The organism is Stenotrophomonas sp. YJH_SMC_16 (assembly GCF_059367875.1).
Genome location: NZ_JCAFRH010000006.1, coordinates 57,672 through 113,555 on the forward strand (window position 1 = coordinate 57,672; position 55,884 = coordinate 113,555).

Here is a 55,884-nt window from a genome sequence, read left to right on the forward strand (position 1 = left end):
TCGATCTGGATGGCGACGGCATCAAGGAGGTGCTGCTGACCGCCAGCGTGAGGGCGTACGACGGCAGCCTGGCATCTGCTTCGACGCTCAGCTTCACCTATGCCATCGAAGACGAGAACGAAGCGCCGACGGCAGTGATGTTCGCGGCCACCACCACCAGCTTCAGCGAAACCGATCGCGTTCCCACCGGTACCGCGCTGCCGGCGATCCTGCTCGGCACGCTGTCGGCCACCGACCCAGACACCACGGCCGGCAGTGATTTCGCCACGATGGTGTACAGCGTGTCCGACAGCCGCTTCGAGATCATCAACGGCAACCAACTACGCCTGAAGGCGGGTGCGATCGTTGACTATGAGGCGGGCAGCAACGTCACCGTGACGGTCACCGCGACCGATCGCGGCGGCGCCGGGTTGAGCGTCAGCAAGCAGCTGGTCTTCACCGTGGTCAACCGCGATGACTACCTGTACGGCACTGCCGCTGGCGAAACGCTGGTCGGCCAGGCCAACCGGGATGTGATCCAGGGGCTCGGTGGCAATGACATCATCAACGGCGGCGGTGGCAACGACGACCTGTACGGTGGCGATGGCGATGACAATCTGCGCGGTGAGGCTGGCGACGACAAACTGTGGGGCGAGCTGGGTCGCGACACGCTGTACGGTGGCGCAGGCGTCGACGAACTGCGTGGCGGTGATGGCGATGACAACCTGTATGGCGAAGACGGTGATGATCGTCTGTACGGCGACGCCGGCAATGACATCCTCGATGGCGGTGCCGGCAATGACCTGCTGGAAGGGGGCATCGGCAATGACACGCTGCGCGGTGGCGTCGGCAACGACATCCTGCGCGGTGGTGATGGCGACGATATCCTCGATGGCGGTGCCGGTGCCGACACCCTGTCCGGGGGCGTCGGTGTCGATACGCTGACCTACGCCTCGGCGACGGCGGGCATCGTGCTGAACCTGGCTACCGGAGCACATGGTGGCGCGGCCGCTGGCGATGTGCTGGAAGATGCGTTCGAGCGCGTGATCGGCAGTAGGTTCGACGACGTCATCACTGGTGGCGCGGGGGATGATTACATCGAGGGTGGCGCAGGCAACGACAAGCTCTATGGCGGTGCTGGCAACGACACGCTGTATGGCGGTGATGGTGACGACCTGCTCGATGCGCAGGCCGGCAATGACACCCTGTATGGTGGCGCCGGTAACGACATCCTGATTGGTGGCGATGATAGCGACGTCTACTTGATCGACCGCAACTCCGGTGCCGACGAAATCCGCAACTACGACTCCAGTGGCGACGATATCGACGTCATCGGCTATCGCGACATCAGCCGCAATGACCTGTGGTTCAGCCGTACCGGCGATGACCTGGTGATCTCGGTGATCGGCACCAGCGTGGTGACCACGATCAAGGGCTGGTACACGACCACCAATGCCAATGATCGCGCCAACTACAAGATTGATTTCTTCCTGGCCGGCGAGCACGCCAGCAGCACGATCAATGCAGAGGGACTGGTCGCGCTGATGGCCGGTCGCACCAAGCCGGCCACGGTGGCGGCCTATCAGGCATTGCATGCCGACGGCACGTTCGAGAACCAGTGGCGGCACTACTGGGATGGCAACGGCCTGCCGTCGATCAGCATCGTGCCGGATCAGTCGATCAACGAGGATGGGCAGGTCGCCCTGCAGTTCACCGTCGGTGATGACCTGACCCCGGCATCCGGGGTCACCGTACGTGCCGTGGCGGTGGATGCCACTGACCTCACGACGGTGGTGGCCTGGATGAATACTCCGAGCATCACTGCGGGGGCCAACGGCGAGCGTACGGTGACGCTGGTGCCGAAGGGCAACGCCAGCGGACGCGTTGCGATCAAGCTGATCGCAACCGATGCCGGTGGGCTGGTGACCGAGCGCGTGTTCTTCATGAATGTGGCGCCGGTAGTGGACGCGCCGGTGATTACCCGTGCCGTGCAGGTCGGCAAGACGCTTGATGGCGGAACGCTGACGCTGGACGTGCAGGCTGCCCTCACCGACACCGACGGGTCGGAAACGCTGGAGATCCGAATCTCGAACCTGCCGACCGGGCTGACCCTGAACAAGGGCACGAACCTGGGCAACGGCGTGTGGTCGCTGACGCCGGCGCAGCTGGCCGGTCTGGCGCTGGTCGGTCCGGCCACGTGGTCGGCCGACCTGACCGGCACTGCGGCGCTGACGGTGACCGCCATCGCCAAGGAGACCGCGACGGGCAAGACCAGCAGCAAGACGCAGACCCTGTCGGTCACCATCAATGCGCGTCCGACCGACATCACCGTGGACCGTGCGCTGAGCACAGTCGAGTCGACCTCGGATGCACCGGTGGCCAATGGCACCGTGCTGGGCAACTTCGCACGGGTGGATGCGGACAATGACAGCTTCACCTTCAGCCTGACCAACAACGCAGGCGGGCGCTTTGCGATTTCCGCGGCCGGCGTGCTGACGGTGGCCAATGCCAGCCTGCTCGACTACGAGGCCAACACCTCGCACCAGATCGTGGTGCGGGTGACCGACTCGGGAGGGTTGACCCGCGACAAGACGTTCACCGTGGCGGTGACCAACGTTGATGAGGCGCCGGCTACGCCGACCGTCTCCAGCCAACCGGTGGCAATCGCCGCCGAGAATGCGGCGCTGGGCGGCGTTGTGATCGCCAACCTTGCCTCCAGTGGCGGCAATGGCAGCTACAGCTATGTGCTGGAGGGCGACGCGCGCGGCTGGTTCACCCTGGTCGGCAACCAGCTGAAGTTCCGTGATGGCCTGGCCCTGGATTTCGAAGCGCTGAAGGCTGCTGGAATGGCCGTGAGTGACGCTGATGGCGATGGCCGCCAGGAGGTGGTGTACTCGGTGTCGGTGAAGGCTGTGTCGGGTGGGTTGACCTCGGCGGGGGCGCGCACCATCACCGTGCGCCTTGAAGACGTCAACGATACGCCGCATGGCATCACCGTTGATCGCACGCTGAGCATCGCGGAAAACACTGCCAACGGCGCCGAGGTCGGTAAGTTCAGTGGCCAGGACCAGGACGTGACCGACGGCCTGACCTTCACCCTGGTCAACAATGCTGGCGGCCGCTTTGCCATCACCGCGGCTGGTGTACTGAGCGTCGCCAATGGTGGGCTACTGGACTACGAGGCCGCCACTTCGCATGCAATCACGGTGAGGGTGACCGACACCCACGGCGCGACCCGCGACCAGGTGTTCCAAGTGGGCGTGTCCAACGTCAACGAAGCGCCACGAACGCCTGACGTCGTGCAGCACGTGGCGCTCACCTCCGAGAACACCGGCGTGTCCGGGCAGGTGGTGGCCACGCTGTCCTCGTCTGATCCGGACGGGACCGCGCCCTCGTACCAGATCATCAACGATCCGTTTGCCTGGTTCGCCATTTCCGGCAACCAGCTCAAGTACAACGTCAGCAGCTTCGATTTCGAAGCGGTTGCACCGTACCTGCAGCTGATCGACGGCGACGGCGATGGCCAGCTGGAGGCGTACTACAACGTCACCGTTCGTGCGACGGATGGAGCGCTGGTGTCGGGCAATCGCGAGATCACGGTACGCATCGAAGACGTCAACGAGGCACCGACGACCTGGGGCCAGAGCCTGACGCTGGCCGAATCGGCGCCGGGGGCGGGGCAGACCGTGTTCCAGTTCACCAACTGGTCCGACCCGGACAGCCAGTGGTACAACCGCGACCACCGGTTTGCCATCACCGGTGGTGCCAGCAACCTGTTCGGCATCAACGCCACCACGGGTCAGATCGCGCTGCACGGGCAGCTGGATTATGAGACCGCGCAGAGCCACCAGATCCAGGTGACGGTCACCGATCGTGGTGGCCTTTCCAGCAGCACCTGGGTGACGATCAATGTGCAGAACGTCAATGAGCGGCCGACGGTCGTCCAGACGCAGGACAGCAACTACGTGTACGTGCTCTGGGGAAGTGACCAGGAGGACATCTTCAGCCGTCTGGTGATCACCAGCGCGGTGGAACTGGTGAGTACTACTGGCCAGTACTGGGACACCTATACCAACGAGACATCGTTCTTTGACTATGGGACCACGTCGAAGGCCATTTCCGGTGATGGTTTCCTGAACGGTTACTACTACAACGGCACGCTTGCCACGCGGATCGTGAATCGTGGAAACCGGCGTCAGGTGAACGACGGAAACTGGGGCGATCCGCGCGGAAGCGGCGCGGGCTACTACCAGGAGACCTACTACGACACCTACTATGAAATCGTCATCCAGAGCGTGGACAGCGCTGGCCTCTGGAGTGATCCGCTGAAGTTTGTCGTCAACGAGTTCGGCGCTCGCCTCGGCCCTGTGGTTCTCGATCTGGACGGCGACGGCGTGGAGACCGTGGGCTGGGCACAGAGCGCCACGCGCTTTGACATGGACGGTGATGGCGTGCGTGATCTGACCGGTTGGGTCGGGCCGCACGACGGTCTACTGGTGCTCGACCGCAATCGCAACGGCACGATCGATTCCGGCGCCGAGATCTCGTTCACGGCCGATCTTGCAGGCGCCCATTCCGACCTTGAGGGACTGGCCGCCTACGACAGCAACGGCGACCGCCGCCTGGATGCCAATGACGCCCGCTTCAGGGAGTTCCAGGTCTGGCGCGATGCCAACCGCGATGGCATCAGCCAGGCGGGTGAGCTGCTGACGTTGCAGCAGGCCGGCGTGGCGTCGATCAACCTTGATGCGCGCCGTACCGGGCAGATGCCGGGTACGTCGGTGGACAACACCACCTATGCCAACGGTCAGTACATCCGTATCGATGGCACCCAGGCGGCCCTGTCGGACATGTTCTTCGCTTTCGGCGAGCGCAATCAGGAGGGCGACGATGACGGCCTGAACCTGAATGCTGGCTCCGGAAAGGACGGGCGTGACCTGGGTAGCGGTGATGCCGCCTCCGGACGCGTCAACCGCCGTGGCGGGGATCCACGCTTCACGCCTGCAACTGACCTGCCGCAGGCCCCGGTGGCACAAGCCGTGACGGAACTGGGGGATCATTTCGGTGGCGTTGAGCCCACCGCCGCCGAGCGGATGCAGCAATCGGCTCGGTCGGAACAGCGTGCCCCCATCGATGAAAGCATTCCGTCCGGCCCGACAACACAGCGCTCCGCCTTGCATGACAATCTGGCGCTGGCACAGAAGAAGCGGTTCCAGATGATCGAAGCGATGTCCACGTTCGACGCTCAGCCCTATGCCCAGGGCATCAGCACGGCGGCGCGCGATCCGGCCGCCATGGAACTGTTGACCGCCATTCCCGACTATAGGATTTCCCGTTCATGATCACGTCCACGACCGCCACCGCCGCCTCCGACGGGGCGCCGCGCACCGTTGCCGAGGCCCTCGGCCAGATCGTCTGGCTGCTTTCACAGTCGCCGCTGCACCGTGAGATGCAGTTGAAGGACCTCGAATGGTCATTCATGCCGCCGCTGCTGAAGGAGCAGTTCCGGGTGTTCCGTTTCGGCACACTACCGCCGCTGCCGGGCATGCAGGAAGCCGGTGCGGCCTTCGCCGGGGTGACCCAGCAGGCACTGGAACAGTTGCCGCTTGGCGTTGCAATCTGGGCCAGTCTTTCAGAGGAGGCCGAGCGCAAGCTGGAAGTCGGCGAGCGGCTGGAACTGGACGACTGGAACAGCGGCGATCGCCTGTGGCTGATCGAGTTCATCACCCCCTTCGCCCAGCCCGGCAACGGCCTGGCCGAGGCCATGCTGGGCGATCTGCTGACCGGGCCGTTCGCGGGGCGCAGCCTGTCCATGCACCGGACCGATCCGGCCACCGGCCGGCGTGACAAGGTGACCCTGGGCGGCGTGCCGTCGCAGGCGGCCTGATCCGGTAAGGGTAAACGCCCGCCCCGGCCGCCATGCTGGCGGTCGGGGGAGTAGAGGCAAGCCCGGTGGGCCGGGGCGCGATGATAGAATGCCGGGTTTCTGGCAGTGCCCACCATGGGCGGCCGGGTATCGGCAACTCCGGCTGTGTGCTATGACAGGCACCAGCCCCCGGACAATGGAATCACTTACCTATGGCGCGCGGCATCAACAAAGTCATCCTGGTCGGCAACCTCGGCAACGACCCGGACGTGAAGTACACCCAGAGCGGCATGGCGATCACCCGCATCAGCCTGGCCACCACCAGCGTCCGCAAGGACAAGGATGGCAACCAGCAGGAACGTACCGAATGGCACCGCGTGGTGTTCTTTGGCAAGCTCGGCGAGATCGCCGGCGAGTACCTGCGCAAGGGCAGCTCGGTCTACGTCGAAGGCAGCCTGCGCTACGACAAGTACACCGGCCAGGACGGCGTTGAGAAGTACTCCACCGACATCGTTGCAGATGAAATGCAGATGCTGGGCGGCCGCGGTGAAGGCGGCGGCGGTGGCGGTGGTGGCAACTACGGCGGCGATCGCCCGCAGCGTCAGCAGGCGCCGCGCCAGGAGTACGGTGGCGGTGGCGGTGGCGGTGGCGGTGGCGGTGGCGGTGGCCAGCGTGGCGGCCAGGGCGGTGGCTATGGCAACCAGGGCGGCAACCAGGGCGGCGGTTACGGCAACCAGGGTGGCAACCAGCGCCCGCAGCCGCAGCAGGCTCCGCCGATGGACGACTTCGCTGACGACGATATTCCGTTCTAAGCGCACCTTCGGTGCATCCCGACAAGGGCTCCTGGCATGCCTGCCTGGGGCCCTTGTCGTTTTTGAGGCCCTGCCGGGATCCTGTTGTCCGACGGCCGCCGATGCAGACGTTCCTCGATGTTGTCACCGATTGCCGAACACGCCCTGGTCCAGCAGGCAATCAATGAACGCCCCCAGCAGGGCGGGGCGATGCCGCCTGTTCGGGTAGTAGAGAAAAAGCCCGGGGCGCGAGACCGACCAATCCGCCAGTACCCGCACCAGCAATCCCTGGGCCAGCAGTTCCCCCACGCGATCCTGCTCGAAGTGATAGGCGATTCCAAGGCCGGCCAGTGCCGCCGCAATCCCGACGTCAGCGTGATTGGTGACGACAGGACCGTCCACGGCGACCTCCAGGTGGCGACCTCGCTTCTTGAACTCCCATCGGTACTGCCTGCCGTCACTCTGCAGCCGCCAGTTGATGCAGGCATGGTCCTGCAGTTCCGTTGGAGATCGCGGCGTTCCACGGCGTGCGACGTAATCCGGTGACGCCACGGCGACCATGTTCAGGTCGGGAGTGAGGCGGATGGCCACCATGTCCTTCTCGAGCTGCCCGCCCACGCGGATGCCTGCATCAAACCGCCCACTGACGATGTCGCTGAGCGCGTCGTCGACCACGATGTCGACAACGACATCAGGGTAGGCCTGGTGGAAGCGGGCAAGCCGCGGGGCAATCAGTGTTCTCGCGGCGATGCCCAGCGTATTGATGCGCAGCGTCCCATTCACCCGCCCGGTCGCCTCGCGGGTTTCAGCGACCGCTACGGCCAACTCCTCGAACAGCGGCGCTATGCGCGCGTACAGTCGCCCGCCACTTGCTGATGGCGCGACGCTTCGGGTCGTGCGATTGAGCAGGCGGGTGCCGAGGCGGCCTTCCAGTTGGCGGATGGTCTGGCTCAGCGCCGAGGGCGATACCCCCAGATGTTCCGCAGCCCGCGCGAAGCTCTGGCGTTCCACCACCGCCACGAAAGCCTTCAGTTCAGTGAACTCGGATCCGCGCATTAGGTAGACTTTTCGACATAACCCATTCGGATTATAGGGCATTCACTTAACTGGCCTGCGTGCACATCCTGAGCGCCTCACCACTGCAGGAGCCCAGCAATGAATGCACTGACCCTCCCAGAGCCCATTGCCGCGTACTTCGCGGCCGAGCATGACCCCGAAGCCCTCGGGCGTTGCTTCACCACCCAGGCGATCCTCAAGGACGACGGGCACACGCTCACCGGCGTCAACGCGATCAAGGCCTTCCTGGCCGAGGCATCGGCCAAGTACCGTGCTACCAGCGTGCCATGCGCCATCGCGCGGCAGGAACACTGTCACGTTGTCCGCGCCACTGTCAGCGGCAATTTTCCAGGCAGCCCGATCCTGCTGACCTACCGTTTCGAACTGCAACGAGGCCTGATTGCAGCGCTGGAGATCACTGCATGAGCTTCGATCTTCAACTCGGTGGCCTGCGGGCCGTGGTAACCGGCGGCACGTTGGGTGTGGGGGCTGCGGTGGTCAGGACCCTGGCCGAGGCCGGGGCCCGGGTGATGACGTCTGCGCGCAGCTTGCCGGCACGGCCGGTCGAAGGGGTCGCGTACGTGGCAGCCGATCTGTCGACGGCCGAGGGCACCGGCATCTTCGCCCAGGCCGTTCTGCAGGCGTGGGACGGTGCCGACATCCTGATCAATGTGCTTGGGGGATCAAAGACACCAGGCGGCGGCTTCGCGGCGATCAGTGATGCGCATTGGTTTGCCGAGCTGAACCTCAATCTGATGCCGGCGGTTCGTCTGGATCGCGCCTTGCTGCCGGCCATGCTCGCGCAGCGCGCTGGCGTGATCATCCATGTCAGTTCGATCCAGCGCATGCTGCCTCTGCCGGAGTCCACCACCGCGTACGCCGCGGCCAAAGCGGCACTTACGACGTACAGCAAGTCGCTTTCAAGAGAGGTCACCGCCAAGGGCGTGCGCGTGCTGAGCGTTGCGCCGGGCTGGATCGAGACAGAGGCTTCCCGGGAATTTGCAGAACGGATCGCGGCAGAAGCAGGAACCGATTATGAAGGGGGCAAGAGGCTGGTCATGGACTGGCTTGGGGGGATCCGGTGGGGCGCCCCGCGGCACCGCAGGAGGTGGCCGATCTGATCACGTTCCTGGCGTCTCCCCGGTCTGCCTCGATTTCCGGAACGGAGTATCGGATCGACGGCGGCACGGTCTCGACCCTGTAGCCAACAGGCGTCGTCCCGCTGCCACCGCCCAGAAAGAAAGCCCCGCTCATGCGGGGCTTTCCTTTGTCCGCGATTCCTGCGGAGTTGTGCCCCGCAGCATCAGCTTTCGTGCACCGCGACTTGCAAACAGACAATTTCCTCCCCTATGGTGCAATCGATTGCATTGCAGTGAATCGTTGCGTTTGATACCGGTTGGGAGGCCGGCAGGTGGATGTCCGTCCATTCGATCAGACCGGCCCCGTCGACGGGGCTCACGCGGCGCGATGCGCTGCGCATCGCAGTTGCCGGCAGCATTGGCCTGGGGGCCGCGACAATCGCGGGCACGCTGCCCGCATCCGCCGCCACCGCGCCGCTCAAAGGCAACCTGAAGCACTCCGTCGCCCGCTGGACCTTCCCGCAGCTGTCCGTCACCCAGCTCTGCGCGACGGTGAAGGACATCGGCTTCGCCGCGATCGACCTGGTCGGCCCGGAAGACTGGCCGACGTTGAAGGCCCATGGTGTGTACAGCTCGATGTGCAACGGCGCGGAGCTGGGCCTGACCAAGGGCTTTGCCGGGCGCCAGTTCCATGACCAGTTGGTGGAGCGCTACACGCGGCACATCGATCTGGTCGCCGATGCCGGCTATCGAAACCTCATCTGCTTTTCCGGCAACCGCAACCGCATGGACCCCGCCGAAGGCATGGCCAATGCCGAAGCTGGCCTCAAGCGCATCCTCGGGCATGCCGAGAAGCGCGGCGTGGTGCTGGTGATGGAGCTGCTCAACTCCAGGGTCGATCACCACGACTACCTGTGTGACCACTCTGCCTGGGGCGTGGAGCTGTGCCAGCGGCTCGGCTCGGACAACTTCGGCCTGCTCTACGACATCTACCACATGCAGATCATGGAAGGCGACATCATCGCCACCATTGGAAAACACCACGCCTGCTTCAAGCATTACCACACCGCAGGCGTGCCAGGCCGGAACGAGATCGGAGACCAGCAGGAGCTCCACTATCCGGCCATCTGTCGCGCGATCCGCGACACTGGTTTCAAGGGGTATCTGGCGCAGGAGTTCACGCCTGCAGCGCCCGATCCCGTTGCCTCATTGCGCGAGGCGATCCGCCTCTGCGACGTCTGAAACGATATCCACCCAGGTGAGAAACCCATGGCAGATAATCACTACGACGCCATTGTTGTTGGCTCGGGAATCAGTGGCGGTTGGGCGGCGAAGGAGCTGACTGAAAAGGGCCTGAAGGTCCTGATGCTGGAACGTGGCCGTAACATCGAGCACGTCAAGGACTACGTCAACGCGATGAAGGAGGCGTGGGACTTCCCGCACCGCAATCGGCCAACGCAGGCGATGAAGGCCGACTTCCCGGTGCTGATGCGCGATTACGGCCTGGCCGAAAATCTGGAAGGAATGTGGGCCAACGAACAGGACTCGCCCTACATCGAGACCAAACGTTTCGACTGGTTCCGTGGCTACCACGTCGGCGGCCGCTCGCTGCTGTGGGGGCGGCAGAGTTATCGCTTCTCCGATCTGGATTTCGAGGCGAACCTCAAGGATGGGATCGCTGCTGACTGGCCGATCCGCTACGCCGACATCGCGCCGTGGTACGACCATGTGGAAAAGTTCGCGGGCATCGCCGGCACGCGCGAAGGACTGGACGTGCTGCCGGACGGTGAGTTCCTGCCGCCGATTCCCTTGAACATCGTCGAGAAGGATGTGGCCGCGCGTATCAAGAAGGCCTTCGGCGGAACGCGCCACATGATCCACTCGCGCACCGCCAACATCACCAAGCCGATGCCCGAGCAGGGGCGCGTCAACTGCCAGTACCGCAACAAGTGCATCCTGGGCTGTCCCTTCGGTGCCTACTTCTCGACCCAGGCGGCGACGCTGCCAGCGGCGATGAAGACCGGCAACCTGACCTTGCGTCCGTTCTCGATCGTCAAGGAAGTGCTCTATGACAAGGATCGCAAGCGTGCGCGTGGCGTGGAGGTGATCGACGCCGAAACCGGCCAGACCTACCAGTACACCGCCAAGGTGATCTTCCTCAATGCGTCGTCGTTCAACTCGACGTGGCTGCTGATGAATTCGGCGACCGATGTCTGGGACGGCGGGCTGGGCTCTTCGTCCGGTGAGTTGGGGCACAACGTTATGGATCATCATTTCGGTGCGGGTGCCTCGGGCCGGGTCGAGGGCTACGAAGACAAGTACTACTTCGGCCGCCGTCCCTGCGGTTTCTACATTCCGCGCTTCCGCAACGTCGCAGCCGACAAGCGTGGCTACCTGCGCGGGTTCGGCTACCAGGGCGGTGCCAGCCGAAACGGCTGGTCGCGCGAGATCGCCGAGCTGAACATCGGCGCCGACCTGAAGGAAGCGCTGACCGTGCCGGGTGACTGGCGCATCGGCATGACCGGGTTCGGTGAAATGCTGCCGCACCACGACAATACAATCCGCCTGGACCACGACCGCAAGGACAAGTGGGGGCTGCCGGTGCTGGCGATGGACGTTGCCATGCGTGCCAACGAACTGGCGATGCGCAAGGACATGGCCGCCGATGCTGCCGAGATGCTGGAGGCGGCCGGCGTCAAGGACGTGAAGATGCACGACAACGACTATGCCCCGGGCAAGGGCATCCACGAGATGGGGACCGCGCGCATGGGACGTGATCGCAAGAGCTCGGTGCTGAACCAGCACAACCAGGTCTGGGATGCTCCCAACGTCTATGTGACCGACGGTGCCTGCATGACCTCCAGCGCCTGCGTGAATCCCTCGCTGACCTACATGGCACTGACCGCGCGCGCGGCCGACCACGCGGTACGCGAACTGAAAGCGGGGAACCTCTGATGGATCGTCGCGAACTGCTGAAGATGATCGTCGCCGCCACCGGCGCGGCCATGGTTGGATTGCCTGCGCTTGTGCAGGGGCAGGCACCGGCGGGCGCCACGAAGATCCATTTCTCCGATGCCGATGTCGGCACGCTGGACGAGATCGCCGAGACCATCCTGCCGCGGACCCGGACACCTGGCGCGAAGGACGCCGGTGCCGGGTTGTTCATGGCGACATTCGTCAGCGATTGCTATACCGCCCGGCAGCAGGCGGCGTTTCGCGCCGGCCTGGCCGACATCGACAAACGCGCAGGTGGCCGCTTCGTATCGCTCACACCGGAAGCCCGCACCGGGTTGCTGCGAACGCTGGACGCTGAAGCGAAGGCACGCCCTGCCGACGTGACCGAGACCGGCACACCAGAAGAGGGCGAGGCGATGCCGCACTACTTCACGATGCTCAAGCAGTTGGCCATCTTCGGCTTCTTCACCTCCAAGGTCGGCGCGACAGGGGTGCTGCAGTACGTCGCGGTGCCGGGTCGTTACGACGGCGACCTTGCCTATGTTCCCGGCACGCCGGCGTGGGGAACCAGCTGATGGACGATATTCTGATGATCCGCTCTCTGTTGATGGCCACCGCCCTGCTGGCCGCAGTACCTGCCTACGCGCAGAGCGGTGCCGACGCTGCGCGTGACCCGAAGAAGACCGAGGTGTGGACGCCGGTGCCTGCAGTCGTGGAAACGCCCGCGGGCAAAGCGCCGTCCGACGCCATCGTGCTGTTCGATGGCAAGGACGCCTCGGCGTGGGAGGCAGAGCAGGGCGGGCGCGTGCCCTGGACCGTCGCCGATGGCGCGATGACCGTGGTGCCGGGCAGCAAAGGCATCCGCACCCGACAGCGCTTCTGCGATGTCCAGGTGCATGTCGAATGGCGTACCCCCACCGAGACGAAGGGCTTCGACGGCCAGAACCGCGGCAACAGCGGTATCTTCCTGCAGGAACTGTATGAACTGCAGGTGCTCGACAGTTACAACAACCCGACGTATGCCAACGGCCAGGCGGGCTCGATCTACAAGCAGGCCATGCCACGGGTGAACGCCTCGCGCGCACCGGGCCAGTGGCAGGTTTACGACATCATCTGGAAGGCGCCGCGGTTCTCGCAGGGCGGCGGCCTGACGTCGCCCGCGCGCATCACCGTGCTGCATAACGGCGTGCTGGTCCAGGACGACACCGTGCTGGCAGGCAAGACCGAGTACATCGGTGCGCCTTCGTACGCGCCCCATGCGTGCGCGCCGCTCTATCTGCAGGAGCATGACTCCAAGGTCAGCTACCGCAACATCTGGGTGCGCGAACTGTAGCGCCCACCCGCTATTTCGCCAGGTAGCTGGCGATGTCATCGATTTCCTGTTGCGACAGTTGCGGGAAGGGCGGCATCAATCCGCCGCCCTTCCTGATCTTGTCCTTGATCTGCGCGGGCTGCAGTCGTTTGCTGATGTCGGTGAGCGCGGGAAACGCGCCCGGCATGCCAGCGCGATCGGCACCGTGGCAGGCCGTGCAGTTTGCGCTGTAGAGCTTCGCACCGGCCGCAGGGTCGTCCTTGCACCAGGCCGTGGTCGCAAGCATCGCGCCGCACAGGACCGCGGTCAGGGTGAAGCTCAATTTCAGGCGAGTGTTCAAGCGAGGCTCCTTCGCATCAGCGCAGTGCGCGAGCAGGTTGGTCGATGGCCAGGTGTTCACGCAGGTAGTCCGCGCCGGTCTGGATGACCTTGGCCGGGTTGCGCGGCTGGTCGTGCTCGATGATGTACCAGTGCACGCCCGCGGCGGCCGCGGCTGGCAGGATCGCGTTCCAGTCCAGTACGCCCTGGCCGACGGCGGCGAATCCGCCTTCGTCTTCAGCCTGGCCCTTGGGCGCATTGTCCTTGGCGTGCACCGCGAACACGCGATCACGGAATTTTCCCAGCATCACGGCCGGGTCCAGGCCCGCACGTGCGACCCAGGCCAGGTCCAGCTCGGTCTGCAGGTCGGGGCCGGCCGCTGCGAACAGCAGCTCCAGTCCGGTGCTGCCATCGAAGTCGACCAGCTCGAAGTCGTGGTTGTGATAGGCCAGGCGCATGCCCTTGGCTCGTACCTGTTTCGCGATCCTGCCCAGCTCCTGGCCCAGTGCGGTCCAGCCCGCGGCGTCTGTCGGCCGATCCTTCGCATCCAGGTACGGCACCACCAGCGTGGTGTTGCCGATCGACCGGTTGAACGTCACCACGCCGTCCAGATCATTGCGCAGCTCGGCCAGCGGCACATGCGACGAAACCGCCTTGATCGAATACCGGTCCAGCAGCCGCTTGAGCTCCGCAGCGCTGGCGTTCTGCGTGCCGACCGTCTCCACTGCGTGCACACCGGCGTCGTGGACGATCTTCAGCTGCTGGTCGAGCGACCCGGCGTTGCGCAGGGTATACATCTGCACCGCGATCGGTTTCTGCGTGCTGGCGGCTTCGTCCGCGAAAGCGGGCAGGGTGGCGAACAGCAGGATGAGACTTGCACTTCTACGGAAAAGAGCTTTCATCAACAGATCCTCCCGGGATTCAACCGATGGTGGTCCAGGCACGCGACCTGGCCGATGCAATGACACGGTCAACGATCTGCGCCGAGCGCAGGCCGTCCTCGAAGGTCGGCAGGCCCTGCGGCCGCTCGCCTTCAATGGCGCGATAGGTGTCGGCGACAAACGCCTCGAAACACTGGGCGTAGCCCTGTGCATGCCCGGCCGGCAGCACGGAAAGGCGGCGCTGATCGTCACTGCCGGCACCGGGGCCGCGTACGAAGATCTTCTCGCGCTGGTCGGGCAGGCCGATCCACAGTCGTTCGGCATCCTCCTGGTTGAAGGCCACACTGGCCTTGGCGCCATCGATCTCGAACCAGAGGCGGTTGTGGCGTCCGGCCGAGACCTGGCTGACCGTCAATGACGCCAGCGTGCCGGCGTCGGTCCTGAACATCGCCGCAGCCACGTCTTCGCTCGTGACGGCCTGCATCGCGCTGGCGGCCGTTGGCGTGCTGAAGCTCTGCCCGCTGACGGCGCCGCGCTCGGCGATTACCGTGGAGAACGCCGCGCTGACCTCGGCGAAACGTTCGCCGCTGATCCATTCCACCAGGTCGCACCAGTGCGAACCAATGTCGGCGAACACGCGCGAAGTGCCTCCCAACGCGGGGTCCACGCGCCAGTTGTTGCTGGCCGGGTCCAGCAGCCAGTCCTGCAGGTAGCTGCCGTGGATCAGGTGCAACGGCCCCAGATCGCCCTGGGCGATGCGTGCGCGCGCCTCGCGGACCACGGGGTGGTAGCGGTAGACGAAGGGTACCGTGGCCACAAGGCCGCGCGAGGCCGCCAGCGCAGCCAACGTCTGTGCATCTTCCAGCGAGGTGGCCAGCGGCTTCTCGCAGATCACGTGCTTGCCGGCTTCCAGCGCAGCCTGGGCCATCGCGCGGTGCAGGTGATTGGGCGTGCAGACGTGCACAACCTGCACCTGCGGGTCGGTGATCACCTCGTCGATATCCCGATAGGCACGCGCGACATTCCAGGACTGCGCTGCCTCATGTGAACGCTGCGGTGACGAGGCGGCCACGCCGCGTACCTCGGCACCCGCCAGCAGTGCCGCGCGACGATGCACTGCGCCGATCATGCCGGCGCCGACGATGGCGATTCCAAGCGTGGGCATCGACTGGGATCCTCAGGGCGTGGAGGGCGCGGCCGTGGCCGCCGGCCGGTCGCGGAACAGCAGCAGGAAGGCGACCAGCACCACCAGTGCAACGCCTGCCGGGAACAGCCAGATCTGCTGCCAGTCGGGGCCGGCCGCAGTGGTGAAGTGCTCCACCACCGCGCCGGACAGGAAGGTGCCGATCAGCATGCCCACGCCGTAGGTGGCCAGGGTGATGAACCCCTGCGCGCTGCTGCGCGCGGCGGGGCCGGCATGTGCATCGGTGTAGATCTGGCCGGTGACGAAGAAGAAGTCGTAGCAGATGCCGTGCAGCACGATGCCGATCACCAGCAGGGAGAAACCGCCGCCCGCATCGCCGAAGGCGAACATGGCGTAGCGCACCACCCACGCGGCCATGCCCACCGCCAGCATGGTCTTTACCCCCAGCCGGACGAACAGGAACGGCATGGCCAGCATCAGCAGCACTTCGGAGACCTGGCCCAGCGACTGCAGGCCCGCGGCGCCGCGCACGCCCAGGTCGTTGAGGTACGGGTTGGTGAAGTTGTAATAGAACGACAGTGGGATGCAGATGGCGATGGAGGCCAGGAAGAACACCAGATAGGCGCGCGACTTCAGCAGCCGCAGCGAATCCAGCCCCAGGATCTGCCCGAGGCCGGCATCGCGCTGCTGCGCCAGCGGCGGCGTGTGCGGCAGGGTGAAGGCATACAGGCCCAGCAGCAGTGATGCCAGCGCCGCCATCCGGAACGTCAGTTCAAGCCGATGCGCCTGTTCCCAGCCCAGCCAGCCGATCAGCACACCGGCCACGATCCAGCCGACGCTGCCGGCCACGCGCACCAGCGGGAACTGCTTCTCCGGCGACTGCATGTGCCGCATCGCCACGCTGTTGGCCAGTGCCAGCGTCGGCATGAACAGCAGCATGTAGCCCATCACGCAGGCGGAGAACGTGCTGAAGCTGTCTGCTGTGGAGGCCAGCCACAGCAGCACCGCACCGGCCAGGTGCAGCACCGCCAGGATGCGCTGCGCGGCGAAGTAGCGATCCGCGATCAGGCCGACCAGGAACGGCGCGACGATGGCGCCGATGGACTGGCTGAGGAATGCCGTTGCCACCTGGCTCGCGCTGGCCTGCAGCGGGCCCTGCACCAGATAGGTACCCAGGGTGACGAACCACGCCCCCCAGATGAAGAACTGTAGAAACATCATCGCGCCCAAGCGCGACATGGCGTGCGTCATGGCTTGCCCTCCCGGGGCGGTGTCGGCTCAGATTCCCAGCATGCGGTGCAGTGATCCGGCGTCCGTGCCGCTGTCGGCAAAGTCGTCGAAGGCGCGCTCGGTCACGCGGATGATGTGGTCGCGGATGAAGGCGGCGCCCTCGCGTGCGCCGTCTTCCGGGTGCTTCAGGCAGCACTCCCATTCCAGTACCGCCCATCCGGGGAAGTCGTACTGGGCGAACTTGGAGAAGATCGCCTTGAAGTCGATCTGGCCGTCGCCGAGTGAACGGAACCGGCCCGGGCGATCGATCCAGTCCTGGTAGCCGCCATACACGCCACTGCAGGCGCTGGCGCGGTACTCCGCGTCCTTGACGTGGAAGATGCCGATGCGCGCGTGGTAGCGATCAATGAAACCCAGATAGTCCATCTGCTGCAGCAGCAGGTGGCTGGGGTCGTACAGGATCTTCGCGCGCGGGTGGTGATCAACCACGTCGAGGAAGCGTTCGAAGGTCGCACCGTCGTGCAGGTCCTCCCCCGGGTGGATCTCGAAGCACAGGTCCACGCCGCAGGCGTCATACGCATCGAGGATGGGGCGCCAGCGGCGGCCGAGTTCGGCGAAGGCTTCTTCCACCAGGCCGGGCGGGCGCTGCGGCCAAGGATAGAAGTAGGGCCAGGCCAGTGCGCCGGAGAAGGAGGCGTGTGCGGTCAGTCCCAGCCGCTGGCTGGCCTTGGCTGCCAGCAGCAGCTGCTCCACTGCCCAGGCCTGGCGCGCAGACGGGTCGCCGCGCTTTTCCGGCGGTGCGAATCCGTCGAACAGGCTGTCATAGGCGGGATGGACGGCGACCAGCTGCCCCTGCAGGTGGGTGGACAGTTCGGTGATCTGTACGCCATGCCCGGCCAGCATGCCGGCAAGGTCGTCGCAGTACGCCTGGCTGCGTGCGGCCTCGGCCAGGTCGAACAGGTGGGGCGCGCTGGTCGGCACTTGTACGCCAGAATAGCCCAGGCCTGCGGCCCAGCCGGCCAGCGTGTCCAGCCGATCAAAAGGAGCTGTGTCGCCGATGAACTGCGCCAGGAACAGCGCTGGACCCTTGAGCGTCTTCAACGTGATTCGCCCTCGATGCAATCGATTGCATTATCCTAGCAGGGGCTCACGCAGGACCTGTTGTGCAGTGCACAGCGGGCAGGAGATCTAACGCCATGGCCACCATCTACGACATCGCAAAGCACGTCGGCGTCTCCGCAGGCACAGTGTCGCGGGCGCTTTCGCGGCCGGACAAAGTCCTGCCGGCGACCCGCGCGCGTATCGAGCAGGCTGCCGCCGCGCTGGGCTATGTGCCCAACACGGTGGCCCGCACGCTCAAGACCCAGCGCAGCGGCAAGATCCTGGTCACCGTCCCGGACATCGCCAATCCGTTCTTCGCCCAGATCCTGCAGGGTGCGGAGGACGCCGCGCAGGCCGTTGGCTACGCGGTCCTGCTGGGCGATACCCAGCATCAACCGGATCGCGAGGAGCGCTATGCGCAGATGCTCCGGCGCAACGAGGCCGACGGCATGATCGTGCTGGGCCATCGGCTGCCACCGACGGCGCGCGAGATTGTCCAGCAGAGGGGGGCTGCTGCGCCGGTGGTCAACGGCTGCGAGTTCGATCCTTCGCTGGGCATCCCCAGCGTCCACATCGACAATGCCGCCGCCGCGCGCGCGGTGATGGAACACCTGTATGGGCTGGGACACGAACGCATTGCGGTGGTCGGTGGCCCCCCCGACAATCCGCTGCACCAGCAACGGCTGGAAGGGGTGCGGGCGGCCGGCAAGGCGCGTGGACGCCTGCGCCAGCTGAACATCGTGCCGGGTGACTTTTCGGTGGAGTCCGGCCATGCCGCCGCGATGGCGATGTTGGCCGCCGCGCCGGTACCGACTGCCGTCTTCTGTTTCAGCGACCAGATGGCGCTGGGCACCCTGGCGGCCTGTCGGGAGCTGGGCCTCCGAGTGCCGGAGGATCTGTCCATCGTCGGCTTTGACGACCTGGCCTCCTCGCGCTACCTCACGCCGCCACTGACGACGATCAGACAGCCGATGCGGGAGATTGGTGAGCGCGCGGTCAACCTGCTGCTTGCCATCATCGAACACTTGGATGTGCCGCTGCAGCAGACGCTGGATTTCAGCCTGATGCTGCGGGGCTCGACGGCTGCACCCAGGGCCGGGTGAGGGCAGGACAGAGCGCGCTGCCTCACTGATTGTCGCCAGATGGCTTCTGCAACCTTGATCCCGAATTGACGCAGAGCTGTCAGACTCACTGCAGGCAGCCCGGCAAGGGCCTTGGTGGCAGCTGCGATCGCTCAAGGGGGTCGGCAATGCCGTTCTTGACGGACTCGACCGAGGTCTCGGTCGAAGGCATCGGCGCGGCACGGCGCATCGGCTGGATGCGTTTCGTGGGCAACGGGTTGGGGGCGATCCCCATTGCTTCGATCATGCTCGAACGCCAGGACGGTGCGCTGGCGTGGAGCCTGCTGCTGCTCAATGCGCTGGCTTGGCCGGCGCTCGCCCTCGTGCTGACCCATCGCTCACGGCAGCCCGCGGTGGTCCAGTTCCGCTGCATGGTGATCGATTCCTTCTTTGGCGGTGGCTGGATCGCCTTCATGGGACTCAGCGTGGTGCCCAGTGCATTGTTCGCCGCGCTGCTGGTCGCCGACAAGATCGCCGCCGGCGGGGTGAAGCTGGCGGTACGGGCCACACTGGCGCTGGCAGTGGGGTTCGCGCTCACCTGGTGGGTACTCGGGTTTCCCTATCAGCCGGTGTCATCGCAGCGCACGATCGTACTCAGTGTGCCGTTCCTGTTCGTCTACGGCATCGGCCTCAGCATCCTCAGCTGGCAGCTGGCGCGGCGGGTGAAATCGCAGAACCGCCAGTTGAAGCGGCTGAGCCGGATGGACCCTCTGGTGGAGCTGGCCAACCGCGGCTTCCTGATCGTCCGCGCGCAGCAGGCCCTGGACAAGGCGCAGGGGCAGGGTGGTTTCGCCTGCCTGCTGATGCTTGATGTGGATGACTTCAAGCGCATCAATGACTCGCATGGTCATCGTGCCGGGGACGAAGTGCTGCGCCATATCGCCTCCACCTTGCGCGCCTTCGCCCGGCCCGGCGATACCCCTGCGCGGCTGGGAGGCGACGAGTTCGTCGTGCTGCTGCAGGACTGTGCGCCCATCGATGCGATGCATGTGGCGGAGCGGGTTCGCCTGCAACTTCTGGAAGCAGCACGGCAGGCAACGCCGGGCATCGAGTTCAGCGTCAGCATCGGCATTGCTGCCACCCCGCGCGGCGGCAGCGTCGAGGACTGGCTGGCATTGGCCGACCGCGCGCTCTACCACGCCAAGCGCCAGGGCAAGAACAACGCCAGCTATGGCGAATGAGTCGGCGCGGGCTGCAGCAGTGCTGTCGCAGCACGAGGCCTGATGCCCGTTCATCCTGCACCCGGAATCGTCGTCGCCAATCCTCTACCATGGGCCACCCCGCCCGGACGCGCCGCCCATGCAAGACGCCCTCGTTGCCCAGCCCAAGCCCCCCGTTCCGAGGATCGCGGCCTGGCTGATGATGCTGCTGGGCATGTGGCTGGCGTTGAAGCTGGGCCTGGTGGTGACCCTGCTGTCGGGGCTGCTGGTGTTCCAGCTGACCCACGTGCTGGCGTCGACCGTGGAAGGCAGGCTGCCACCGGGAAGGGCGCGGGCAATCGCGGTGATCGTGCTGTCGGCGATCATCATCAGCGGACTGGTGCTGGCCGGCATTGGCGTGGCGTCGTTCTTCCGCAACGAGACCGGCGGGCCGGACGCGCTGCTGGCGCGGCTGATGGACATCCTCAATTCTTCGCGCCACCAGGTACCGGCGCTGCTGCAGCCGTATATCCCTGAAGACATGCCGGCGCTGCGTGCGGCGCTGAATGACTGGGCCGCCGAACACCAGCGCCAGCTGGGCGTGGCCGGCACGTCGGTGGTGCAGGTGGGCGTGCGCGTACTGATCGGCATGGTGCTGGGGGCGATGATCGCGCTGTATGACGAACTGCCGCTGCCGAAGATGGGGCCGCTGGCGCAGGAACTGATCGGGCGCACCAGCCGCCTGGCCACCGCGTTCCGCCAGGTGGTGTTCGCGCAGGTGAAGATCTCGCTGCTCAACACCGTGTTCACTGCCATCTTCCTGCTGGGCGTGCTGCCGTTGTTCGGCGTGCACCTGCCACTGTCCAAGACACTGGTATTGATCACCTTCATCGCCGGCCTGCTGCCAGTGGTGGGCAACATCATCTCCAACACGATCATCACCATCGTCGCGCTGTCAGTCTCGTTCTACGTGGCCGTGGCCGCGCTGCTGTACCTGATCGTGATCCACAAACTGGAATACTTCCTCAACGCGCGCATCGTCGGCGGTGAAATCCAGGCCCGCGCATGGGAGCTGCTGCTGGCCATGCTGGTGATGGAAGCGGCGTTCGGCCTGCCCGGGCTGGTGGCGGCGCCGGTGTTCTACGCTTACGTGAAACGCGAACTGGTCGACCAGCGCTGGATCTGACCCGGCGTGACCTGTCGCATCTGACAGGCTGGACGGGGGGCGCCGGCGTTGTCGGCGCGTTCGCGCGCGCTGCGCTATATCCACCCCGGCGGATCGTACGGCGCTGGCTTGGCGCCGCCGGAGCCGCTCGCTACAGTGAGCCGCACTTCAGGGGAATTCTGCATGGCCGGCAAGGCATCGCCCATCAGGTTGCGGACCTGGGTCTGGATCCTGGCTGGGCTGTTCGTGGTGTGCACGCTGCCGTTGATGGCCATCGCCCTGGTCCAGGGCACGCTGCGCTACACCGGCGCCGAAGACAACCTGACCAGCCTGCGCCAGCTGCGGCAGACCTTCGATCTCGCCAACCTGGCTTCGGCCGAGCGCGGTCCGGCCAACAGCCTGCTGGGGGCTGACCCGGCCGACGCCGCCGAACAGGCGCGGCTGGCCGCGCAGCTGGCGGCCGCGCGCAAGCGGGTCGACACCGCCATGCTGCAGCTGGAGACCGTGTTCAAGAACGACCCGGGCGTGCTGGATGAGCGTGGCCTGCTGGCCGACGCGCAACGTCGCCTGCAGTCGGCGCGGGCTGCGGTGGACCGGGTGGTGGCGCAACCGCACGATGCGCGCCGGGTGGAGGCGGTGGAGCGTGCGATCAGTGGCATGTTCGCCGTGGTTGATCGCCTGCACCTGCTGACCTCGGCACAGATCAACGTGCTGGTCAGCGCCGACCGTGAAGCGGCGATTCCGGCGATGCAGGGCCAGGTGCTGATCGATCTTCGCGAACATGGCGGCCGCCTGGCCTCGAACGTGATGGCGCCGGTCGCGGTACCGGGGGCATGGCGCGAGGAGCAGGTACGCGCTGCACTGCAGACCGAGGGCCGCCTGCTGGAGCTGTGGCGGTTGGCGGGCAGCCATGAGTCGGTGTTCCGCAGCGACCCGGAACTGTCATGGCACTGGGACATGGCACGACGGCAGTTCTTCGGCGAATCGCTGCCGATGATCGAGCAGTTGATCGAGGATGGCCGCCGTGGTGTACCACCGCCGTGGACCGCTGCCGAGTTCACCACGCGCTACGTGCCTACCCTGCAGTCGCTGGAAGCCCTGCGTGATGGCTACCTGAGCGTGTCCATCGCCCGCTACGAACGCACCCGCAACCGCGAGGCCATGCGCCTGGCTGTGCTGGTGGCGACCGCGCTGGGCACGCTGGTGGTGCTGGGCGTGGCCCTGCGCATCGCCCACCTGCAGATCCTGCAGCCACTGCTGCAGGCGCAGAAGCAGGTGATCCAGCTCGCCACGGATGCACCTGGCCCGGAGCAGCATGTCACCCATCCGCTGGCCGAGATGCAGCGCCTGTTCGACGCCATCGAAGTACTGCGTGAGAAATCGCGCGAGCGCTCGGCACTGACCAGCGAGCTGCGCCAGCTCGCCGGCACCGACGAGCTGACCGGACTGTTGAACCGGCGCGCGCTGGATGAGGTGGTGCAGCAGAGGCACGCCGGAGGCGATGCAAGCGCCGTGGTGATCCTGCTGGATGTGGATCGCTTCAAGGCGATCAACGATGGCCATGGCCATGAAGCTGGCGACGAAGTGCTGGTGCAGGTGGCGCAGTTGCTGCAGCGCCACCTGCGCCGCAGCGACAGCATCGCCCGCTATGGTGGTGAGGAGTTCCTGGTGCTGCTGGCCGACGGTGATCTGGCCGGTGGCCGCCAGCTGGCCGAGTCATTGCGATTGGCCCTGCAGCAGATGGACATCGAGCTGGCCGGTGGCACCGTGCTGCGGGTGACCGCCAGTTTCGGCGTGGCCGAGGGCGGCACCGACGCGCTCGGCTGGCGCACCCTGCTGCGTGCCGCCGATGCGGCCATGTACCGGGCCAAGGCGCAGGGGCGCGATCGGGTACGGGTGGCGGGGGGCGGTCGCATCACGCGCTGATGGCACGCGTCAGCCAATGCGTGCATGCACCCGTCGCAGCGTCTGCAGGATCGCCCGGCGCGCGATGGGGCGTGCAGCTGCTGCAAACGCAGGTGGGGTGGTGAGCAGCGCGTCACGCACGCGCCACGCGCCCTATCTCGCTTTCTGTGAAGAAGCCGACATTGACCTTCCACGCTTCGGTCACCACTCTGCGCAGACGCTGGGATTCCACTTGATGAAGGACGACACCATGACCCAGCTCACACTGCCCGAACTGGCCAAGAAGATGGCCGACATCGATTTCACCATGCTGCAGACCCGCGCCGGCGGAGAAATTGCCGGTCGTCCGATGAGCAACAACGGTGACGTGGACTACGACGGTGACAGCTGGTTCTTCACCACAGAAGACACCGACATGGTGCACGAGATTGAGGCTGACCCCGCCGTTGCGCTGGGTTTTTCCGGCAGCAGGTCACTGCTGGGCAAGCCGCCGTTGTTCGTGCACGTGCAGGGAAGGGCGGCGCTGGTGCGCGATCGCGCTGTGATGCGCGCGCACTGGGTGAAGGATCTTGAGCGCTGGTTCGAGCAGGGCGTGGATACACCGGGGCTGGTACTGATTCACGTGCGCGCCAGCCGCATCCACTATTGGGATGGCGAGGACCAGGGCGAAATGGCAGTCTGACCCGGCAGCGGGAGGCTGGTGGCCATCGCGGCCATTGCGCGGCGCGCCAGGCCTTTGCCATCCTCCCTGCTGTTTTCCGTAGCGTGGAATCCCGATGCGTCCTGCGTTCTTCTGGCTGGCTTTGGCCCTGCTGCCCACCCTGGCGGTGGCGCAACCCGCGCGTACGCCCAAGGCCAAGGCCCCGGCGCAGGATCCCTTCAGCGAGCTGTTCGACACCGCCTGCATGCAGCACATCGGTGCCCCGGCGCGGTTGCAGTCGCTGATGGAATCCAATGGGCTGTCGCCGCTGCAGCCCGCCGAAGCCGCCACGCTGTTGCAGGGGCAATCGGGCGTGGCGTGGATGGTGCCTCTGGCCAGTGGCCGCTATGCGGTGAGCTGGGCGGACGATGGCACGTGTACGGTCTACGCGGAAAAGGCCGACGCGGCGGTCGTGCAGAAGGGATTCGCCCGGTTGGTGCAGGCCGCACCCAGGCCGTTGCAGGTGCGATCGCTGCCAGGGCGTGGGCCACTGTCGGCCGATCAGGTGGCCATCCAGTACGGCTGGGCCACGCCGGGGCAGGGCAAGCTGCAGGTGCGCTTCCGCCTGGTCACGCGGCAGGCGGCCGATGCAGGCGTGCAGGCGATGGCCTCGGCGGCCCCGGGCGAAGCGATGCTGGAGCAGGGCGCGCCTGGGCCCTGACAGGGGCCACGCGCGCGATTCAGCCTTTCACGTGGCGTGTGGTATATCGTTTATCGATAAATCCACTCCGGGGCGGCGAGGCCACCCCAATGCCGGAGGCCGCTTGACCGCTCGTCCCGCCCGCGCCAGTCCCGCGCGAGGCCTGTTCACCCTGGCCCAGGCCGCCGTACAGGCCGTCCGGGCGATGTGCTGGCTGGGCATCCTGGCCGCACTGCTGGCCGTGCCGCTGGTCGCCCATGACCGCCGCTGGCTACTCGACAGCGTCCATGATGCCGGTGCTGTTGCCGCGCACGGCAACGACCTGTTCCTGCACTTCTGCCTCGGCCTGGGCGCGATCGTCGCGCTGCTGGTGCTGTGCCTGCTGTTCCTGCGCCATCTGCTGCGGCTGCTGAAGTCGGCGGCGCGCGAGCGGCCGTTCACCCACGCCAACGCGCAGCGCCTGCAACGCATGGCGTGGTTGATTCTGGCGATGGAGCTGCTGTCGATCCTGATCGGCGCTTACGCGGCCTGGATGGGGCCCGACTTCACCTGGATGGAGGTGGGCGGCGGCATGTCGATCACCGGCCTGGTGGCGGTGCTGATGCTGTTCGTGCTGGCGCGCGTGTTCGCCGTGGGCGCAGCGATGCGCGATGACCTCGATGGTGTCATCTGATGGCGATTGTCATCACCCTGGACCGCATGCTGCAGGAACGGGGCATGACCCTGTCCGAGCTGGCCGGGCGCATCGACATCACCCTGGCCAACCTGTCGATCCTGAAAACCGGCAAGGCGCGTGCCATCCGCTTTTCCACCCTGGATGCGATCTGCCGTGAGCTGCAGTGCACGCCCGGTGATCTGCTCGGGCATGACCCGACGCAGGCGCAGGACGCTGACTGAGTGCTTTCCCTTTTTCCCTACCTACTGACGAAACGGACCTGAAATGGAATGGTTGGCTGACCCCTCGATATGGATGGGCCTTGCAACCCTGGTCGTGCTGGAGATCGTTCTCGGCATCGACAACCTGGTGTTCATCGCGATCCTTGCCGACAAGCTTCCGCCGCACCAGCGTGACCGCGCGCGGGTGATCGGCCTGGCGCTGGCCCTGCTGATGCGGCTGGTGCTGCTGGCCGCGCTGGCCTGGATCATGAAGCTGACCGAGCCGCTGTTGACGATGTTCGACCACAGTTTCTCCGGACGCGACCTGATCCTGCTGGGTGGCGGCCTGTTCCTGCTGTTCAAGGGCACCATGGAACTGCATGAGCGGCTGGAAGGCCGCCAGCACGAGGACAATGGCAAGAAGGTCTACGCCAGCTTCGCGATGGTCGTGGCACAGATCGTGGTACTCGACGCGGTGTTCTCGCTGGACTCGGTGATCACTGCGGTCGGCATGGTCGACAACCTGGGCGTGATGTACGCCGCGGTGACCATCGCGATGGCATTGATGCTGGTGGCCAGCAAGCCGCTGACCCGCTTCGTCAACAAGCATCCCACGGTGGTGGTGCTGTGCCTGGGCTTCCTGCTGATGATCGGTTTCAGCCTGGTGGCCGAGGGCCTGGGCTACAAGATCCCGAAGGGCTACCTGTACGCAGCCATCGCCTTCTCGATCCTGGTCGAGGCATTCAACCAGTGGGTACGTTTCAACCGCGAGCGCAACGAGCGCCGCCAGCCGTTCCGCCAACGTACTGCGGATGCGGTGCTGCGCATGCTGGGCGCGCGCCCGACCAATGGCCACGACGACGAAAGTGCTGACGAACACGTCGATGCCGAAGAGCGCCTGCAGCCGGCCGAGCACGAGATGATCCGCAGCGTGCTGGGGCTGGCGGATCGCCCGGTGTCGAGCGTGATGACTGTGCGCGCCGACGTGCAGTGGATCGACCTGGCGCGTGGACAGGACGACGTGGTGGCACGCCTGGTGGCATCGCCGCACACCCGCCTGCTGGTCGGCGACGGCGACCTGGACAGCCTGCGAGGCGTGGTGCAGAGCCGCGACCTGCTGGCCGACCTGCTGCAGGGCAAGCCGCTGCAGCTGGAAGGCAACCTGCGTGAGCCGCAGTACGTGCTGTCCAGCGCCAGTGCGCTGCAGGCGCTGGAACTGATCCGCCAGCACCCGGTGCCGCTGGCGGTGGCGGTGGACGAGTACGGCAGCGTGGAAGGCCTGGTGACCGCCAACGACCTGTTGGCGGCCATTGCCGGTGACCTGGTCGACACCCAGGACGAGCGCTATGGCGTGGTCGTGCAGGGGGAAGGCCAGTGGGAGGCCGACGGTGCGCTGACCCTGGACGATCTGCAGCGCCTGGCTGGCGTATCGCTGCCGCGCAGTGCCGACTACATGACCATCTCCGGCCTGGTGCTGGAGCGCCTGGGACGCCTGCCGGACATCGGTGACGCAGTGGAGATCGCGGATGTACGCATCACCGTACTGGCGATGGAGAAGCGTCGCATTGCCCGCCTGCGCGTGCAGCGCCTCGACGGAATGGCCTGACCCACCTGTTGATGTAGAGCCGAGCCCATGCTCGGCTGCATGTTGAGAAGCCGAGCATGGGCTCGGCTCTACACAACACGGCCCGCAACCGTCACCATGGCGGGCCCGCTTTCTGTCATGGATGGTTGCAGTGCTGAGTACGATCGGTTTGTTGATGGGCCTGTATGTGGCCTGGCGCCTGTTCTGGCCACTGCGCATGCCCACCTGGATGAAAGTCGTGCTGTCACTGCTGTTGGTGGGCGTTGCCGTGCAGCTGCGCATCGTCGCCATGTTCTGGGGCACGATGGCCTCGCCCGAGATTCCGAAACTGGCCATCGCCACGCTGGCCACCGGCTCCACGGCGGTGTTGCTGCTGGCGTTGCTGATGCTGGCGCTGGACGTGAGCCTGCTTGCTTCCCGCCTGCTGCGCTGGCCACGCGCGGTAGCCGCATTGCGCACGCGGAGTCTGCGACCGGCGGCCGGCTTGCTGGCCCTGCTGGTCAGTGGTTATGGCATCAGCCAGGGCATGGCGGTGCCCCAGCCTCGGCAGATCGACGTGGCGATCAAGGATCTGCCGGCCGCGTTCGACGGCTATCGCGTGCTGCAGCTGACCGACATCCACGCCAGCCGCCTGCTGACCGGTGACTGGGTGCGCAGGGTGGTGGACCAGAGCAACGCACTGACGCCGGACCTGATCGTGATCACCGGCGACCTGATCGACGGCAGTGTCGAGGCCCGCCGTGACGACGCGCGTCCACTCGTGGACCTGCGGGCGCCGGACGGCGTCGTCGCCATCACCGGCAACCACGAGTATTACGCGCAGTACCAGGCGTGGATGCAGGCGTTTCGCGTGCTGCACATGCAGGTGCTGGAGAACAGCCACATGCAGGTGCGGCGTGGCGATGCGGCGCTGACCATCGCCGGTGTCACCGACCCGGTGGCGGCACGCTACGGCCTGCCGCTGCCGGATATGGACGCTGCATTGGCTGGCGCCGATCCCTCCGCGCCGGTGATCCTGCTCGATCATCGCCCACGCAATGCGCGTGAGGCCGCTGCGCGCGGTGTGAAGCTGCAGTTGTCCGGGCATACCCACGGCGGCCAGATCATCGGCATGGACCAGCTGGTGAAGCGGGCCAACGGTGGCTATGTCTCCGGGCGTTACGAGGTGGACGGGATGACACTGTACGTGAGCAATGGCGCTGGCCTGTGGGCCGGATTCCCCGCGCGCATCGGCGTGCCGTCGGAGATCACCCTGATCACCCTGCGCCGCGCCCCGTGACCTGAAGTGGGGTCAGATCCCTTTCCGCAGGGAATTCGCTGCCTTTCGTGCTGGGATCCCTCTGTAGAGCCGAGCCCAAGCTCGGCTGAACCAGAGGCAGCCGAGCATGGGCTCGGCTCTACAGGTAACCGCCTCCTCAAGAACTCCGCAGCGGCGGCCGCGCATGCGCATCGCGCCGCAGCGACTGCGCCCGCTTGGCGATCGCACGCACCACGACGGCGGTGAAGAGCAACGCGGAGGGCACCGCGTACCAGAAGTTGCCGGGCACGCGCTTGAAGTACGAATAGGTGAACACTGCGGCGATGATCCACATGCCGGTCACGTGCAGGCGACGCCACGCAGTGGGACCCATGCGGCGGGCGATGCCACGATGCGAGGTGATGGCCAGGGCGAGGATGGCTACATAGCCGATCGTGCCCGGCAGGTTGGCCAAGGCGGAGCGCGCCGGCCAGAACGCGGGGTTGAGGATGCCGAAGGCGGTGATCGCCACCGCATGCAGCAGGTGCGAGAACGCGAACGACAGGCCGACGATGCGACGCTCGCGCAGCAGGAAGCGGGTGAACGGGCCGGGCAGCAGGCTGGCGAACGAGGATGCGGTGAAGGCGACCAGGAACAGCAGGAACGATGTGCGTGCTGTCACTCGGATCGCCGCGCGGCTGCCCTCGACCACGTCGGGCTGCAGGGTGAACGCCGCCAGTGCGAAGGCGATCAGGACCACGGCGATGGCCACGAACAGGCGCCAGCCGTGCAGGGAGGACGTATTGGAAACAGCCATGATCAAACCTCGAATCAGGAAATGGGTGGCACCGGCCTCTGGCCGGCCAAGGAATGGGGAGTGCCGGCCGCTGGCCGGCGCCTTCAACAGTCGTTCGGCACAACCAGCACGCCGGCCGCGCACAGGTCGCCCAGCAGCGGAATGCAGGCTGTGCGTAGTTCGTCGGCGGCCACGCCATGCAGATCGGCCAGTACCTGCAGCGCGTCTTCCGCACGGGCGCCGTCATCGCCGAACGCCGACAGCAGCGCATATGCCAGCGGTGAAAGTTCCTGCACCTGCAGGCTGAAGTCACCCAGGCGTCGCAGCAGCAGCAACGTCGGCATCGTGGTAGGCGCACCGTTCTGGCCGGCGTCCTCATGCACAGGCCACTGGTAGCCCAGCACCCGCACCAGTGGAGACAGCGCCAGCACGCTGCCTGCCTGTGGCGCATGCAACGGCTGCTGGCCGGTGTGCCGCGCTTCAATGTGCAGTGCCTGCTGCGTGCTTTCGTAATGCGCCAGTTCCGCCACCCAGCCCGGCAGCGCGAGGTCTGCCTGCACGCCCAGCCACGCGGCGAATTCGCCGGCGATCTGCGGGAACAACGGGGTATGGCAGGCATGCCGCGCGTAGTAGTGCTCCACGGTGTCGCGCCAGCAGGCATCACCCAGTTGCGCCTGCAGGCGCGGCAGGCTGCCTGCCAGCAGGCTGTCCAGGCTGTCGATGCAGAGGCGGCGGTAGACCGCCATCCGCCGTGCATCGATGCCCTCAGGCGCGGGCATCGATGGGTCGCGTACATGGTCGGCCCAGCGCTGCTGCAGGGTGGCCAGCGGCTCAGCCATGGGCCACCTCGGGCAGCAGCACATCGGCCTGTGCGTGGCGGATCTGCTCCACCTCGGCCAGCAGCTCGGCCAAAGGCGGGAAGTTGAAATCGCGCTCCAGCAGGGTGGGGCGCACGCCGACACGCGCATAGGCCTCACCCAGCAGCGCCCAGACCACGCCCTTCACCGGCGCGCCGTGGGTGTCGATCTTGAAGCCATCGTCTTCGTCGAAGTGGCCGGCCACGTGCAGCGAGGCGACGCGATGCGCCGGCACGCGTGCCAGGAAATCGAAGGCGTCGTAGCCGTTGTTGCAGGCGTTGACGAAGACATTGTTGACGTCCAGCAGCAGGTCGCAGTCGGCCTCGGCCAGCACTGCAGTGATGAAGTCGATCTCGCTCATGTCCGCGCCTGGCACGGCGTAGTAGGAGATGTTCTCCACGGCGATGCGCCGGCCCAGTGTGTCCTGCACCTGGCGGATGCGACCGGCAACGTGATGCACGGCCTCGGTGGTGAACGGCAGCGGCAGCAGGTCATAGACATGGCCGCCGGCGGCGCAGTAGCTCAGGTGTTCGCTGTACAGCTGCACCTGGTGCAGGTCGAGGAACGCGCGGGTCTGCGTCAGCAGGGTGCGGTCCAGCGGGTCCGGCCCTCCCAGCGACAGCGACAGGCCGTGGCAGGTCAGGCGGTGGCGCTCACTCAGCTGGCGCAGCGCGGCGCCGTGGGCACCGCCAACTCCGATCCAGTTGTCCGGCGACACTTCGAGGAAGTCGATGGCATCGGCCGGCATCGCCAGCAGTTCATCGATCAGGCCACGGCGCAGGCCGAGACCGGCACTGGCGGAAGGCAGGGGCAAGCGCATGCGACGGTACTCCAGGGCAGTGGCGCCGCCGTGGCGGCGGCGCCGGGGGGACGATCAGTCGTTGACGCGGGAGAACAGGCCCTTCGGCATCGGTTTGCCGTTGGCGGTGTAGACACTGCGCAGGTAGTCGTGCGCCTCCTGTTCGCTGATGTAGCCGTCGTGGTCGGTGTCGATGCGGTCGAATTCAGCGGCGCGCTTGGCCGCCACGGCGTTGAACTCGGCACGCGAGACCCGGCCGTCGTGGTCACGGTCGGTGCGGGCAAACGAAGCGTCGCCGCACTTGCCTTCGCCACACTGGCCTTCGGCCACCTTGGCCTTGGCGGCAGGCTTGCCAGTGGCGGCCTTGTTGGCGCCGCACTTGCCTTCACCGCACTTGCCTTCGGCGGCGGCGCTCATGGCCACGGCACCGATGGCCAGTGGCTGGATCGCGGCCGCCTGGCCGGCCAGCAGCAGGCCACCGGCCAGGGCGATGCCGATGGCGCCGATGCGCGGCAGACGGGAAGCAGCGGTGTTCTTGGTCGAGACGGACATGGTGATGACTCCTTGGATGGGCACGCAGGGCGTGCGGGATGGACGCCGCTTGAAGGCGACGGAAACGAAGGGAAGAAGCGCGGGAAGGGGTTAAGCGGATCAGGCGTTGCGGCGACGGCGCAGTCGGTAACCCAGCAGCAGGGCGCCGCCGAGTAGTGCGCCACCGAAACCGATACCGGGCAGCAGCGCGGCGACCGGCAGCAGCAGGGCGATCAGGCTCACGCCCCAGCCGAGGCCGTCGTTGCCCGCCGCGGCGCGCTGCGGGCCGGCCAGCAGGCGGTCCAGGCTGAGTGCACCGCCGCCGTTGAGGATCAGCGGCAGCAGCATGGCCAGGAACAGCAGCGGCAGCTTGAAGTTGCCGTAGCCCTGGTCGGTGATTGCGTAGCCCTGCCACAGCTCACCCAGGCTGTTCCATTGGTCCGGCCAGTGCACGGCAGCGATGGCAACAAGGGTCAGCACCCAGAAGATGTAGGCCACCGAGCGCGTGGCCAGGCCCAGCAGCAGCATCACCGCGCCCACCAGTTCCAGCCAGGTGGCCAGCTGCCAGTTGAGTGACGCAGGCAGGGTGGAGAACGGGAACGGGAAACGCCCTTCCAGGTCGGCGAACCAGTTCTGTCCGCCCAGCTTCTCGCGGCCCGATTCAAAGAACTCCCAGGCCAGCAGGGCGCGCAGCGCCAATGGCGAGAGCCAGCGGCCGACGGCGTCCAGGCGGGGTGTATACACGGAAGAAGCGGAGCTGATCATGGGAGTGTCCTGCGGGCCAGTGGTCGATGGAGGCCATTCCGAGCCACGCAGGTATCGGCAACGTGTGCTGTTGCCCGGGGTTTTGTCAGCGACTGTGGCTGTGTCAGGGGGTTCGTACAGTCAGATACAAAGACGCCGCGTCGGGCGTTCGCCGGGCCATGCCCAGCGGCCGAATGTATCCAACTGTAGAAATCCGCCGCCGCCCTACAGTCCGGTACAACTCTGCCTCGCAGCGAAACAGCGCCGATACACCCCCAGGCGGAAATGGACACTCCCAACACCGGAGTGCCACCCATGATCCGCACCACCCTGCTCGCCGCTGCCCTCGCCCTTGCCGGCGTCGCGACGCCGGCATTCGCCGCCGAGGCCGATGCCGGCGCCGCGCCCACCGTCATCCTGGTCCACGGTGCCTTCGCCGATGGCTCCAGCTGGAACAAGGTCATCACCACCCTGCATGACTGGAAACTGCCTGCGGTGGCCGTGCAGAACCCGCTCACCTCGCTGGCCGACGATGTGGCCGCCACCCGTCGCGCGATTGCCGCCGCACCGGGCAAGGTCGTGCTGGTCGGCCACAGCTGGGGCGGCACGGTCATCACCGAAGCGGGCAACGATCCCAAGGTGCAGGCGCTGGTGTACGTGGCCGCATTCGCACCGGATGCCGGGCAGTCATCGGCACAGCAGGGCGAGGGCTATCCGGTCGGCCCGGGCCTGACGCGCCTGCAGGAGAAGGACGGCTACCTGACCCTGCCAGCCGACGCCATCGCCCAGGACTTCGCACCGGATGTGATGAAGAAGACCGCTGCACTGTTGTACAGCACGCAGGTGCCATTGAAGGCCAGCGCGCTGGGTGAGTCCGTCACTGTGGCCGCGTGGCGCAGCAAGCCGAGCTGGTACGTGCTCAGCCGTGACGACCGCATGTTGTCGCCGCAACTGCAGGCGGCCACCGCAAAGCGCATTGGCGCGCAGCTGCAATCGATCGGCAGCAGCCATGTGTCGCTGCTCTCGCACCCGGCTCAGGTGGCTGACAGCATTCTGGAAGCCGCAGGCGTGAAGCCGGCCGAACTGCCGCTGGCCGAGCAGGGAGGCTGAACGATGGGCGCGCTGCGTGTGTATGTACTGCCGTTGCTGCTGGGCCTGCTGGGTGGGGCTGCGCTGCTGATGGCCTGGCCCAGCCCGGAGGCCGGTGCGCATCCGGCGCAGGCCGCTCCTGCTGTCGGGTTCGATGGCGGCGGGCCCTGGCACAACAGCCCACCGCTCGCGTTGAATCAACTGCGTGGGCAGGTGGTGCTGGTCGAGTTCTGGACCTACGCCTGCAGCAACTGCCTCACCGTGGCACCGCATGTGCACCAGTGGCATGCACGTTACGCGCGGCAGGGCCTGCAGGTGATCGGCGTGCATACTCCGGAGTTCGCCTACGAAGGCCTGCCCGGCAATGTGCGCAAGGCCATCGCGCGGCTGGATATCACCTGGCCGGTGGTGCAGGACAACCAGTACCGGATCTGGAACGCCTGGGGCAACCGCTTCTGGCCGGCGCTTTACCTGGTCGACCGGCAGGGCAGGGTGGTCTACCGCCACTACGGTGAGGGCGACTACGCACGTACCGAGAGCGAGATCCAGCGCCTGCTGGCCAGCCCCTGAGCCGCGCTACCATGGCCGCGCCGCGCGGCCTTGACCTCCGTCTTCATCGAGAACGCAATGAACCACGTACCGCACATCCTTGTCGTCGACGATGACAGCGAGATCCGCCAGATGCTGGCCGACTACCTGCAGCGCAACGGCCTGCGCGTCAGCCAGGCCGATGGCGGCCGTGCGATGCGCGCGCTGATGGACACCCACGCGGTGGACCTGGTAGTGCTGGACGTGATGATGCCCGGCGAGGACGGGTTGAGCCTGTGCCGCAACCTGCGTGCCGGCAAGCATCGCGCGGTGCCGGTGGTGCTGCTGACCGCCCGCGACGACGAAACCGACCGCATCATCGGCCTTGAAATGGGCGCCGATGACTACGTGACCAAGCCGTTCTCCTCACGCGAACTGCTGGCGCGCATCAATGCGGTGATCCGGCGCACGCAGATGCTGCCGCCGAACCTGCAGGTGAGTGAAGCCGGCCGCCAGTTGGCCTTCGGCGACTGGCGCTTGGATACCACTGCCCGCCATCTGCTGGATGCGCAGGACACCGCCTATCCGCTCAGCGGTGCGGAATTCCGACTGCTGCGCGTGTTTCTCGACCACGCCAACCGTGTGCTCAGCCGCGACCAGCTGCTCAGCCTTACCCAGGGCCGTGATGCAGAACTGTTCGATCGTTCCATCGATCTCCTGGTCAGCCGCGTGCGCCAGCGCCTGGGCGATGACGCGCGTGAGCCCACCTACATCAAGACCGTGCGCAGCGAAGGCTACGTGTTCAGCGTGCCGGTGCAGCTGCTGGGGCCGGAGGAATGAACGCCCGCGCGCGCCGCCTGCCGTGGCCGCGCACGCTGTCGGCGCGCCTGCTGCTGGTGCTGCTGGGCGGTTTGATCCTGGCCCATGCGCTGTCCTTCGGCCTGTTGTTCTACGAACGCTACCAGTCCACCCGCAGCATGATGCTGCGCAACCTGGACGAGGATGCAGCAGTGAGCGTGGCCCTGCTGGAACACCTGCCGGCCGACCAGCGCCAGGCCTGGGTGCCGCGGTTGGAGCGGCGCACGTACCGTTACCTGTTGCGCCCGGCACAGGCCGGCCCGGCGTTGGAAACCGATCGTGCGCGCCAGGTCACCGCCATCATCGATGACAGTCTGGAACACCGCTATCCGCTGCAGGCGCGGCAGGTGGCACGGCTGCCGGAACGTTTTGAAGTGGAGCTGCGCCTGCACGACGGTTCACCGTTGACCATCGAAGTCACACCGTCGGGCCTGCCCCTGGCGCGCTGGCTGCCGGCCGTGCTGCTGGTGCAGCTGGCCCTGCTGCTGGTATGCGCCTGGCTGGCGGTGCGGCTGGCATTGCGCCCGCTGCGGCAGCTCTCGCACGCCGTCGAGCAACTGCAGCCTGGCAAGGACGCACCGATGCTGCCCGAAGACGGCCCCGCCGAAGTGGGCATGGCCGCAGCCGCGCTCAATGCACTGCAGGCGCGGATCCGTGGCCATGTCAGCGAGCGGCTGCAGATTCTGGCGGCCATCTCGCACGATCTGCAGACGCCGATCACGCGCATGAAGCTGCGCGTGGAAACCCTGCCCGAAGATGCCACCCAGCAGCGCCTGCTGGATGACCTGGACCACCTGGGGCAACTGGTGCGCGAAGGCGTGGCCTACGCGCGCAGCAGCCACGTGGCCAGTGGCGCGCCAGTGGCGATGGATCTTGGCGCGTTCCTGGCCAGCGTGGTGGGCGACTATGAAGACATGGGCAAGGCGGTCCGTGGTGGCGCACCCACAGGCCTGACCGTGCAGACCTGGCCGCAGCCGCTGCGGCGGGTGGTCGGCAACCTGGTCGACAACGCGTTGCGCTACGCCGGTAGTGCCGAGATCGAGGCGGGGCGCGATGCAGCAGGCCGGCCGTGGATCAGCGTGTCCGACCGCGGCCCCGGCATCCCGGAGGACCAGCTGCAGGCGGTGCTGGCACCGTTCCATCGGCTGGAAAGCTCACGCAACCGCGATACCGGCGGCACCGGGCTGGGTCTGGCCATCGCCGTGCAGCTGGCGCAGTCGCTGGGCGGCTCGCTGCGGCTGCACAACCGTGAGGGCGGTGGCCTGCGGGCCGAATTGCAGCTGCCGGGGTAACTGGCGGGGTCAATGCATCCAAGCACCTGCATGGCCTCGGGATCGGCGATCATCTAGCGGGTGTCGAAACCAGGAAACACGCAATGCAGGGAACGCAGCATTCAATCCAGCGTGCGCGCCACGTCGCGCTGCTGGTCGGTCTACTCGTGCTGGCCGCATGTCAGCGCACACCGGATGCGCTGACCGGGACACCCGCAGCGGGCACATCGCTTGCCGCCCCGGCCACGGCAACAGACCTCTCTCCGCTCCTCGATGCCTTGCCGACCTGCGCGCTGGACGGCTGGTACATCGATCATCAGACTGGGCGTCCGGCCCATCCCTGGCTGGCCGAGAACGCGTCGACACCCTGCAAGGTGGATGAGGAAAACGAGATCGCCACGTTCTGCGTGCGGGGGCAATGGAAAGGATTGCCGGTGGAGGAGGTGATCCTTCCGACGATGACGTTCGTTTCATTCCGTGGTGCGAAGATCGGCCTGCCGCTGGAGAGGGCACGCTCGATTGTCCGCCATCAGTTCGGGCAGGATTTCCCGGGCGGTGCGGCCTACGAGGCGGGACGCGAGCCGAAATTGATGGCCGATCCCGAGGATGCACAGCGCTCGTGGCTGCTGTGCAGCACGCCGGAACCGGGAGACGACCTGGGCGACCAGGCAGGCGTGAGCTATTCCGGCATGAACCTGCCCTACGACCACGACGGATGCAGCTATCGCTACAGCCCGATCGATTTCTGCGATGCGCAGCACGTGGCGCGCATCGAGGAAGCCCTCAGGAACGAAAAGCCCAACTTCAACCAGCACTACCTGCTGGTGCAGGTCGATGATCGCCCCGGGTTCTTCCAGCGCTCGGTGGTGCTGGTCGACACCCGCACCGGACGCGCCACGCCATTGCCGATCGATGCCTTCACCGGGCCAGCGGAGAAGGGCGGAGACGCCATCCGCTACGGAACCCTGGAAACGGGCGTAGACCGGCAGCAGTTCTGCCTGGATGGCGCGTTGCTTGTCTATCGCGCGTTCGAGGAAGGGCGGTTCTGCTTTGGCTTTGATGGTGAGCGCTTCACCGGGCACGAGACGCAGTACATGCAGCCGATGGATGGCCGATGACCGGCATTTCACCCGGGTCGTGACACCCTGCCAGGAACCTGCACCCACGGGAACGAGGCTGTTGAAGGCGAACAAGCAATGACCGCGGCGCGGCAGCGCTCGATGTGGGTGGCCGGCCTGTCCACGGTGGTGGAGTGGTACGACTTCACCCTGTACCTGTACTTCGCCACGGTGTTGTCGCGGGTGTTCTTCGGTGGTGGCGAGCAGGCGCTGCTCGTCACGCTTGCCGGCTTCGCGGTGTCCTACCTGATGCGTCCACTGGGCGCGCTGTGCTTCGGCCACCTGGGCGACCGCCTGGGCCGGCGCTGGATGCTGCTGGCTTCGATGGCGTTGATTGCGGCGGCAATGCTGGCCACTGCGCTGCTGCCAACCGCGGCCACCGCAGGCACCACGGCGGGCGTGCTGCTGCTGGTACTGCGCTGCGTGATGGCGTTTTCGGTGGGCGGCGAATACACCGGCGTGGTGGCCTACCTGCTGGAAAGCGCACCCGTGCGGCGACGAGGCCTGGTGACCTCGCTGGCGTCGGCAGCCAGCGAAGTGGGGGCGCTGCTGGCGGTGGCGATTTCCGCGCTCACGGTCGCGCTGCTGCCCATCGCGCAGCTGGACAGCTGGGGCTGGCGCATTCCGTTCTTCTTCGGTGCCGCGCTGGCACTGGTGATCCTGGTTGCGCGGTCGGGCATGCGTGAATCGCCTGAGTTCGAGCGCCAGCAGCGCGAGGGCAGCATTCCCGCCACGCCGCTGCGGCATGTGCTCCGCAACCATCCCGCAGCAGTGGCGCGCACCTTCGCGATCTCGGCGCTGGGCTCGATCACCTACTACGTGGGCATCACCTACGTGCCGTCGTTCCTGCATGCGCAGGGTCATGACGAAGCCGATGCGCTGTGGCTGTCGACGATTGCGGCAGTGGCGGTGATCGCGATCACGCCACTGTGCGGCGCATTGTCCGACCGCGTCGGACGACGGCCGGTGCTGCTGGGCCTGACCGTGCTGGCAGCGCTGCTGCCGCTGTCCCTGTTCGCGTGGATGGCGCAGGCGACGGCGCTGGGCATCGCGCTGGCCGCCGTGCTGCTGGCCTGCGTGGCCGGTGGTGTCAGTGCGGTCGCGGCCCCGGCCACGGCCGAGCAGTTCCCGGGCGAAGGCCGGGTCAGCGGGTTGGCACTGGGTGTGACCATGGCCACCGCGGTGTTCGGCGGCGCGACGCCTTGGCTGGCGCAATGGTGGGTGGAACGCAGCGGCTGGGCGGCGGCACCGGGCGCGATGATCGCGCTGGTGGCAGTGCTGGTGCTTCCGGTGCTGTGGACCCTGCCCGAGACCGTCCCAGGCAGGGCCAGACGCTAGCCGATCAGACCTTCAGGGTCTGCTCGATGTCGGCCAGTACCGCGGCCGCATCCACGCCGATGGCGACGGACTGCAGCACGTGGCCATCCCACACGCTGGGGCCGAAGCCCATGCCTTCCGGCTTCGGAATGGTCATGCCACGGGCAACGCCGTCGGTGGCCACGCGCACGCTGGCACGCTCGAACTGGAACAGCTCCGGACGGGTCAGGGCAATGCAGGCGCAGCAGTCGTGCACGACCATGCCCTTGTGGCCGGCCTGCAGGTAGAAGTCCACGTAGTCCTGCGACAGTGCACGGACCAGCTCGGCGTCGGCGCCGCCGAGTGCGGCCAGTTTATCCAGGCCGTCACGGTCCATTTCCACGCGGGTGGTCACGTCCAGGCCGATCGCGGTGACCGGCCAATCGGTGGTGAACACCACATCGGCTGCTTCGGCATCGCCCCAGATGTTGGCCTCGGCGGCCGGGGTGATGTTGCCGTTGACGTGGAAGGCGCCGCCCATCAGCACCACGCCGCGCACCAGGCCGGCGATGTCCGGTGCCTGCTGCAGGGCCAGGGCCAGGTTGGTCATGCGGCCCACGGCGACCAGGGTCACCTCGCCCGGATGGGCGCGGACCAGGTCGATGATCAGCTGGTGGGCGGGGCGCGCGTCGGCGGTCACGTCCAGTTCGGCCGGCACCGGGTGGTTGCCCAGGCCGTTGTGGCCGTGGATGTGCACCGGCCAGGCTTCCGGGGTGGCTTCCGGCTGCAGCGGGCCACCGGCACCGCGCGCGACCGGGGCGGCAAAGCCCCAGGCCTGCTTCAGGTACAGCGCATTGTGCGTGGTCGACTCCACCGAGGCATTGCCGAAGGTGGTGGTGACGCCGATCAGGTCGATCTGGGCGTGCTTGTGCAGGTACAGCAGGGCCAGGGCGTCGTCGACGCCCGGGTCGGTATCGAAAATGACTTTCAGCATGTTGTTGTTCTTCTTCTTCCGTGTGGTGCGGGGGGCGCCGGCGGCCCGGAGACAGGCCGGCGCGCCCTACATTGTCCCATCTTCATGACAGGCAGGGCCAATGCCGGCGCGGCGGGCCATAATGCCCCCAGTCCAGGCACGGAGTCGCCGCATGCTGATCGTTGCCCTTCTGCTGGTCCTGCTGGTGCTGGGCCTGAACGTGGTGGCTACCGTGGTGATCGTCAAGCGTGATGGCCTGTCGGCGGGCGGCCGGACGGCGCAGTTGCTGCTGATCTGGCTGCTGCCGCTGGTGGGCGCAATCCTGTGCATGGCGGTGGCCACGGCCGATGGCTCGGGAAGCCGGGGGGACAACGGTCTCGGCGGTGCCTACGATTACTCGGGCGGGTATTCCGGCGACAACTACAGCCAGCACAACCACAGCAGCTCCGACTGTGGAAGCGACGGCGGCAGCAGTGACGGTGGTGGTGGCAGCTGCAGCGATTGAGGTCTCTGTAGAGTCGAGCCTTGCTCGACTGCACTTCGCTCCAACGCCGCGGTGCCTGATTGAACAGCAGTCGAGCATGGCTCGACTCCACAAATGCGACGACGGCCTGCTCAGCCGCCGCCTTCGGTCGGCAGCGGCGCCGGCACATTCAACAACCCGCCTGCCGCGACATAGGCGGCCAGCGCCTGGCCCTGGCTGAGCAGGTGGCGCTCCATGGTGCGTTCGGCGGCGGCGGCATCGCGCCTGCGGAAACACTCCATCAGTTCGCGGTGCTCGGCCAGCGACTGCGCGGTACGGCCCGGAGTCAGCAGCTGGCGGCCACGGTGCATCTTCAGGATGCGGTGCAGGTCGTGGGTGATCCGGATCAGCCACGGGTTGCCGGCGTAATGTTGCACGGTCTCGTGAATGAGGTAGTTGTTGCGGTAGTACTCGGCGATGTTGCCTTCGGCCGCTGCCGTCTCCATTGCTGCATGCAGGTCTTCCAGCTGCTGCACACCGGCATCGTCGATGTGCTTCACCGCCTCGTGCGCGCAGCGGCCTTCCAGCATAGCCATCACCGGAAACAGCTGGTTGAGGTCTTCCAGCGTCAGTCGCGTGACCCTGCTGCCACGACCCGCATCGATCTGCACCAGGCCTTCAGCGGCCAGCAGCTTCAGCGCCTCGCGCAGCGGTGTGCGGCTGATGCCCAGTTCTTCGCACAGCGCGGGCTCGTCGATCCACTCGCCCGGCGGCAGGCGATAGTCATAGATGCGTTCGCGCACGTGTTCGGCCACCTCTTCGTACAGAGGTGCGCGCTTCTTCGGTGACCGCGGGGCAGGGGCAATAGCCATGCGCAGAGTGTAACGCCAGGTCGTGCCGACCAGTGGCCGGCACGACCGTTCGACGGTTACATCCAGCCGGGCACCACGAACACCAGCCAGGCCAGCAGCGGCCCCAGCGCGACCACCAGACCGCTGTACACCAGGAAGCGGCGGAACAGGGTCTCGCGCTCTTCCTTCGCGGCCGAGGCCACCACCAGTGCGCCATTGGTGGAGAACGGGCTGACATCGACGATGGTGGACGACACCGCCAGCGCGCAGATCACGCCGGCGGCGCTGAGGTGGCCCTGCATCAGAAACGGCACCGCCAGCGGAATCGTGGCGCCCAGTACCGCCGCCGAGGAAGCGAATGCGGAGACGATGCCGCCGACGTAGCAGACCAGCAGCGCGCCCAGCAGCGGAATGCCTATGTCGGACACGCCGTTGCCGATGAAGTCCACCGCGCCGGCATGTTCCAGCACGCCGATGTAGGTCACCACGCCGCAGATCAGCAGCACGGTGGACCAGCTGATGCCATCGACCGCACCCTTCTGGCTTTGTGGCGACAACAGCGCCAGCGCCACCGCCACGGTGATCGAGACCAGGCCGACGTTGAGGTTGTAGATCAACGCGGCCACGCCCAGGCCGAGCAGGCCGATCAGGGTGAACAACCGCTCGCGGGTCAGGCCCACCGCGTCCAGTGCCGCCGGATCATTGCTGAGCGTGCCGCCGCCTGCTGCGACCAGCGCGCCATGGCCTTCGATCGCGAACTGGCGCGACGACGCCTGCGGGCCGCCGGCCATCGCCAGTTCGGCAGTGCCGATCGTTCCTGCTGCGGTGATCGAGCCACGCCGCAGCAGGGCGACGCCACCGAAAGCGAAGAAGCAGATCGTGGCCATCATGAAGTTGAAGCCCAGGCTGGTCAGGAACACCGCCATCTCGGTCACTTCCAGCCCGGCCTTCTGCACCACGCCGTTGGTGATGCTGCCGTACACGCTGATGGGCGAGAAGCCGCCGGCCTGCGCACCGTGGATGACCAGCAGGCCCATCATCAGCGGGTTGATGTTGTATTGCTTGGCAAAGCGCAGCGCGACCGGCCCGATGATCGCCACCGCGGCGGGGCCGAGTGCGCCGAAGGCGGTGAGGACCGCGGTGATGACGAACATCACCCACGGAATGGCCACGATATGGCCGCGTACCGCTTTCACCGCCCAGTGCACCAGCAGGTCGATGGTACCGTTCTTCTGCGCGATGGCGAACAGGTAGGTGATGCCGACCAGGGTCAGGAACAGATCGCCGGGAAAGCCGGCCAGGACCTCCTTGCCGCCCATGTCGACCCACAGCCCACCGATGATGAAGGCCAGCGCGAAGGCGACGGCGCCCATGTTGATCGGCATCGCCGTGGCGACGAAGAACATGATCACCAGACCGATGATCGTTGCGATTTGTGGACTCATGCGCCCTCCCAGACACGTGACTCACGTACAGCGCGGATGGAGACCCGCCATCCCGGGGTAAGGCGACGTACTGCGTGTTGCGTACTGCTCGAACCCGTTACTGCAGCCGCTCCAGCGCGTTGCGGACCCAGCCCGCCGCGCCGTCGAGGCTCTGGAATTCCTCCACCGCGCGCACCTCGCAGCACGGATAATCGGACGCGACCATGCGGGCCAAGGCATTGCCCGGGCCCAGCTGCAGGAACACCCGCGCACCGCGCTCGTAGGCCTGGCGCATCACCTGCGCCCACTCGATGGTCTGCGCCAGCTGCAACGACAGCGTGTGGACCGCCGTTGTGCGATCCCGCACCGGACGCGCATCGATGCCGGCCAGCAGCGGCAGGCGCGGGGCCTGTAGCGCGGAGGCATCGAGGGCCGCAGCGAACGGTGCGACCGCCGCTGCCAGCAGCGGTGTGTGCGCCGGAACGTGCACCGGCAGCGGCCGGATGCCTGCACCGCGTGCACGCGCTGCATCGGCCAGGCCCTGCAGCGACGCGTGCGTGCCGCCCACGATGAAATGGTCGTGCCCGTTGGCGATGGCCACGTACGCACCGTGCAGATCGCACAGCGGCTGCAGTACGTGGCGTTCCAGGCCAAGCACCGCCTGCAGACCTGCATCGGCGGGGCTGGCGCTGTCCATCAACCGCGCGCGCCGAGCGGCGAGAGCCAGGCAGGTGGCGGCATCAACGCTGCCGGCGATCGCATGCGCGGCCAGTTCACCGATGCTGTAGCCGGCCACCAGCACCGGTGCTTGCACCGCTTCGCGAAGTCCCTGCCAGTGCGCGAGGCTGGCTGCACACAGCAGGGGCTGCGCGAGTGCATTGCCGAAGCGCGATTCGTCAGCGGCCGCCGCGAACACATCGCGTCCAAGCACTGCGCTGGCAGCCTCCAGGACGTTGCGCGCGGCAGGCAGATCGCGCACGTGCTCGAACATCGCGGCGTGCTGCGCGCCTTGCCCGGGGCAGAGCAGGGCAAGGCTCATACGCCCTCCTGCTGCAGCAGGAACCAGCTGCAGGCAAGCAGATCAGCACTGCCACCAGGGCTCAGGCGGCGTGCGACGAAGCGCTCACCGATGCCGTGCAGGCGTGCCTGCCAGCCGGGTACGAAGGTACCGCCGCCCTGCAGAAAACGGCGCGCCTGCCGCTGGGCCCAGCGCAGGCCGTCGGCGCCGCCACGGTGCAGCAGGTTGAGGTCATCCACGCACGCGATCAGCTGCATCAGGGTCTGGCACATCGCGGCCTCGCGTGGCAGGCCGCTGGCCAGTGCGTGGCGCAGGGTAGGCAGTGCCACGTCGCGCAGCAGCGGGTAGCCGGTGGCCGCTTGTTCGCGCACACCTTGCACGCCGTGCCGCGCGCGCGCGCGCTGGCCAGGGCTGTTCGCATCCAGAGGTGCGCCGGCGAGCTCGGCAGCCCAACGGCGCACTTCCTGGCAGACCTGCTCACCCGTGGCGGCATGGCCCAGGTGGGAGCGACAGGCCGCGGCGGCCGCCACCAGCAGGCCGAGACTGAAGACCGCGCCACGGTGGGTATTGATGCCGGCGGTCGCGCGCAGCATCGCGGTTTCGGCGGCGATGCCACACCGGCGCAAGGCGTCGAAGTCCGCCCCGGCTGCACCGAGGTATGCCACGGCGGTGAAATAGTGGCGCAGCGCGAACAGGCTGCGCAGGAACGTGCCGGCGTCCATGTCGTGATGGCTGCCGGTGTCGAAGGGTGTGACCAGTCCGGGCTTGGGCGCCAGCGCCAGCTCCGCATGCAGGCTGGCGACGGCGAGGCGCCCCAGACGCGCGGTGTCCACGGCAGCTGCCGGCCTGACCGCCGGTTGCACGACGGCGTTCATGCGCTCACCCCGGCGGAGGCGAACAATGCCTCGCGTGGTTCCAGTGCGGCACCATCGAGGCGCTTGACCAGTACCTCGCGGCTGCGTCCGGCGTACTCGCGCCAGTTCACGGCGGCGTCGCCGCCCAGGCACAGCTCGCCATCGACCCGCCGGTCGTGTTCGGCTTCCCATGCCTGTAGCCGTGCAGCCAGGGCATCGGCCTGCGCGGTGGTGTCGATCGGCCACAGCAGATCGACGTCCGAGCGCGCGTGCACATAGCGCAGGCCAGTGAGGTGCTGCCACGCGAAGGCACCGATTACGCGCGCCCCAGCGATGTTCTGCAGCACTTCAAGGGGCCGCTGCCAGTCCTGTGGAACGTCGCCTTCCAGCACCGTCTGAAGTGTCGGCGGCGGCGCGGTGCGCAGCACATCGTGTGCTGGTACGCGCAGGGCCAGGCGCAGTTTGCCCTCGACGGGCGGTAGCGGCACGCCCAGACGCAGGCGGGGGTCCGCATCATCGGCGGCACGTCGCGCGACGATGGCCGGCCGGCCCTGCGCAAACCAATCGGCCAAGCGCGACTCATGCGCGGCAATGTCCGCCTGCCAGCCGGCGTGCGCTGACAGCCAGACCAGCGTATGGCGGGGCAGCCGCTCAGGCATCGCCCTGGCTCACGGCAGCAGCCACGCGTGCGGCCAGCATGCGCCCGCCACGTTCGGCTCCGCGCACGGCGCGGCGGTCGCCATCGGCGGGCGTGCGCAGTGCCTGCAGCAGGTGGGCGGCCAGGTTGCCGTTCCAGATCGAGTCCACCGCACCCATCGCTACGTAGTTTTCCACGCCCGGCGCGAACACCGGTGAGGTCTGGCTGAGCGACTGCAGCTTCTCCAGCGGCTGCTTGGTCACCCGTGCCATCGCGCGCAGGTCCATCACCCGCACCTGTGCATCGGGCAGGGCGTGGATGTGGTCGGCCATCAGACCGAATGAGAGGAAGCCGCCACTGACGGATTCACCGTAGACCAGCGTGACCAGTTGCGCACCACGGCGGCGTGCCAGATCGAGCGTCTGCGCGAGATGCGCAAAGTAACCATTGATGCCAAGCAGTTCGTCGCGCCGCGCCAGGCGCTGGCCGGCGGTATCCACCAGCATCACGATCGGCCGCTGAGGATGTGCGCGGGTGCTGGCCAGCACCATCCCGGCCAGTGCCAGTGCGTGGTCCACGCCGACTTCGAGTTTGTCGGCGGTACCGATCACGGTCACCTCGCCGTCCTCGGTGGTAGCGCTGCCGGTCAGCACCGAATCGTTCACCGCAATGGCATGCCCCTGCGGGAACAGGGCATCGAGCAGGCTCTGCAGTTGCATGCTCATGGCAGGCTCCGGTCGGCGGTGGCGATGAGGAATTCATCGGTGTCGAGCAGTGGCAGGCGTTCGGGGTGGGGAATGCCCAGCCGCGCCCAGATCTCCAGGCCATCGCGGCAATCGCTCCAGGCCTGCACGCGGGCTTTCAATGCCGCATGGCGTTCCTGCAGCGCGGCTAACGCCGCACCGGTATCGGTGCTGGCGGCATCGGGCTGCAGCGCATCGCTTGCGGCCTGTGCGAAGGCTTCGATGGCGTCGGGTACCAGCACCTGCGCCTGGTCGATCAGGTAGCGGTGCTTGCCGCCGGTCACGCGCCAGACCAGCGCACGGTCGCGCGAATCGAACTCTTCCACGCCGCGTACCGTCTCGATCACTTCCGGGCCGGACAGCGACAGCCGGCCTTCCTCGGACATGATGACCGTGCTGCAGCAGCGGGCGACGATGCCCATGCCGCCGAACGCACCATTGCCGCTGCCGATCAGGGCGATCACCGGCACGCCCGCTGCACGCGCGTCCAGAGTGGCGCGCATGATCTCGGAAATGGCGATGAGCCCTGCATTGGCTTCGTGCAGGCGCACGCCGCCGGTGTCGAGCAGGAGCAGCACCCCGTCAGGGCGGGTTGACGCCGCACGGCGCAGCAGCCCGGTCAGCTTGGCGCCGTGCACCTCGCCCACGCCGCCGCCGATGAATTCACCCTGTTGTGCGGCCAGCAGCACGCGCTTGCCCTGCAGCATGGCTTCGCCGACCACGATGCCATCGTCGAAGGCAGCCGGCTGGTCGAGCTGGGCCAGGTGCGGGCTCATCACGCGCCGTGCGGGGCCGAGGAATTCGCGGAACGAACCGGCATCGACCAGGCCGGCGATGCGTTCGCGTGCATCGGCTTCGTAATAGCTGTGGCGTTGCACGTGGCTCATGGCGTGCCTCCGGCCAGCAGGGTTTCCACGGCCTGGTCCAGTCGCAGGCTGACCACCGCCGGAGTTGCACCCGCATCGTTGATCGAGATGCGTACATCGCGCAGCGGATGACGCTCTGCGAAGTCGCTGATCACCGCTTGCCACACGTTGCCGAAGCCCTGTGCGGCGGTGATGATGCGCACCGTCATCGCGCCGTCCTGCGCCGCCGGCTCCAGCAGGATTTCCAGGTTGCCCGAGGCCAGTACGCCGACCAGCACCGCATCGCGCGGAAACTGCACCGCAGTGTGTCCTTCGAATCGATAGTCGAGGGTTTCCATGCTCAGCCCCTTACCAGTTGCGGAAGCGCTTGGGCGGGTCGTACAGTCCGCCGGACCAGCGCACCAGGTCCTTCACCGAACGCGCCGCCAGCAGGTCACGGCTGGCATCGCGCACGGAGATGCCCAGGTCATCGGGACGGCGGATCACGCCGCGGTCGCGCAGGTTCTCCACCATCGCGCGGTCGCGGCCCATGCCCACGGCGGTATAGCCGGCCACGCCACGGATCGCCTGTTCGCGCTCCTCCGGCGTGCGGCACAGCAGCAGGTTGGCGATGCCTTCCTCGGTCAGTACATGGCTGACATCGTCGCCGTAGATCATCACCGGCGGCAGTGGCATGTCCGCGTGTTCGGCCAGTTCCCACGCATCGAGGCGTTCGACGAAGGCCGGCGCCATGTGCTCGCGGAAGGTCTCCACCATCTGCACCACCAGCTTGCGCCCGCGCGGCATCTCGCCCGGGCGCGCGGCCTGCTGCCCGGCCTTGATCCAGGCATCGCTGGCGTGGCGACGACCGCGCGCATCCGAGCCCATGTTCGGTGCACCGCCAAACCCGGCGATGCGGTCGCGGGTGGCGGTGGAGCTGTTGCCCTGCAGGTCTATCTGCAGTGTGGAACCGATGAACATGTCGCAGGCATACAGGCCGGCGGTCTGCGAGAACGCGCGGTTGGAACGCATCGAGCCATCGGCGCCGGTGAAGAACACATCGCCTCGCGCCGCGATGTATTTCTCCATGCCCAGTTCCGAACCGAATGAGTGCACCGACTTCACGAAGCCCGATTCAATGGCCGGAATCAGCGCCGGATGCGGGTTCAGTGCCCAGTGCTGGCAGATCTTTTCCTTCAGGCCGAGCGATTCGGCGTAGGTGGGGAGCAGCAGTTCGATGGCCGCCGTATCGAAGCCGATGCCATGGTTGAGGCGGTTGACGCCGTACTCGGCGTAGATGCCCTTGATGGCCATCATCGCCATCAACACCTGGATCTCGGAGATCTGCGCCGGGTCGCGGGTGAACAGCGGTTCGATATGGTTCGGCTTCGGTGCCTGCACCACGAAGTTGACCCAGTCAGCGGGAATGTCGACGCGGGGGAGGGTGTCGACGATTTCGTTGACCTGGGCAATGACGATGCCGCCACCGAAGGCGGTGGCTTCGACGATCACCGGCGTGTCTTCGGTGTTCGGGCCGGTGTAGAGGTTGCCGTGGCGGTCTGCGGCCTGCGCGGCGACCAGGGCCACGCGCGGGGTCAGGTCGATGAAGTAGCGGCCGAACAGTTCCAGGTAGGTGTGGATGGCACCGATCTGGATGCGCCCTTCAGCCACCAGGTTGGCCAGCCGCACCGACTGCGGGCCGGAGAACGAGAAGTCCAGTTTCGAAGCGATACCACGCTCGAATACATCCAGGTGCGAGGGCAGGGACAACACCGACTGCACCATGTGCAGGTCATGCACCCGTGCCGGGTCGAGGTCGGCCAGGGCCTGGGCGAGGAAGTCGGCCTGCTTCTGGTTGTTGCCCTCCAGGCAGACCTTGTCGCCTGGCTCCAGCAGTGCGTGCAGCAGCTCGCCCACATCGGTGGCGGCGACCTCGCGTCCCCGGGCCCACGGCGCGGCACGTTCCAGGCGGGCCTGGCGGCTGCGTTCCAACGTATCCCAGCTCGGGTTCATCGACCGGCTTCCGATTGGTGTCGATGTAATTACGGCATAATTATGAAGAGGGGTGCAACCTGCAGTGCAGCAAAAAGAAGGGCCCGCACGAAGGCGGGCCCATTCAGGTAGGCCACGACGGTGGGTCGTGGCGGAGGGCGTGCCGACCAACGGTCGGCACCCACCAGGCACCCACCGGTTCGCGGGTGGCTCAGAACTTCCAGCGCAGGCTGGCCGACACGAAGCGCGGTTCGCCGTAGTTGTTGTAGTCCAGATTCGCCCAGTAGGTCTTGTCCAGTGCGTTGCGCACGCTCAGCGTTGCGGTCCAGCTGTCGCTGATGCGGTAGTTGGCATTGAACTGCACCAGCATGTAGGCCGGCTGGTTCACCGTGACCGTGCCGCCCAGCGGGTAGGCGATGTTGTAGCCCTGCACCTTGCTCTGCCACTGCAGGCCGCCGCCAACGCTCAGGCGTTCCAGCGCGCCGCGCAGCTGCAGCTGGGTGTTGAGCTGCAACAGATCCTTCGGCGGATTGGCGTACAGCAGGTCGGTAGCCGCTCGGGTGACCTTGACGTGGGTGTAGCCGGCATTGACCGTCCAGCCCGGCAGGATCTCGCCGTTGACGTCCATCTCCCAGCCGCGCGCCTTGGTGCCGTTGACGCCGACGTAGGCGGAGGTGCCATCGCTGAGCGAACCTTCCGGCACGCCCATGTCGCGCACCGCGTAGTTGTCCTGCTTGGCCTCGAACACGGCGGCATTGGCGGTCAGGCGGCCATCCAGCCACTGGGTCTTGATACCTGCTTCCAGGTTCGAACCCTGCACCGGTGCCAGCAGGTTCTCGTTGCGGTCCTTGAAGTTCTGCGGGTTGAAGATCTCGGTGTAGCTGGCATAGGCCGACACGTTCGGGGTGATGTCGTAGACCAGGCCCACGTAGGGAGTAACTTCATCGCTCACCTTGTAGGCGCCGCTGGTGCCGGTGTAGGCACCTGCGGCGTTGTACGAGCGGCTGAGGGTTTCCCAGCGGCTCAGGCGCGCGCCTGCAATCAGCGACAGCGGATCGGCCAGGCGCAGACGGGTGGCCAGATAGACGCCACTCTGCGTGGTCCTGGCCACGCGGCGCGCGCCGGTACGGCGGTAGGTCACCTCGGAGATGTCGCCGTTCCAGTTGTACACGTTGGGAATGTAGTAGCAGCGCTCGCCGCCGCAGCGTGCCCAGTCGTTCGGGAAGTTCAGTGCAAGCGTGTTAGTGGTGCCTTCCAGGTCCGACCACTGTGCGCCAACGGTGAGGTCGTGCTCGCGGCCGAACAGGTCGAAGCTGCCGGACAGGTAGGCATCGACATTGCGGCGGGTGTCCTTGGAATCACCGGCGGCGGCACGCAGGAAGATGCCCGAGCCGGTCACCGGGTCCGGGTTGCCGGTGCCGTACAGGCGCACGTTCTGCACGTTGCCACGGGTGTAGGCGGTGTTGATCTTCAGCAGCCAGTTGTCACCGAAGCGCTGTTCCAGGTTGGCGAACGCGGTGTTGCTCTCGCGCTTCCAGTAGCTCCACTTCGGCGACAGGTTGGTCGAACGCGGCAGGTGGGCGAAGTTGCCCTGGTTGTCGAAGAACGGCACGGTGCCCCAGGTTGAACCGGTGGGGTTGTTGTCCTGGCTCTGGTAACCGAGGGTGATCGTGGTGCTGTCGGTGACGTCGCCTTCCAGCACCGCCATGCCGGCCATCTTGTTCTCGTCGTAACGGTCGTAATACAGGCCACGATCGGTATAGGCGGCGACCACGCGGCTGCGGAAACGGCCGTCATCGGTCAGCGGCGCGGTCACGTCCGCCTCCATGCGCCGATAGTCCCAGCTGCCGGCACTGACCGAGAACGATGCGTCGAATTCCTTGCCCGGACGCTTGCGCAGCAGGTTGACCGTGGCCGACGGCACGCCGGCGCCGCTGAGCAGGCCGTTGGCGCCGCGGATCACTTCGATGCGGTCGTAGAAGGCGGTGTCGTATTCCTGGTTGGTGGAGCCGCTGTAGGTGGGAATGCCATCGACCTGGAAGTCAGTGATGGCAAAGCCACGCGCGTAGTACAGCGGGCGCTGGGTGTCATAGAAGGACACGCTGACGCCGGTGACGTTGCGCATCACGTCGTTGATGCTGAACAGCGATTCGTCCTGCAGGCGCTTGAGGCTGATCGCCGTGGCCGACTGCGGGGTTTCCTGCAGCGTGATCGGCAGGCGGGTGGTGCTGGATGGCGGAGCGGACTGCTCGGCACGGACGCTGACCCGGTCCAGGGTCTTGGCATCGGCGGCGCCATCGGCGGCGGCGAACGCGCTGGGCGCGGCCAGCAGGGACAGCGACGAAAGCAGGGCAGCCGGCAGCAGCGCGCGGCGGGGCAGGCGGTTACGCAGGGTCAGGGACATGGTGGGCTCGAGGCTTGGAAGCGGGGAAGGGCGGCAGCAGTCGTCCAGTACCCGGGGCGGCGGCTTCGGGCACATCAGGTCCATCTGGGAGGGAGCAGTCACTGCGTAGGACGCAAATGTAAATAATTCTTAACAACATTACAATTCGCGTCATCGTGCATCGGCTTTCCGGCACCAGGCATCGCCTTCTGTAGAGCCGAGCCCATGCTCGGCTGCTTTTTTGCTGGAGCCGAGCATGGGCTCGGCTCTACAGCAGGGAGCCGCCCCAAAAACGAACGGCCACCCAAAGGTGGCCGTCCGTGTGCGTCGAAAGGAAACGGCGGGCTTACAGCGCCTGCAGTTCCTCGTTGGCGTTGCGCTTTTCCTTGACCGGAGCCGGAGCCGGAATTGCGGCCGGTGCAGGTGCTGCCGCGTTGGCATCCACCGGCACTTCCAGGTAGGGAAGGTGCAGGGTCTGGCTGGTCAGCGTGCGGATCTCGTTGACCAGCGCGGCACTGTCGTTGAGCTTGCGCCCGTACGACGGCACGATTTCGCGCAGGCGGGTTTCCCAGCCGGCCTTCATCTGGTCCGGGAAGGCCTTGGCCATCAGGTCCAGCATGATCGGCGGCGAGGTCGACGCACCCGGCGAGGCGCCGAGCAGGGCCGCGATGGTGTGGTCCTTGTCGGTCACGATCTCGGTACCGAACTGCAGCACCGGGCCCTTCAGCGGATCACGCTTGATGATCTGCACGCGCTGGCCGGCGGTGACCAGCTTCCAGTCACCCGGCTTGGCGTTGGGGAAGTACTTGACCAGCTCGGCCTGGCGGTCGGCATCGTTCAGGCGTGCCTGGCCCATCAGGTACTGCACCAGGTCCAGGTTGTCCTTGCCCACTTCCAGCATCGGGCCGACGTTGTTGTGGGTGACCGAGGAATACAGGTCCCACCACGAGCCGTGCTTGAGGAACTTGGTGCTGTACAGCGCGAACGGCCCGAACAGCACCACCGGCTTGCCGTCCAGCTTGCGCGCATCCAGGTGCGGCACCGACATCGGCGGCGAACCGGTCTCGGCCATGCCGTAGGCCTTCACGCCATGGCGCGAGGTCACGTCCTGGCCCTGGAAGGCGAGGAACTGGCCACCGACCGGGAAGCCGGCGTAGTCCTTCGATTCCGGAATGCCGGACATCTGCAGCAGCTTGAGCGCGGCGCCACCGGCACCGATGAACACGAAGCGGGCGTGGGTGGTGGATTCGGTGCCGGCCTTGAGGTCCTTCACCGTCACGTTCCAGCTCTTGTCGGCGTTCTGCCGCAGCGCGCTCACTTCATGGTTGAGGTGCAGGTTGAAGTTCGGGCTGCGCTGCAGGCCGGTGGTCAGCTGGCGGGTGATCACGCCGAAGTTGACGTCGGTGCCGAGCGGCATCCAGGTCGCGGCAACCTTCTGCTTCGGGTCACGGCCTTCCATCAGCAGCGGGGCCCACTGCTTGATCTGCGCCGGATCTTCCGAGTACTGCATGCCGTAGAACAGCGGATTCTTCACCAGGGCCTGCTGGCGCTTGTGCAGGTAGGCGATGTTGTCATCGCCCCAGACGAAGCTCATGTGCGGGGTCGGGTTGATGAAGTCGCTGGGCTGGCTCAGCCGGCCTTGCTTGACCTGGTGCGACCAGAACTGGCGCGAGACCTCGAACGATTCGGCGATGCCGACCGCGCGCTTGGTCTCGATGCTGCCGTCGGGCAGTTCCGGGGTGTAGTTCAGTTCGGCGAACGCCGAGTGGCCGGTGCCGGCGTTGTTCCAGCCATCGGAGCTTTCACCGGCGACGCCGTCGAGGCGTTCGTAGACCTGGATGTTCCAGTCCGGCTGCAGTTCCTGCAGGTAGGTGGCCAGGGTGATGCTCATGATGCCGGCGCCGACCAGCACAACGTCGACGGGCTTGTCGTTGCTGGCGGCGGGCACCGAGCGCTGGGTCAGCGGCCAGTACAGGAACAGCGCGGCGGCCAGCAACAGCAGCACGAGCAGGGCGAGCAGGGCCTTGCCAAATTTCTTCATGGGGGCGGGATCGTTGGCGGAGGGGAGGAGGTCAGGATGCGCATGAAGCAGGGAAAGGGCGTGAAGAAACAACGCCTTGCAGCATCCAGGTGCGATTCTAACCGGATCGGGTCCTTTTTTGATGCAACGCAGCATCCGGCGCTTCGCACCATCCTCACCCGGTAGCGCCAGGCCTTGCCTGGCGACGCCTTCAATCAGACCAGCTCCAGAATCTCGTCTCCGGCGTCGTCGATCTCACCGGTCGGGCGCCACCCCAGGCGGCGGTAGAAGCCGTGCGAGCGCGATCGCGGGTCGGCCGAGCAGGCCAGGAACAGCCGCTGGTGACCGGCATCGCGGGTCAGGCTCACCACGTCCTGCAGCAGCTGGCGGCCGATGCCGCGGCCTTCGTAGTCCGGCAGCAGGGCCAGCACCAGCACCTCGCCGCTGTCGCGGTCGGCGAAGCAGTAACCGGCCATGCGCTCGCCCTCCCAGGCGATGCGGCCGATCGAATCGCCTTGGGCGATGCCGGCCGCCCAGCTGTCCTCGGTGATGCCCAGTTCCGCCAGCTGGGTGGCACTGAAGGCGTTCTCGCGGGTGCGCCCGCGCAGGTCGATGCAGGCGGCGGCATCTTCGGGGCGCGCATCGCGGACGAATACAGGCATGCAGGGCATCCTTGCAGTGATCGGCCGACCAGTATCCGCATCACGCATGGACCCGGTGTGGAGGTTTCGTGGAGGTTGGATGGAGCAAAAAGGGGACGGAGGGGATTAAGTCGCTTTCGACCCCACTTCTCCATGGCCCGGGCTCGACAACTCCCGACTATCAAGCGATGCATTCCCAACGCTTACCTGCCCTGGTGGTATTAGGGCGCAGTGAGGCCCTCCTGTCGCAGCAAGGCAAGGTACCTCCCACCTTCATCGTCGGCGTCGAATATGTCCTCGCCATCCAATGAATACGCCCTGAGCAGGTACTCAAGGGCCCGATCCCGCTGCCCCAGAAGTTCGTTGCATTGGCCAACGCGATACAGGATGAAGGGATTGGCATGCCCGTCCGGACCATTCAATGCATCCATGAAGTACTTCAGGGCGGTCACTACGTCACCGGAAAGAAAGCTCGCGTCTCCAAGTGAAGCACAGAGCCACGTGTAGGCCTCCCAATCCTTGGCAGGAGCTGGCAACGCTTCTAAAGCCTGCAGCCAACACCGAGTCGCGCCAGCATGGTCATCGGCATCCATGAGGACGTTTCCCTGCTCTGAGAGGTCAGTGACCCGCTCATAGATTTCGTCAGGAAGTTCCATTCGGTTTGACTCACAATTGGCAAGCTTTCCAGCCTACGTAAAACAAGTGCATCTGTCGGCTGGCAATTGCGCTATTCGGTGTCGCAATTGCCTCGAATTTTGGCCGCGTGAGCCGAAAGCAGGTGCCGACCAAGATCTACATCCCCTGGGAGGCCAGCTCAGCGCTTGCGCCGGACCAGCGCGGAGGAGGCATCCAGCACCGCGCGGGTCAGCAGGGCCATGGTCTGCACGTCGCCCTTCCAATGCTGCCAGTACAGCGGCACGTCTTCCCACGCGCGCTGGCGCACGTAGACCAGTCGCCCGGCGTCCAGATGCCGCTTGACCAAGGGCAGGGGGTTCATGGTCCAGCCCATGCCGCCCAGGTTGGCCTGCACGAAGGCGCGGGTGGACGGAATCCACCAGGTCGGCGCGGTGCTGGGCAGGTCGTCGCCCGCCATGCGCCGGGCGAAGCGCGACTGCATTTCGTCCTTGCGGTTGAATACCAGCACCGGGGCCTGCGCCAGCGCCTGCGCGGTTACGCCCTTGGCGAAATGGCGCTCGCGGAACTCGGGGGTACAGGTCGCCGCGTAGCGGATGCTGCCCAGCGCGTGGATCTGGCAGCCCTGCACCGGCTCATCCAGGGTGGTCACCGCGCCCAGCACCGTGCCCTGGCGCAGCAGTTCGACGGTGTGGTCCTGGTCTTCCACGCGCAGGTCCAGCGTGGTGCCGGTGCTCTGCGCGAACTGCGAGGCGGCCTGCGGGAACCAGGTCTCCAGGCTGTCGTGGTTCACCGCCACCGGGATGCTTGCCTGGGGCAGGTCCTCGTCGGCCAGGCCCATACGGTGCAGGGCATCGTGTTCGAGCAGGGCGGTCTGCTCGGCCAGCTGCACCAGCACCTGGCCCTCGGCGGTGGCGGTGGCCGGAGTGCCGCGCTTGACCAGCAGTCGGCCGACCCGGTCCTCCAGCGCCTTGACCCGCTGCGAGATGGCCGAGGGCGTGACATTCAACGACTGTGCGGCGCGGTCGAAGCTGCCTTCGCGGATCACCGCGGCCAGGGCGCGCAGCTGGGCATGGTCGATACGCATCGAATTAAGTTCCGCTAATGTTGGTTTAGGAAGTTTAGCTCGTCTTTTTCATGTTGCGGCGCGACAATGGCGCCCGTTCCGGTGCTGTCCGCCTTCGCGAGGCACCGTCCCCCAAGCAAGTAAAGGCAGTGAATCCCATGTTCTCGGTCATCTCCGCCAGCACCGGCCTCGGTGCCTGGTTCTCTGGTGCAGCTACCGGCATCGGCCTGTTCGCCGTGGTCGGGGCCCAGAGCGCTTTCATTCTGCGCCAGGGCATCCTGCGCAAGCACATCGTGCCGGTGGTTGCCACCTGTGCGGCCATCGATGCGATCTTCATCTTCGCCAGCGTGGCCGGCCTGCGCACGCTCACCTCGGCACTGCCGTGGCTGACCACCGCCGTGCTGTGGACGGGTGTCGCGTTCCTGGCCTGGTACGCAATGAAGTCGGCACGCCGTGCGATCGCCGGTGGCGGTGGCATGGGCGAGGCCGACAGTGACGACGGCAGCCGCCGCGCGGTGCTGATGGCTGCGGTCGGCTTCTCGCTGATCAACCCGCACTTCTGGCTGGACATGATGGTGATCGGTTCGATCGCCGAGAACTTCGGCAACGCCCGCATGGCCTTCGCCGCTGGCGTGGTCACCGCCAGCTGCCTGTGGTTGACCGCGCAGGGCCTGGGTGCACGCCTGCTGGCGCCACTGTTCACCAAGCCCAGTACCTGGCGCGTGCTTGACGGCACCATTGCCGTGATCCTCAGCATCCTGGCCCTCACGTTGGCGGTGCGCGGGGTCCACTGACCCGGCGCACGCCCCCCGAACCCACGTCCTGACTCTCTCTCCAAGGTAGTGGTAACGACGGCACCGGCAACGGTGCCGTCGTTTTTTCTGCCGATGTGGCGCGGCAATCGGTCACGTGCCTAGAATCGTGCATCCGGACAGGGTGTCCGGTTTTCCATGGGGGAAGGATGCGCAGGATTGTGCTGGCTGTACTGTTGGGAGCGGTTGTGGGTGGGGCATCGGCCGCAGCGCTGGACCTGGATCGCTATCTGCGGCAGGAGTCGTTTACCGACATCAAGATTTCGCCGGGGGGCGAGTACATCGCCGCGACGGTTCCGCTGGAGGCGGGAACCGCCTTGGCGATCTATCGCATTGCCGACATGAAGATGGTCGGCAGCTTCCGCCCGCCCCGCAACGATCACGCCCACACCTTCGACTGGGTCAGCAACGAGCGGCTGCTGGTGGGCATGGCACAGAAGTTCGGCGTGCTGGACCGGCCGACGCCGACCGGCGAACTGTTCGGTATCAATGCCAACGGCAAGGGCGGCGAGCTGCTGGTGGGTTACCGGGTTGCCGACCAGAGCCTGGGCACCAACATCAA

53 protein-coding genes and 1 pseudogene (2 of these 54 running past the window's edge) are annotated in these 55,884 nt (G+C 66.5%); 28 read left to right on the top strand and 26 right to left on the bottom strand.

Annotated elements, in window-relative coordinates:
• The 3 genes from AC5P6E_RS14415 to ssb form a co-directional block, all read left to right on the top strand.
• A protein-coding gene (locus AC5P6E_RS14415; protein ID WP_495231062.1) for an SPM autocatalytic domain-containing protein crosses the window boundary here: on the top strand, positions 1–5,321 show its end. The gene continues 6,022 nt to the left of window position 1, outside the view; only the last 5,321 of its 11,343 coding nucleotides appear in the window; its start codon lies beyond the left edge, outside the window; its stop codon occupies positions 5,319–5,321.
• Positions 5,318–5,866, top strand: a complete 549-nt coding sequence (locus AC5P6E_RS14420) for a toxin-activating lysine-acyltransferase (RefSeq protein WP_019337072.1) — start codon at positions 5,318–5,320, stop codon at positions 5,864–5,866. The genes AC5P6E_RS14415 and AC5P6E_RS14420 overlap by 4 nt, the downstream gene beginning before the upstream one ends.
• Before the next feature lie 191 nt (positions 5,867–6,057).
• Positions 6,058–6,657: a single-stranded DNA-binding protein gene (gene ssb / locus AC5P6E_RS14425; RefSeq protein ID WP_495231063.1), complete on the top strand. Its 600-nt coding sequence runs from the start codon at positions 6,058–6,060 to the stop codon at positions 6,655–6,657.
• 123 nt (positions 6,658–6,780) lie between these two features.
• Here the strand turns inward: ssb and AC5P6E_RS14430 are convergent, their stop codons facing one another.
• Entirely contained in the window at positions 6,781–7,734 is a 954-nt protein-coding gene (locus AC5P6E_RS14430) for a LysR family transcriptional regulator (protein WP_224329103.1), read from the bottom strand.
• Positions 7,735–7,791: 57 nt separating this feature from the next.
• Here AC5P6E_RS14430 and AC5P6E_RS14435 point away from each other — a divergent pair, with 57 nt between their 5' ends.
• From AC5P6E_RS14435 to AC5P6E_RS14460, 6 genes and pseudogenes are all read left to right on the top strand, one after another.
• Positions 7,792–8,118, top strand: a complete 327-nt coding sequence (locus AC5P6E_RS14435; RefSeq protein WP_019337070.1) for a nuclear transport factor 2 family protein — start codon at positions 7,792–7,794, stop codon at positions 8,116–8,118.
• A pseudogene (locus tag AC5P6E_RS14440) lies at positions 8,115–8,896 on the top strand (SDR family oxidoreductase). Before AC5P6E_RS14435 ends, AC5P6E_RS14440 begins: the two are co-directional and overlap by 4 nt.
• A gap of 211 nt (positions 8,897–9,107) precedes the next feature.
• A complete protein-coding gene (locus AC5P6E_RS14445; protein WP_495231064.1) occupies positions 9,108–10,013 on the top strand; it encodes a hydroxypyruvate isomerase family protein in 906 nt (301 codons plus the stop codon).
• A gap of 27 nt (positions 10,014–10,040) precedes the next feature.
• A complete protein-coding gene (locus AC5P6E_RS14450; protein ID WP_019337067.1) occupies positions 10,041–11,726 on the top strand; it encodes a GMC oxidoreductase in 1,686 nt (561 codons plus the stop codon).
• The gene (locus AC5P6E_RS14455) at positions 11,726–12,301 is read left to right on the top strand and encodes a gluconate 2-dehydrogenase subunit 3 family protein (RefSeq protein ID WP_010483485.1); all 576 of its coding nucleotides are present in this window, start codon (positions 11,726–11,728) and stop codon (positions 12,299–12,301) included. Before AC5P6E_RS14450 ends, AC5P6E_RS14455 begins: the two co-directional genes overlap by 1 nt.
• Positions 12,301–13,059 (top strand): 3-keto-alpha-glucoside-1,2-lyase-like domain-containing protein, encoded by a 759-nt coding sequence (locus AC5P6E_RS14460; protein WP_235651021.1) that lies wholly within the window; start codon positions 12,301–12,303, stop codon positions 13,057–13,059. The genes AC5P6E_RS14455 and AC5P6E_RS14460 overlap by 1 nt, the downstream gene beginning before the upstream one ends.
• Positions 13,060–13,069: 10 nt before the next feature.
• Here AC5P6E_RS14460 and AC5P6E_RS14465 read toward each other — a convergent pair whose 3' ends face one another.
• The 5 genes from AC5P6E_RS14465 to AC5P6E_RS14485 all read right to left on the bottom strand — a co-directional run bounded on the left by AC5P6E_RS14465 (position 13,070) and on the right by AC5P6E_RS14485 (position 17,712).
• Positions 13,070–13,324, bottom strand: a complete 255-nt coding sequence (locus AC5P6E_RS14465) for a c-type cytochrome (protein ID WP_049480174.1) — start codon at positions 13,322–13,324, stop codon at positions 13,070–13,072.
• A gap of 70 nt (positions 13,325–13,394) precedes the next feature.
• Positions 13,395–14,258: a TIM barrel protein gene (locus tag AC5P6E_RS14470; protein ID WP_224329105.1), complete on the bottom strand. Its 864-nt coding sequence runs from the start codon at positions 14,256–14,258 to the stop codon at positions 13,395–13,397.
• Between the two features lie 19 nt (positions 14,259–14,277).
• Complete coding sequence (locus tag AC5P6E_RS14475; protein WP_495231065.1) at positions 14,278–15,402, bottom strand: Gfo/Idh/MocA family protein; 1,125 nt, start codon at positions 15,400–15,402, stop codon at positions 14,278–14,280.
• A gap of 12 nt (positions 15,403–15,414) precedes the next feature.
• Positions 15,415–16,632 (bottom strand): MFS transporter, encoded by a 1,218-nt coding sequence (locus AC5P6E_RS14480; protein ID WP_019337061.1) that lies wholly within the window; start codon positions 16,630–16,632, stop codon positions 15,415–15,417.
• Positions 16,633–16,659: 27 nt separating this feature from the next.
• Positions 16,660–17,712 (bottom strand): sugar phosphate isomerase/epimerase family protein, encoded by a 1,053-nt coding sequence (locus tag AC5P6E_RS14485; protein WP_495231066.1) that lies wholly within the window; start codon positions 17,710–17,712, stop codon positions 16,660–16,662.
• A 95-nt stretch (positions 17,713–17,807) separates the two neighbouring features.
• Between AC5P6E_RS14485 and AC5P6E_RS14490 the strand changes: the two genes are divergently transcribed.
• The 10 genes from AC5P6E_RS14490 (at position 17,808) to AC5P6E_RS14535 (ending at position 28,122) form a co-directional block, all read left to right on the top strand.
• A complete protein-coding gene (locus tag AC5P6E_RS14490; RefSeq protein WP_495231067.1) occupies positions 17,808–18,815 on the top strand; it encodes a LacI family DNA-binding transcriptional regulator in 1,008 nt (335 codons plus the stop codon).
• Positions 18,816–18,961: 146 nt separating this feature from the next.
• Positions 18,962–20,014 carry a sensor domain-containing diguanylate cyclase gene (locus tag AC5P6E_RS14495; RefSeq protein ID WP_099560407.1) on the top strand — a complete coding sequence of 351 codons (1,053 nt, stop codon included), beginning with the start codon at positions 18,962–18,964 and terminating at the stop codon, positions 20,012–20,014.
• Positions 20,015–20,132: 118 nt separating this feature from the next.
• Positions 20,133–21,158 carry an AI-2E family transporter gene (locus tag AC5P6E_RS14500; RefSeq protein ID WP_019337057.1) on the top strand — a complete coding sequence of 342 codons (1,026 nt, stop codon included), beginning with the start codon at positions 20,133–20,135 and terminating at the stop codon, positions 21,156–21,158.
• A gap of 162 nt (positions 21,159–21,320) precedes the next feature.
• Entirely contained in the window at positions 21,321–23,063 is a 1,743-nt protein-coding gene (locus tag AC5P6E_RS14505; protein ID WP_019337056.1) for a GGDEF domain-containing protein, read from the top strand.
• A 229-nt stretch (positions 23,064–23,292) separates the two neighbouring features.
• Complete coding sequence (locus tag AC5P6E_RS14510; RefSeq protein WP_180849188.1) at positions 23,293–23,724, top strand: pyridoxamine 5'-phosphate oxidase family protein; 432 nt, start codon at positions 23,293–23,295, stop codon at positions 23,722–23,724.
• 94 nt (positions 23,725–23,818) lie between these two features.
• On the top strand, positions 23,819–24,403 hold the full coding sequence (locus AC5P6E_RS14515) for an NMCC_0638 family (lipo)protein (RefSeq protein ID WP_049455584.1): 585 nt from the start codon (positions 23,819–23,821) through the stop codon (positions 24,401–24,403).
• Between the two features lie 184 nt (positions 24,404–24,587).
• Positions 24,588–25,055: a DUF2975 domain-containing protein gene (locus AC5P6E_RS14520; RefSeq protein WP_495231079.1), complete on the top strand. Its 468-nt coding sequence runs from the start codon at positions 24,588–24,590 to the stop codon at positions 25,053–25,055.
• Positions 25,055–25,279, top strand: a complete 225-nt coding sequence (locus AC5P6E_RS14525; RefSeq protein ID WP_010483459.1) for a helix-turn-helix domain-containing protein — start codon at positions 25,055–25,057, stop codon at positions 25,277–25,279. Before AC5P6E_RS14520 ends, AC5P6E_RS14525 begins: the two co-directional genes overlap by 1 nt.
• A 43-nt stretch (positions 25,280–25,322) precedes the next feature.
• A complete protein-coding gene (locus tag AC5P6E_RS14530) occupies positions 25,323–26,864 on the top strand; it encodes a TerC family protein (protein WP_495231068.1) in 1,542 nt (513 codons plus the stop codon).
• 121 nt (positions 26,865–26,985) lie between these two features.
• Entirely contained in the window at positions 26,986–28,122 is a 1,137-nt protein-coding gene (locus AC5P6E_RS14535; RefSeq protein ID WP_495231069.1) for a metallophosphoesterase, read from the top strand.
• A gap of 136 nt (positions 28,123–28,258) precedes the next feature.
• Here AC5P6E_RS14535 and AC5P6E_RS14540 read toward each other — a convergent pair whose 3' ends face one another.
• From AC5P6E_RS14540 to AC5P6E_RS14560, 5 genes are all read right to left on the bottom strand, one after another.
• Positions 28,259–28,897, bottom strand: a complete 639-nt coding sequence (locus AC5P6E_RS14540; RefSeq protein ID WP_049413541.1) for a ferric reductase-like transmembrane domain-containing protein — start codon at positions 28,895–28,897, stop codon at positions 28,259–28,261.
• Positions 28,898–28,980: 83 nt separating this feature from the next.
• Complete coding sequence (locus AC5P6E_RS14545) at positions 28,981–29,715, bottom strand: HvfC family RiPP maturation protein (RefSeq protein WP_049455587.1); 735 nt, start codon at positions 29,713–29,715, stop codon at positions 28,981–28,983.
• Entirely contained in the window at positions 29,708–30,553 is an 846-nt protein-coding gene (locus AC5P6E_RS14550; protein ID WP_049413507.1) for an HvfB family MNIO-type RiPP peptide maturase, read from the bottom strand. The genes AC5P6E_RS14545 and AC5P6E_RS14550 overlap by 8 nt, the downstream gene beginning before the upstream one ends.
• A 54-nt stretch (positions 30,554–30,607) precedes the next feature.
• On the bottom strand, positions 30,608–31,084 hold the full coding sequence (locus AC5P6E_RS14555; protein ID WP_010483445.1) for an HvfA family oxazolone/thioamide-modified RiPP metallophore: 477 nt from the start codon (positions 31,082–31,084) through the stop codon (positions 30,608–30,610).
• A gap of 99 nt (positions 31,085–31,183) precedes the next feature.
• Positions 31,184–31,828 carry an HvfX family Cu-binding RiPP maturation protein gene (locus tag AC5P6E_RS14560; protein ID WP_010483443.1) on the bottom strand — a complete coding sequence of 215 codons (645 nt, stop codon included), beginning with the start codon at positions 31,826–31,828 and terminating at the stop codon, positions 31,184–31,186.
• Positions 31,829–32,122: 294 nt separating this feature from the next.
• Here AC5P6E_RS14560 and AC5P6E_RS14565 point away from each other — a divergent pair, with 294 nt between their 5' ends.
• From AC5P6E_RS14565 to AC5P6E_RS14590, 6 genes are all read left to right on the top strand, one after another.
• Entirely contained in the window at positions 32,123–32,917 is a 795-nt protein-coding gene (locus tag AC5P6E_RS14565) for an alpha/beta fold hydrolase (protein ID WP_010483441.1), read from the top strand.
• 3 nt (positions 32,918–32,920) lie between these two features.
• Entirely contained in the window at positions 32,921–33,466 is a 546-nt protein-coding gene (locus AC5P6E_RS14570) for a redoxin domain-containing protein (protein WP_159359896.1), read from the top strand.
• Positions 33,467–33,523: 57 nt separating this feature from the next.
• Positions 33,524–34,264: a response regulator gene (locus AC5P6E_RS14575; RefSeq protein WP_010483437.1), complete on the top strand. Its 741-nt coding sequence runs from the start codon at positions 33,524–33,526 to the stop codon at positions 34,262–34,264.
• Entirely contained in the window at positions 34,261–35,574 is a 1,314-nt protein-coding gene (locus AC5P6E_RS14580) for a sensor histidine kinase (protein WP_430370963.1), read from the top strand. The genes AC5P6E_RS14575 and AC5P6E_RS14580 overlap by 4 nt, the downstream gene beginning before the upstream one ends.
• Before the next feature lie 83 nt (positions 35,575–35,657).
• Positions 35,658–36,671 carry a hypothetical protein gene (locus AC5P6E_RS14585; RefSeq protein WP_430370965.1) on the top strand — a complete coding sequence of 338 codons (1,014 nt, stop codon included), beginning with the start codon at positions 35,658–35,660 and terminating at the stop codon, positions 36,669–36,671.
• A gap of 78 nt (positions 36,672–36,749) precedes the next feature.
• Entirely contained in the window at positions 36,750–38,009 is a 1,260-nt protein-coding gene (locus AC5P6E_RS14590) for an MFS transporter (RefSeq protein ID WP_483697600.1), read from the top strand.
• Positions 38,010–38,013: 4 nt separating this feature from the next.
• On the opposite strand, the gene AC5P6E_RS14595 is transcribed toward AC5P6E_RS14590, so the two are convergent.
• Positions 38,014–38,961, bottom strand: coding sequence for a nucleoside hydrolase (locus AC5P6E_RS14595; RefSeq protein WP_049413510.1), 948 nt, complete (start codon positions 38,959–38,961; stop codon positions 38,014–38,016).
• A 151-nt stretch (positions 38,962–39,112) separates the two neighbouring features.
• Here AC5P6E_RS14595 and AC5P6E_RS14600 point away from each other — a divergent pair, with 151 nt between their 5' ends.
• Positions 39,113–39,445 carry a hypothetical protein gene (locus AC5P6E_RS14600; protein WP_329834531.1) on the top strand — a complete coding sequence of 111 codons (333 nt, stop codon included), beginning with the start codon at positions 39,113–39,115 and terminating at the stop codon, positions 39,443–39,445.
• 110 nt (positions 39,446–39,555) lie between these two features.
• Here the strand turns inward: AC5P6E_RS14600 and AC5P6E_RS14605 are convergent, their stop codons facing one another.
• The 14 genes from AC5P6E_RS14605 to AC5P6E_RS14670 form a co-directional block, all read right to left on the bottom strand.
• Positions 39,556–40,275, bottom strand: coding sequence for a GntR family transcriptional regulator (locus tag AC5P6E_RS14605; RefSeq protein ID WP_019336976.1), 720 nt, complete (start codon positions 40,273–40,275; stop codon positions 39,556–39,558).
• A gap of 56 nt (positions 40,276–40,331) precedes the next feature.
• Positions 40,332–41,699, bottom strand: a complete 1,368-nt coding sequence (locus AC5P6E_RS14610; RefSeq protein ID WP_483697603.1) for an SLC13 family permease — start codon at positions 41,697–41,699, stop codon at positions 40,332–40,334.
• A gap of 97 nt (positions 41,700–41,796) precedes the next feature.
• Positions 41,797–42,717 carry a malonate decarboxylase subunit epsilon gene (mdcH, locus tag AC5P6E_RS14615; RefSeq protein WP_049413516.1) on the bottom strand — a complete coding sequence of 307 codons (921 nt, stop codon included), beginning with the start codon at positions 42,715–42,717 and terminating at the stop codon, positions 41,797–41,799.
• Positions 42,714–43,571: a triphosphoribosyl-dephospho-CoA synthase MdcB gene (mdcB, locus tag AC5P6E_RS14620; RefSeq protein WP_279914274.1), complete on the bottom strand. Its 858-nt coding sequence runs from the start codon at positions 43,569–43,571 to the stop codon at positions 42,714–42,716. The genes mdcH and mdcB overlap by 4 nt, the downstream gene beginning before the upstream one ends.
• A complete protein-coding gene (gene mdcG, locus AC5P6E_RS14625) occupies positions 43,568–44,209 on the bottom strand; it encodes a malonate decarboxylase holo-[acyl-carrier-protein] synthase (RefSeq protein WP_010483417.1) in 642 nt (213 codons plus the stop codon). Before mdcG ends, mdcB begins: the two co-directional genes overlap by 4 nt.
• A complete protein-coding gene (gene mdcE, locus AC5P6E_RS14630; RefSeq protein WP_049413545.1) occupies positions 44,202–44,906 on the bottom strand; it encodes a biotin-independent malonate decarboxylase subunit gamma in 705 nt (234 codons plus the stop codon). The genes mdcG and mdcE overlap by 8 nt, the downstream gene beginning before the upstream one ends.
• Before the next feature lie 2 nt (positions 44,907–44,908).
• A complete protein-coding gene (locus tag AC5P6E_RS14635) occupies positions 44,909–45,817 on the bottom strand; it encodes a biotin-independent malonate decarboxylase subunit beta (protein WP_329834527.1) in 909 nt (302 codons plus the stop codon).
• A complete protein-coding gene (gene mdcC, locus AC5P6E_RS14640) occupies positions 45,814–46,134 on the bottom strand; it encodes a malonate decarboxylase acyl carrier protein (RefSeq protein WP_010483411.1) in 321 nt (106 codons plus the stop codon). Before mdcC ends, AC5P6E_RS14635 begins: the two co-directional genes overlap by 4 nt.
• 10 nt (positions 46,135–46,144) lie before the next feature.
• Positions 46,145–47,788: a malonate decarboxylase subunit alpha gene (gene mdcA, locus AC5P6E_RS14645; protein ID WP_483697606.1), complete on the bottom strand. Its 1,644-nt coding sequence runs from the start codon at positions 47,786–47,788 to the stop codon at positions 46,145–46,147.
• Positions 47,789–47,978: 190 nt separating this feature from the next.
• Entirely contained in the window at positions 47,979–50,171 is a 2,193-nt protein-coding gene (locus AC5P6E_RS14650; protein ID WP_483697608.1) for a TonB-dependent siderophore receptor, read from the bottom strand.
• A 325-nt stretch (positions 50,172–50,496) separates the two neighbouring features.
• A complete protein-coding gene (mqo, locus tag AC5P6E_RS14655) occupies positions 50,497–52,191 on the bottom strand; it encodes a malate dehydrogenase (quinone) (protein ID WP_428702562.1) in 1,695 nt (564 codons plus the stop codon).
• A 194-nt stretch (positions 52,192–52,385) separates the two neighbouring features.
• A complete protein-coding gene (locus tag AC5P6E_RS14660; RefSeq protein WP_049434583.1) occupies positions 52,386–52,832 on the bottom strand; it encodes a GNAT family N-acetyltransferase in 447 nt (148 codons plus the stop codon).
• Positions 52,833–53,032: 200 nt separating this feature from the next.
• A complete protein-coding gene (locus tag AC5P6E_RS14665; RefSeq protein ID WP_483697611.1) occupies positions 53,033–53,467 on the bottom strand; it encodes a tetratricopeptide repeat protein in 435 nt (144 codons plus the stop codon).
• Positions 53,468–53,625: 158 nt separating this feature from the next.
• On the bottom strand, positions 53,626–54,531 hold the full coding sequence (locus AC5P6E_RS14670; protein ID WP_010483397.1) for a LysR family transcriptional regulator ArgP: 906 nt from the start codon (positions 54,529–54,531) through the stop codon (positions 53,626–53,628).
• A 137-nt stretch (positions 54,532–54,668) separates the two neighbouring features.
• Here AC5P6E_RS14670 and AC5P6E_RS14675 point away from each other — a divergent pair, with 137 nt between their 5' ends.
• Entirely contained in the window at positions 54,669–55,304 is a 636-nt protein-coding gene (locus AC5P6E_RS14675; RefSeq protein ID WP_005408523.1) for a LysE/ArgO family amino acid transporter, read from the top strand.
• Between the two features lie 167 nt (positions 55,305–55,471).
• Positions 55,472–55,884 carry the 5' end (the start) of an alpha/beta hydrolase family protein gene (locus AC5P6E_RS14680; RefSeq protein ID WP_019336989.1) on the top strand. The gene runs 1,570 nt beyond the window's last position, so the window shows 413 of its 1,983 coding nt (coding positions 1–413); its start codon is at positions 55,472–55,474; its stop codon lies beyond the right edge, outside the window.

What these genes read in the sequence shown, in the direction of transcription:
- AC5P6E_RS14460 (WP_235651021.1), top strand. Translation starts at nt 12,301, where the DNA reads ATGGACGATATTCTGATGATCCGCTCTCTGTTGATGGCCACCGCCCTG.
- mdcA (WP_483697606.1), bottom strand. Translation starts at nt 47,788, where the DNA reads ATGAACCCGAGCTGGGATACGTTGGAACGCAGCCGCCAGGCCCGCCTG.
- AC5P6E_RS14480 (WP_019337061.1), bottom strand. Translation starts at nt 16,632, where the DNA reads ATGACGCACGCCATGTCGCGCTTGGGCGCGATGATGTTTCTACAGTTC.
- AC5P6E_RS14515 (WP_049455584.1), top strand. Translation starts at nt 23,819, where the DNA reads ATGCGTCCTGCGTTCTTCTGGCTGGCTTTGGCCCTGCTGCCCACCCTG.
- mdcC (WP_010483411.1), bottom strand. Translation starts at nt 46,134, where the DNA reads ATGGAAACCCTCGACTATCGATTCGAAGGACACACTGCGGTGCAGTTT.
- AC5P6E_RS14465 (WP_049480174.1), bottom strand. Translation starts at nt 13,324, where the DNA reads ATGCTTGCGACCACGGCCTGGTGCAAGGACGACCCTGCGGCCGGTGCG.
- AC5P6E_RS14450 (WP_019337067.1), top strand. Translation starts at nt 10,041, where the DNA reads ATGGCAGATAATCACTACGACGCCATTGTTGTTGGCTCGGGAATCAGT.
- AC5P6E_RS14605 (WP_019336976.1), bottom strand. Translation starts at nt 40,275, where the DNA reads ATGGCTATTGCCCCTGCCCCGCGGTCACCGAAGAAGCGCGCACCTCTG.
- AC5P6E_RS14560 (WP_010483443.1), bottom strand. Translation starts at nt 31,828, where the DNA reads ATGATCAGCTCCGCTTCTTCCGTGTATACACCCCGCCTGGACGCCGTC.
- mdcB (WP_279914274.1), bottom strand. Translation starts at nt 43,571, where the DNA reads ATGAACGCCGTCGTGCAACCGGCGGTCAGGCCGGCAGCTGCCGTGGAC.
- AC5P6E_RS14445 (WP_495231064.1), top strand. Translation starts at nt 9,108, where the DNA reads ATGTCCGTCCATTCGATCAGACCGGCCCCGTCGACGGGGCTCACGCGG.
- AC5P6E_RS14525 (WP_010483459.1), top strand. Translation starts at nt 25,055, where the DNA reads ATGGCGATTGTCATCACCCTGGACCGCATGCTGCAGGAACGGGGCATG.
- mdcE (WP_049413545.1), bottom strand. Translation starts at nt 44,906, where the DNA reads ATGCAACTGCAGAGCCTGCTCGATGCCCTGTTCCCGCAGGGGCATGCC.
- AC5P6E_RS14590 (WP_483697600.1), top strand. Translation starts at nt 36,750, where the DNA reads ATGACCGCGGCGCGGCAGCGCTCGATGTGGGTGGCCGGCCTGTCCACG.
- AC5P6E_RS14455 (WP_010483485.1), top strand. Translation starts at nt 11,726, where the DNA reads ATGGATCGTCGCGAACTGCTGAAGATGATCGTCGCCGCCACCGGCGCG.
- AC5P6E_RS14420 (WP_019337072.1), top strand. Translation starts at nt 5,318, where the DNA reads ATGATCACGTCCACGACCGCCACCGCCGCCTCCGACGGGGCGCCGCGC.
- AC5P6E_RS14675 (WP_005408523.1), top strand. Translation starts at nt 54,669, where the DNA reads ATGTTCTCGGTCATCTCCGCCAGCACCGGCCTCGGTGCCTGGTTCTCT.
- AC5P6E_RS14585 (WP_430370965.1), top strand. Translation starts at nt 35,658, where the DNA reads ATGCAGGGAACGCAGCATTCAATCCAGCGTGCGCGCCACGTCGCGCTG.
- AC5P6E_RS14435 (WP_019337070.1), top strand. Translation starts at nt 7,792, where the DNA reads ATGAATGCACTGACCCTCCCAGAGCCCATTGCCGCGTACTTCGCGGCC.
- AC5P6E_RS14490 (WP_495231067.1), top strand. Translation starts at nt 17,808, where the DNA reads ATGGCCACCATCTACGACATCGCAAAGCACGTCGGCGTCTCCGCAGGC.
- AC5P6E_RS14520 (WP_495231079.1), top strand. Translation starts at nt 24,588, where the DNA reads ATGTGCTGGCTGGGCATCCTGGCCGCACTGCTGGCCGTGCCGCTGGTC.
- AC5P6E_RS14610 (WP_483697603.1), bottom strand. Translation starts at nt 41,699, where the DNA reads ATGAGTCCACAAATCGCAACGATCATCGGTCTGGTGATCATGTTCTTC.
- AC5P6E_RS14545 (WP_049455587.1), bottom strand. Translation starts at nt 29,715, where the DNA reads ATGGCTGAGCCGCTGGCCACCCTGCAGCAGCGCTGGGCCGACCATGTA.
- AC5P6E_RS14565 (WP_010483441.1), top strand. Translation starts at nt 32,123, where the DNA reads ATGATCCGCACCACCCTGCTCGCCGCTGCCCTCGCCCTTGCCGGCGTC.
- mdcH (WP_049413516.1), bottom strand. Translation starts at nt 42,717, where the DNA reads ATGAGCCTTGCCCTGCTCTGCCCCGGGCAAGGCGCGCAGCACGCCGCG.
- AC5P6E_RS14660 (WP_049434583.1), bottom strand. Translation starts at nt 52,832, where the DNA reads ATGCCTGTATTCGTCCGCGATGCGCGCCCCGAAGATGCCGCCGCCTGC.
- mqo (WP_428702562.1), bottom strand. Translation starts at nt 52,191, where the DNA reads ATGAAGAAATTTGGCAAGGCCCTGCTCGCCCTGCTCGTGCTGCTGTTG.
- ssb (WP_495231063.1), top strand. Translation starts at nt 6,058, where the DNA reads ATGGCGCGCGGCATCAACAAAGTCATCCTGGTCGGCAACCTCGGCAAC.
- AC5P6E_RS14500 (WP_019337057.1), top strand. Translation starts at nt 20,133, where the DNA reads ATGCAAGACGCCCTCGTTGCCCAGCCCAAGCCCCCCGTTCCGAGGATC.
- AC5P6E_RS14595 (WP_049413510.1), bottom strand. Translation starts at nt 38,961, where the DNA reads ATGCTGAAAGTCATTTTCGATACCGACCCGGGCGTCGACGACGCCCTG.
- AC5P6E_RS14580 (WP_430370963.1), top strand. Translation starts at nt 34,261, where the DNA reads ATGAACGCCCGCGCGCGCCGCCTGCCGTGGCCGCGCACGCTGTCGGCG.
- mdcG (WP_010483417.1), bottom strand. Translation starts at nt 44,209, where the DNA reads ATGCCTGAGCGGCTGCCCCGCCATACGCTGGTCTGGCTGTCAGCGCAC.
- AC5P6E_RS14635 (WP_329834527.1), bottom strand. Translation starts at nt 45,817, where the DNA reads ATGAGCCACGTGCAACGCCACAGCTATTACGAAGCCGATGCACGCGAA.
- AC5P6E_RS14575 (WP_010483437.1), top strand. Translation starts at nt 33,524, where the DNA reads ATGAACCACGTACCGCACATCCTTGTCGTCGACGATGACAGCGAGATC.
- AC5P6E_RS14430 (WP_224329103.1), bottom strand. Translation starts at nt 7,734, where the DNA reads ATGCCCTATAATCCGAATGGGTTATGTCGAAAAGTCTACCTAATGCGC.
- AC5P6E_RS14550 (WP_049413507.1), bottom strand. Translation starts at nt 30,553, where the DNA reads ATGCGCTTGCCCCTGCCTTCCGCCAGTGCCGGTCTCGGCCTGCGCCGT.
- AC5P6E_RS14505 (WP_019337056.1), top strand. Translation starts at nt 21,321, where the DNA reads ATGGCCGGCAAGGCATCGCCCATCAGGTTGCGGACCTGGGTCTGGATC.
- AC5P6E_RS14495 (WP_099560407.1), top strand. Translation starts at nt 18,962, where the DNA reads ATGCCGTTCTTGACGGACTCGACCGAGGTCTCGGTCGAAGGCATCGGC.
- AC5P6E_RS14670 (WP_010483397.1), bottom strand. Translation starts at nt 54,531, where the DNA reads ATGCGTATCGACCATGCCCAGCTGCGCGCCCTGGCCGCGGTGATCCGC.
- AC5P6E_RS14600 (WP_329834531.1), top strand. Translation starts at nt 39,113, where the DNA reads ATGCTGATCGTTGCCCTTCTGCTGGTCCTGCTGGTGCTGGGCCTGAAC.
- AC5P6E_RS14665 (WP_483697611.1), bottom strand. Translation starts at nt 53,467, where the DNA reads ATGGAACTTCCTGACGAAATCTATGAGCGGGTCACTGACCTCTCAGAG.
- AC5P6E_RS14470 (WP_224329105.1), bottom strand. Translation starts at nt 14,258, where the DNA reads ATGAAAGCTCTTTTCCGTAGAAGTGCAAGTCTCATCCTGCTGTTCGCC.
- AC5P6E_RS14540 (WP_049413541.1), bottom strand. Translation starts at nt 28,897, where the DNA reads ATGGCTGTTTCCAATACGTCCTCCCTGCACGGCTGGCGCCTGTTCGTG.
- AC5P6E_RS14535 (WP_495231069.1), top strand. Translation starts at nt 26,986, where the DNA reads ATGGTTGCAGTGCTGAGTACGATCGGTTTGTTGATGGGCCTGTATGTG.
- AC5P6E_RS14650 (WP_483697608.1), bottom strand. Translation starts at nt 50,171, where the DNA reads ATGTCCCTGACCCTGCGTAACCGCCTGCCCCGCCGCGCGCTGCTGCCG.
- AC5P6E_RS14475 (WP_495231065.1), bottom strand. Translation starts at nt 15,402, where the DNA reads ATGCCCACGCTTGGAATCGCCATCGTCGGCGCCGGCATGATCGGCGCA.
- AC5P6E_RS14510 (WP_180849188.1), top strand. Translation starts at nt 23,293, where the DNA reads ATGACCCAGCTCACACTGCCCGAACTGGCCAAGAAGATGGCCGACATC.
- AC5P6E_RS14555 (WP_010483445.1), bottom strand. Translation starts at nt 31,084, where the DNA reads ATGTCCGTCTCGACCAAGAACACCGCTGCTTCCCGTCTGCCGCGCATC.
- AC5P6E_RS14530 (WP_495231068.1), top strand. Translation starts at nt 25,323, where the DNA reads ATGGAATGGTTGGCTGACCCCTCGATATGGATGGGCCTTGCAACCCTG.
- AC5P6E_RS14570 (WP_159359896.1), top strand. Translation starts at nt 32,921, where the DNA reads ATGGGCGCGCTGCGTGTGTATGTACTGCCGTTGCTGCTGGGCCTGCTG.